This is a genomic window from Azospirillum isscasi (genome assembly GCF_030849505.1).
GTDB classification, from domain to species: domain Bacteria; phylum Pseudomonadota; class Alphaproteobacteria; order Azospirillales; family Azospirillaceae; genus Azospirillum; species Azospirillum isscasi.
Map to the genome: position 1 here is coordinate 1 of NZ_JAUJFI010000030.1, position 42,915 is coordinate 42,915.

46 protein-coding genes are annotated in these 42,915 nt (G+C 66.7%); 16 read left to right on the forward strand and 30 right to left on the reverse strand.

The window, feature by feature from the left end:
* The first annotated feature begins 264 nt into the window (after window positions 1-264).
* Complete coding sequence (locus QSG27_RS08665; protein ID WP_306705166.1) at window positions 265-1,437, forward strand: site-specific integrase; 1,173 nt, start codon at window positions 265-267, stop codon at window positions 1,435-1,437.
* An 85-nt stretch (window positions 1,438-1,522) separates the two neighbouring features.
* Here the strand turns inward: QSG27_RS08665 and QSG27_RS08670 are convergent.
* From QSG27_RS08670 to QSG27_RS08705, 8 genes are all read right to left on the reverse strand, one after another.
* A protein-coding gene (locus QSG27_RS08670) for an IS3 family transposase (protein ID WP_407653190.1) occupies window positions 1,523-2,685 on the reverse strand; the annotation gives its coding sequence in 2 pieces (ribosomal slippage) (window positions 1,523-2,427 and window positions 2,427-2,685; 1,164 coding nt in all).
* Window positions 2,686-2,709: 24 nt separating this feature from the next.
* Entirely contained in the window at window positions 2,710-3,651 is a 942-nt protein-coding gene (locus QSG27_RS08675) for a LysR family transcriptional regulator (protein ID WP_306705169.1), read from the reverse strand.
* 195 nt (window positions 3,652-3,846) lie between these two features.
* Complete coding sequence (locus QSG27_RS08680) at window positions 3,847-4,203, reverse strand: copper-binding protein (protein ID WP_306705171.1); 357 nt, start codon at window positions 4,201-4,203, stop codon at window positions 3,847-3,849.
* Window positions 4,193-7,387: an efflux RND transporter permease subunit gene (locus tag QSG27_RS08685; protein ID WP_306705173.1), complete on the reverse strand. Its 3,195-nt coding sequence runs from the start codon at window positions 7,385-7,387 to the stop codon at window positions 4,193-4,195. Before QSG27_RS08685 ends, QSG27_RS08680 begins: the two co-directional genes overlap by 11 nt.
* A gap of 18 nt (window positions 7,388-7,405) precedes the next feature.
* Window positions 7,406-8,602, reverse strand: a complete 1,197-nt coding sequence (locus QSG27_RS08690; RefSeq protein ID WP_306705175.1) for an efflux RND transporter periplasmic adaptor subunit — start codon at window positions 8,600-8,602, stop codon at window positions 7,406-7,408.
* Between the two features lie 200 nt (window positions 8,603-8,802).
* Window positions 8,803-10,029, reverse strand: a complete 1,227-nt coding sequence (locus QSG27_RS08695; protein WP_306705178.1) for a TolC family protein — start codon at window positions 10,027-10,029, stop codon at window positions 8,803-8,805.
* 606 nt (window positions 10,030-10,635) lie between these two features.
* Window positions 10,636-11,931, reverse strand: coding sequence for an ABC transporter ATP-binding protein (locus QSG27_RS08700; protein WP_306705179.1), 1,296 nt, complete (start codon window positions 11,929-11,931; stop codon window positions 10,636-10,638).
* A gap of 435 nt (window positions 11,932-12,366) precedes the next feature.
* The gene (locus QSG27_RS08705; protein WP_306705181.1) at window positions 12,367-12,648 is read right to left on the reverse strand and encodes a hypothetical protein; all 282 of its coding nucleotides are present in this window, start codon (window positions 12,646-12,648) and stop codon (window positions 12,367-12,369) included.
* A gap of 310 nt (window positions 12,649-12,958) precedes the next feature.
* Here QSG27_RS08705 and QSG27_RS08710 point away from each other — a divergent pair, with 310 nt between their 5' ends.
* The 10 genes from QSG27_RS08710 to QSG27_RS08755 all read left to right on the forward strand — a co-directional run bounded on the left by QSG27_RS08710 (window position 12,959) and on the right by QSG27_RS08755 (window position 20,799).
* Window positions 12,959-13,672: a response regulator gene (locus QSG27_RS08710; RefSeq protein WP_306705183.1), complete on the forward strand. Its 714-nt coding sequence runs from the start codon at window positions 12,959-12,961 to the stop codon at window positions 13,670-13,672.
* Complete coding sequence (locus QSG27_RS08715) at window positions 13,672-15,006, forward strand: ATP-binding protein (protein WP_306705185.1); 1,335 nt, start codon at window positions 13,672-13,674, stop codon at window positions 15,004-15,006. The genes QSG27_RS08710 and QSG27_RS08715 overlap by 1 nt, the downstream gene beginning before the upstream one ends.
* Window positions 15,007-15,256: 250 nt before the next feature.
* Window positions 15,257-15,604, forward strand: a complete 348-nt coding sequence (locus QSG27_RS08720; protein ID WP_306705187.1) for a hypothetical protein — start codon at window positions 15,257-15,259, stop codon at window positions 15,602-15,604.
* Between the two features lie 160 nt (window positions 15,605-15,764).
* On the forward strand, window positions 15,765-15,908 hold the full coding sequence (locus QSG27_RS08725) for a hypothetical protein (protein WP_306705189.1): 144 nt from the start codon (window positions 15,765-15,767) through the stop codon (window positions 15,906-15,908).
* A complete protein-coding gene (locus QSG27_RS08730) occupies window positions 15,905-16,177 on the forward strand; it encodes a DUF2933 domain-containing protein (RefSeq protein ID WP_306705190.1) in 273 nt (90 codons plus the stop codon). Before QSG27_RS08725 ends, QSG27_RS08730 begins: the two co-directional genes overlap by 4 nt.
* A complete protein-coding gene (locus QSG27_RS08735; protein WP_306705191.1) occupies window positions 16,174-16,848 on the forward strand; it encodes a methyltransferase family protein in 675 nt (224 codons plus the stop codon). The genes QSG27_RS08730 and QSG27_RS08735 overlap by 4 nt, the downstream gene beginning before the upstream one ends.
* 153 nt (window positions 16,849-17,001) lie before the next feature.
* The gene (locus QSG27_RS08740) at window positions 17,002-17,466 is read left to right on the forward strand and encodes a DUF411 domain-containing protein (protein WP_306705252.1); all 465 of its coding nucleotides are present in this window, start codon (window positions 17,002-17,004) and stop codon (window positions 17,464-17,466) included.
* The gene (locus QSG27_RS08745) at window positions 17,453-17,953 is read left to right on the forward strand and encodes a c-type cytochrome (protein WP_306705192.1); all 501 of its coding nucleotides are present in this window, start codon (window positions 17,453-17,455) and stop codon (window positions 17,951-17,953) included. The genes QSG27_RS08740 and QSG27_RS08745 overlap by 14 nt, the downstream gene beginning before the upstream one ends.
* A gap of 204 nt (window positions 17,954-18,157) precedes the next feature.
* Window positions 18,158-20,470: a heavy metal translocating P-type ATPase gene (locus QSG27_RS08750; protein ID WP_306705254.1), complete on the forward strand. Its 2,313-nt coding sequence runs from the start codon at window positions 18,158-18,160 to the stop codon at window positions 20,468-20,470.
* Between the two features lie 152 nt (window positions 20,471-20,622).
* Complete coding sequence (locus tag QSG27_RS08755) at window positions 20,623-20,799, forward strand: hypothetical protein (RefSeq protein WP_306705194.1); 177 nt, start codon at window positions 20,623-20,625, stop codon at window positions 20,797-20,799.
* Window positions 20,800-20,909: 110 nt separating this feature from the next.
* Here the strand turns inward: QSG27_RS08755 and QSG27_RS08760 are convergent, their stop codons facing one another.
* A complete protein-coding gene (locus QSG27_RS08760) occupies window positions 20,910-22,181 on the reverse strand; it encodes a type II restriction endonuclease (protein WP_306705196.1) in 1,272 nt (423 codons plus the stop codon).
* Window positions 22,182-22,359: 178 nt separating this feature from the next.
* On the opposite strand from QSG27_RS08760, the gene QSG27_RS08765 reads away from it, so the two are divergent.
* Window positions 22,360-22,521, forward strand: a complete 162-nt coding sequence (locus QSG27_RS08765; RefSeq protein WP_306705199.1) for a hypothetical protein — start codon at window positions 22,360-22,362, stop codon at window positions 22,519-22,521.
* A 114-nt stretch (window positions 22,522-22,635) separates the two neighbouring features.
* Here QSG27_RS08765 and QSG27_RS08770 read toward each other — a convergent pair whose 3' ends face one another.
* A complete protein-coding gene (locus tag QSG27_RS08770) occupies window positions 22,636-22,845 on the reverse strand; it encodes a hypothetical protein (RefSeq protein WP_306705201.1) in 210 nt (69 codons plus the stop codon).
* Window positions 22,846-23,336: 491 nt separating this feature from the next.
* Here QSG27_RS08770 and QSG27_RS08775 point away from each other — a divergent pair, with 491 nt between their 5' ends.
* From QSG27_RS08775 to QSG27_RS08790, 4 genes are all read left to right on the forward strand, one after another.
* Window positions 23,337-23,912, forward strand: coding sequence for a cupredoxin domain-containing protein (locus QSG27_RS08775; RefSeq protein WP_306705203.1), 576 nt, complete (start codon window positions 23,337-23,339; stop codon window positions 23,910-23,912).
* 11 nt (window positions 23,913-23,923) lie between these two features.
* Window positions 23,924-25,720, forward strand: a complete 1,797-nt coding sequence (locus QSG27_RS08780) for a copper resistance system multicopper oxidase (protein ID WP_306705205.1) — start codon at window positions 23,924-23,926, stop codon at window positions 25,718-25,720.
* Between the two features lie 65 nt (window positions 25,721-25,785).
* Window positions 25,786-26,502 carry a copper resistance protein B gene (locus QSG27_RS08785; RefSeq protein WP_306705207.1) on the forward strand — a complete coding sequence of 239 codons (717 nt, stop codon included), beginning with the start codon at window positions 25,786-25,788 and terminating at the stop codon, window positions 26,500-26,502.
* Between the two features lie 97 nt (window positions 26,503-26,599).
* Window positions 26,600-27,097, forward strand: a complete 498-nt coding sequence (locus QSG27_RS08790) for a DUF305 domain-containing protein (RefSeq protein WP_306705209.1) — start codon at window positions 26,600-26,602, stop codon at window positions 27,095-27,097.
* Between the two features lie 65 nt (window positions 27,098-27,162).
* Here QSG27_RS08790 and QSG27_RS08795 read toward each other — a convergent pair whose 3' ends face one another.
* The 20 genes from QSG27_RS08795 to QSG27_RS08890 form a co-directional block, all read right to left on the reverse strand.
* Entirely contained in the window at window positions 27,163-28,164 is a 1,002-nt protein-coding gene (locus QSG27_RS08795) for a TrbI/VirB10 family protein (protein ID WP_306705211.1), read from the reverse strand.
* Complete coding sequence (locus tag QSG27_RS08800; protein WP_306705213.1) at window positions 28,161-29,120, reverse strand: TrbG/VirB9 family P-type conjugative transfer protein; 960 nt, start codon at window positions 29,118-29,120, stop codon at window positions 28,161-28,163. Before QSG27_RS08800 ends, QSG27_RS08795 begins: the two co-directional genes overlap by 4 nt.
* Window positions 29,117-29,887: a hypothetical protein gene (locus QSG27_RS08805; protein ID WP_306705215.1), complete on the reverse strand. Its 771-nt coding sequence runs from the start codon at window positions 29,885-29,887 to the stop codon at window positions 29,117-29,119. The genes QSG27_RS08800 and QSG27_RS08805 overlap by 4 nt, the downstream gene beginning before the upstream one ends.
* Window positions 29,888-29,893: 6 nt before the next feature.
* Complete coding sequence (locus tag QSG27_RS08810; protein WP_306705217.1) at window positions 29,894-31,198, reverse strand: type IV secretion system protein; 1,305 nt, start codon at window positions 31,196-31,198, stop codon at window positions 29,894-29,896.
* A gap of 6 nt (window positions 31,199-31,204) precedes the next feature.
* Complete coding sequence (locus QSG27_RS08815) at window positions 31,205-31,399, reverse strand: hypothetical protein (protein WP_306705220.1); 195 nt, start codon at window positions 31,397-31,399, stop codon at window positions 31,205-31,207.
* Window positions 31,400-31,402: 3 nt separating this feature from the next.
* Window positions 31,403-32,308 (reverse strand): hypothetical protein, encoded by a 906-nt coding sequence (locus tag QSG27_RS08820; RefSeq protein ID WP_306705222.1) that lies wholly within the window; start codon window positions 32,306-32,308, stop codon window positions 31,403-31,405.
* A complete protein-coding gene (locus tag QSG27_RS08825; RefSeq protein WP_306705224.1) occupies window positions 32,305-34,776 on the reverse strand; it encodes a conjugal transfer protein TrbE in 2,472 nt (823 codons plus the stop codon). Before QSG27_RS08825 ends, QSG27_RS08820 begins: the two co-directional genes overlap by 4 nt.
* A 22-nt stretch (window positions 34,777-34,798) precedes the next feature.
* On the reverse strand, window positions 34,799-35,131 hold the full coding sequence (locus tag QSG27_RS08830; RefSeq protein ID WP_306705226.1) for a VirB3 family type IV secretion system protein: 333 nt from the start codon (window positions 35,129-35,131) through the stop codon (window positions 34,799-34,801).
* Between the two features lie 3 nt (window positions 35,132-35,134).
* The gene (locus QSG27_RS08835; RefSeq protein WP_306705228.1) at window positions 35,135-35,425 is read right to left on the reverse strand and encodes a hypothetical protein; all 291 of its coding nucleotides are present in this window, start codon (window positions 35,423-35,425) and stop codon (window positions 35,135-35,137) included.
* Window positions 35,409-36,446, reverse strand: a complete 1,038-nt coding sequence (locus tag QSG27_RS08840; RefSeq protein WP_306705230.1) for a CpaF/VirB11 family protein — start codon at window positions 36,444-36,446, stop codon at window positions 35,409-35,411. Before QSG27_RS08840 ends, QSG27_RS08835 begins: the two co-directional genes overlap by 17 nt.
* Window positions 36,443-36,787, reverse strand: a complete 345-nt coding sequence (locus QSG27_RS08845) for a hypothetical protein (protein WP_306705232.1) — start codon at window positions 36,785-36,787, stop codon at window positions 36,443-36,445. Before QSG27_RS08845 ends, QSG27_RS08840 begins: the two co-directional genes overlap by 4 nt.
* A gap of 16 nt (window positions 36,788-36,803) precedes the next feature.
* The gene (locus QSG27_RS08850; protein ID WP_306705234.1) at window positions 36,804-38,282 is read right to left on the reverse strand and encodes a type IV secretory system conjugative DNA transfer family protein; all 1,479 of its coding nucleotides are present in this window, start codon (window positions 38,280-38,282) and stop codon (window positions 36,804-36,806) included.
* A gap of 11 nt (window positions 38,283-38,293) precedes the next feature.
* Window positions 38,294-38,641 carry a hypothetical protein gene (locus QSG27_RS08855; RefSeq protein WP_306705236.1) on the reverse strand — a complete coding sequence of 116 codons (348 nt, stop codon included), beginning with the start codon at window positions 38,639-38,641 and terminating at the stop codon, window positions 38,294-38,296.
* Window positions 38,638-39,378 (reverse strand): hypothetical protein, encoded by a 741-nt coding sequence (locus QSG27_RS08860; protein WP_306705238.1) that lies wholly within the window; start codon window positions 39,376-39,378, stop codon window positions 38,638-38,640. Before QSG27_RS08860 ends, QSG27_RS08855 begins: the two co-directional genes overlap by 4 nt.
* Before the next feature lie 357 nt (window positions 39,379-39,735).
* Window positions 39,736-40,389, reverse strand: a complete 654-nt coding sequence (locus QSG27_RS08865) for an AAA family ATPase (RefSeq protein WP_306705240.1) — start codon at window positions 40,387-40,389, stop codon at window positions 39,736-39,738.
* Entirely contained in the window at window positions 40,386-40,619 is a 234-nt protein-coding gene (locus QSG27_RS08870) for a chromosome partitioning protein ParB (protein WP_306705242.1), read from the reverse strand. Before QSG27_RS08870 ends, QSG27_RS08865 begins: the two co-directional genes overlap by 4 nt.
* Window positions 40,616-41,254 (reverse strand): ParA family partition ATPase, encoded by a 639-nt coding sequence (parA, locus tag QSG27_RS08875; RefSeq protein ID WP_306705244.1) that lies wholly within the window; start codon window positions 41,252-41,254, stop codon window positions 40,616-40,618. Before parA ends, QSG27_RS08870 begins: the two co-directional genes overlap by 4 nt.
* Entirely contained in the window at window positions 41,251-42,267 is a 1,017-nt protein-coding gene (locus tag QSG27_RS08880; RefSeq protein ID WP_306705246.1) for a replication initiator protein A, read from the reverse strand. Before QSG27_RS08880 ends, parA begins: the two co-directional genes overlap by 4 nt.
* Before the next feature lie 12 nt (window positions 42,268-42,279).
* On the reverse strand, window positions 42,280-42,522 hold the full coding sequence (locus tag QSG27_RS08885) for a helix-turn-helix transcriptional regulator (protein ID WP_306705248.1): 243 nt from the start codon (window positions 42,520-42,522) through the stop codon (window positions 42,280-42,282).
* A gap of 136 nt (window positions 42,523-42,658) precedes the next feature.
* Window positions 42,659-42,915, reverse strand: a 257-nt coding sequence (locus QSG27_RS08890; protein WP_306705250.1) for a DNA -binding domain-containing protein, incomplete at its 5' end; no start/stop codon positions are given.

A 42,915-nucleotide genomic window follows, 5' to 3' on the forward strand; every position in this document is an offset into this window, starting at 1 on the left:
GTTGACTTGACGGGCCTTTTTGTCGGAAATTTGGTTGCGGGGGCAGGATTTGAACCTGCGACCTTCAGGTTATGAGTTCGTTTTCAAACCCCTACTCACACGTTTCCGGCACCGCGCCAGAGCATCCGATTTCTCTATAATACCTTGTTCCTATTGATATTTTTTTGAAGGCAAACTACGCTTCAGTTTCGTCGGAAGCGCTCTCTTTTCCTCCCAAGTGATTCCGATTTGATTCCGGAGATTCAGGCGCTCGTGGGGTGCTCCATGGCCAAGATCACGAAACGGTCCGTCGATGCCGCCGTCCCCGGCGAGCAGGAGTTCTTCCTCTGGGACGAGGAGTTGAAGGGCTTCGGACTGCGCGTCTATCCCTCGGGCCGGAAAATATATCTGGCCCAGTTCCGGGCCGGCGGCCGCCTTCGCCGGGTCAACATCGGCCCCCATGGTGTCCTGACGCCCGACGTCGCCCGGACCGAGGCCATGAAGCATCTGTCCGACGTCCGGCGCGGCAGCGACCCGGCATCCGAACGTGACCGGCGTAAGGCCTCCCCTACCATGAAGGAGTTCGGCAAGCGCTTCCTGGAGGACTACGTCGCCTCCCACTGCAAACCAACCACCCGGGCAGAATACAAACGGTCCATTGAACTGTTCATCAACCCCAAGCTCGGCAGCCACCGCATCATCGATGTGAGCCGCGCCGAGGTGGTCGAGCTTCACCAATCCCTGAAAGCCACCCCTTATCAGGCCAACCGCACCCTGGGCGTTCTCTCCGTCATGTTCACCGTTGCCCACACCTGGGGCGTCCGGACCGATGGCGTCAATCCGTGTTGGAAGGTGAAGCGCTACAAAGAGGTCAAGCGCGAACGCTACCTTACGCCGGACGAACTCGCCCGCCTCGGCAAGGTGTTGCGCGAATCCACCGCCGAACCCGAAGCGGTCAACTGTCTCCTCCTCCTCCTCCTGACAGGCTGCCGTCTCAGCGAGATCCAGAAGCTCAAATGGGAGCATGTCGATCTCAACATCGGCGTGCTCCGGCTGCCGGATTCCAAGACCGGGGCAAAACTGGTGACGATCGGGAAAGCCGCCGTCGAGGTGCTCAAGGACATCCCCAAGGTGACGGACAACCCCTATGTCATCACCGGCCAAATCGAAGGCCAGCATCTGACCGACATGCAGCGTCCCTGGCGCCGGCTGCGCAAGCGCGCCAAGCTGGAGGACGTGCGCATCCACGACCTGCGGCATTCCTTCGCCTCCGACGCGCTCCAACTCGGCGAGGACCTGCCGATGATCGGCCGCCTGCTGGGGCACACCCAGGTTCAGACGACTGCCCGGTATGCTCACCTGAAGACCGATCCGATCAAAGCTGCAGCCGACAAAGTAGCGGATGCTATCGCAACCGCCCTCGCCCACCCTCTCAGAAAGGCCACACATCCAAGCTGATGGAATAGTTCAATGCTGAGCACCGGCATGAGAATCAAGCGTCATCTTTCACAGCCCCGTGACCTGCTCCCCAAGTTTCCTCCACTCAGAGTGCGAGTCCCCTCATGTGATGCCCTGAATGGGCGTTGATGGCAACCGGGGCTGGGGCATGCCCCGGCCCCGGTTGCGGCGACGTCCGCGTGGCGACTTCGATCGGTGTGGCGCCGCCGAGGCCGGTGTGCGGTCGGACGTGGTTATAGTCGCTCCGCCACGCCTCCAGGACGGCACGGGCATGGGTGAGCGAGGTGAACAGAGTCTCGTTGAGGCATTCGTCGCGCAGTCGCCCATTGAACGACTCCGCGAAGGCGTTCTGGAACGGCTTGCCGGGCGCGATGTAATGCCACTCCACCCGGCGTTCCTGCGCCCAGGCGAGAATGGCCATGCTGGTGAACTCGGTGCCGTTGTCCGACACGCACACGACCGGCCAGCCGCGGCGCGCGGCGATGGCGTCCAGTTCCCGCACGACGCGCCGGCCCGACAGCGAGGTATCCGCCGCCAGGCACAAGCATTCGCGCGTGAAGTCGTCCACCACCGCCAGGATGCGGAAGCGGCGGCCATCGCTCAGGGCGTCGCTGACAAAGTCCAGCGACCAGCGCTGGTTCGGCCCTTGCGGCACGGCGACGGGGGCACGTGTGCCAAGGGCACGCTTCCGACCACCGCGCCGGCGCACCCGCAGCCCCTCCTCGCGGTAGATCCGCAGCAGTTTCTTGGCGTTCACCTTCACCCCTTCGCGCGTGAGCAAAAGCCCCAAGCGCCGATAGCCGAACCGGCGCCGCTGGGCGGCCAGTTCCCGCAGGCGGATTCGCAACGGCGCGTCGTCCATACGCCGGGAGCGGTAGCGGACCGATGAGCGGTCCACGCCGAGAATGGCGCACGCCCGCCGCTGGCTGATCCCATGCACCGCCTGCGCATGGGCCACAGCCGCTCGTCGAGCCGCGGGCGTCACCATTTTTTTGCGGCCAGATCCTTGAGCACCGCGTTGTCGAGCATCGCTTCGGCGAGCAGACGCTTCAGGCGGGCGTTCTCGTCCTCCAGCGTTTTCAGCCGCTTGGCTTCCGACACCTCCAACCCGCCGTACTTCGCTTTCCACCGGAAGAACGTCGCCTCGCTGACGCCGTGCTTGCGGCAGACCTCCGCCGTCGGCCTGCCGGCCTCCTGCTCGCGCAGGATCCCGATGATCTGTTCCTCGCTGAACCGGCTCTTCTTCATGTCCGTCTCCTTGCTCGACGGACTCTAACTCAGCGTGGGGGAGTTTCTGGGGAGCAGGTCACCCGTAACCCCATCAATCCTGGAAGCTGTCTCAAACGAACGTGCAACCTTGATGAAATGTTGAGCAGGTGGAACCAGACCAGTTGCTGGCCAAACAGCGACAATAGTCATAACCAGCGGTGGCATCAACGGGCGGCTGGTAATTCCGATCGCAGTTACAAGGGATTGGTTGGAAGCAGGCAGCACAGCGATGCCAAAGCCAGCCGCCACCAACGCCAACCGAACTTCCTGGTGGGGAAGTGCTGTGATGATGCGCGGCTTGATACCTACCGAACAGCAAGCATCAAGCAACAAACCGGCTGCTATACTATCGTACTCCACGGATCCGGCGAGAAGAAGTTCGTCAGCCAAGCGGCGAACATCAACGGACGGCTCCGCCGCCAATGGATGAGTAGCCGGCAACGCAAGATGAATATTTTCCTGCCATAATGCCTCAATGGTTGCTCTTTCAACAGGATTTAAGGACGGAGTCAGGCATAAATCTAGCTGCCCGTTGTCGAGCATGGCCAGAAGGTACGGAGGTGACCCATCATAGACAACCACACCATATTCCGGTTCCTCCTGTAGGAATGCTTGTAGCGTCTTTGCCAGCCATCCTGTGGCAGCGTCGGCGGCTATACCGAGGCGCATTGGCGCGCTTCGTCTACCTGCCGTAGTCCGAGCAATGACGGCCGCCGCGTCCAAAGCAGTAAGAATGCGCTGAGCTTCGCTCAAGAAGGCAATACCGGCGGCCGTCAAGCGGCTGCCTGAACTGGTACGTATCACCAGTTGCACACCAACATCCGTTTCCAATGCTCGGATCGACTGGCTGAGCGCTGGTTGGCGTAGGCCAAGCCAATGGGCAGCACGATGAAAACTGCCAGCTTCAGCTAGAATATTTAGATAGCGCAATTGCCGCAATTCCACAGCTCACCTCATGCAAAAATAGGATAATTAAATAAAAAATCCATAATTATACATAAAAAAAATAGATTGATAATCTTTCATGCCCTATTTCTGCTCCTAATTCTTGCGGTCATTGCCAGCCCCATCCATCACAACCTCTCCAGTCTCCAGGCCGCATCCAACCGGAGACCGGAAAGGTTCCGATAAGCCCTTCCCCTACTTGGCCAGCTTCAGCGAATCGATCTGGTAGACGCCCTTGGCATCCTTGCCGACGGTGAAGGCGATGGTATCGCCGATCTTGACGGGTACGAGATCGACGCTCGGCGCGACGCCGAAATCCATCGTCATGGCCGGCCAGCCCAGTGCCTGGATCGGCCCATGGGTCACATTGATCCTGCGGCTGGCGGCGTTCACGGCGTTGACCTTGCCGGTCGTTCCGTTGGCCGCGGCTGCCATCGTCCCCATGGGCATGCCGCCTCCGGCTCGGTCGTGATTCATGGTCATCTGGGCCGATGCGACGGCGGGCAGGACCAGCAGCGTGGCGAGCACGGCGGTCAGAATCTTACGATGCATGGAGAGTCTCCTTCTTGGGCTGAGCATCGATGGACGAAGGGTCACGGGGAAGCGGCGGCTTTGCTGCCGCCTGACGGCGGATCGCCGGCGTCTTGACCAGGGCGTAGAGGGCCGGAATGACCAGCAGCGTGAGCACGGTGGAGGAGACCATGCCGCCAATCATCGGCACGGCGATGCGCTGCATCACCTCCGAGCCGGTACCGGTGCTCCACATGATCGGCAGCAGGCCGGCCATGATGGCGACCACCGTCATCATCTTCGGACGCACGCGCTCGACGGCGCCCTCCATGATGGCGTCGTAGAGGTCGGCCACGGTCATGGCCTGCCCCTCGGCGGCACGGCGACGCTTGCGGTCCTCCAGCGCGTGGTCGAGGTAGATGAGCATCACCACGCCGGTCTCGGCCGCCACGCCGGCCAGCGCGATGAAGCCCACAGCCACGGCCACCGAAAGGTTGAAGCCGAGCAACGCCATGTACCAGATGCCGCCGACCAGCGCGAAGGGCAGCGACAGCATGACGATCAGCGTCTCGGTAATGCGCCGGAAATTCAGGTACATCAGCAGGAAGATGATGGCGATCGTCACAGGGATGACGATCTTCAGCTTCGCCGCCGCACGCTCCATGTACTCGAACTGCCCGCTCCAGGTGACGTAGTAGCCGGCCGGCATCTGGACCTGCCCGGCGACCGCCTTGCGTGCGTCGGCGACATAACCGCCGATGTCACGGTCGCGGATGTCGACGTAGATGTAAGCCGACAGCAGCGCGTTCTCGGTGCGCACCGTCGCCGGTCCCTTGGTCAGCCGCACCGAAGCGAGCTGCCCGAGCGGGATTGCCCCACCCATGTCCGGGTGCAGCAGGATGCGGCTGGCGATGGCGTCCGGGTTGCTGCGCAGTTCCCGCGGGTAGCGGACGTTCACGGAAAAGCGCTCGCGCCCTTCCACGGTGGTCGTGACCATCTCGCCGCCGAGCGCCGTCAGGATGGTGTCCTGCAGGTCGCCGACGGTCAGGCCGTAGCGGGCCAGTTGCTCGCGGTCGGGGTCGATCTCCAGGTAGTAGCCGCCGACGATGCGCTCGGCGTAGGCGCTGGTGGTGCCGGGCACGGCCTTGACAACCGTCTCGATCTCGCGGGCCAGCCGTTCCATCTCCTCCAGGTCGTTGCCGAACACCTTGATGCCGATCGGCGTGCGGATGCCGGTGGACAGCATGTCGATGCGTGCCCGCAGCGGCATCGTCCAGGCGTTGGAGATGCCGGGCATCTGCACGGCCTTGTCCATCTCCGCCACCAGGGCGTCGTAGGTCATGCCCGGCCGCCAGTCCGACTTGGGCTTCAGGTTGATGACCGTCTCGAACATCTCGGTGGGGGCGGGGTCGGTGGCGGTGGCGGCGCGCCCGGCCTTGCCGTAGACCGACTCCACCTCGGGGAAACTCTTGAGGATACGGTCCTGCGTCTGGATCAGCTCGGCTGCCTTGGTGATCGACAGACCGGGAAGCGTGCTCGGCATATAGAGGATGGTGCCCTCGTTGATCGCCGGCATGAATTCGCTGCCCAGCTTGGAGGCCGGGACCACCGACCAGGCCAGCAGCCCGGCAGCGATCAGGATCGTCAGGATCTTGGCCCGCAGCACCAGCTTGATCATCGGCCGGTACAGCCAGATGAGCAGGCGGTTCACCGGGTTCCGGCGCTCCGGCACGATGCGGCCACGCACGAACAGCAGCATCAGCACCGGCACCAGCGTGATCGACAGGAACGCCGCCCCGGCCATGGCGAAGGTCTTGGTGAATGCCAGCGGCTTGAACAGCCGGCCCTCCTGCGCCTCCAGCGTGAACACCGGCAGGAAGGACACGGTGATGACCAGCAGGCTGAAGAACAGCGCCGGCCCGACCTCCACCGCCGCGTCGATCAGCACCTTGGCGCGGTTGGCGTCCGGCGGTGCGTGCTCCAGCCGCTTGTGGGCGTTCTCGATCATCACGATGGAGGCGTCCACCATGGCGCCGACGGCGATGGCGATGCCGCCCAGGCTCATGATGTTCGAGGTCATGCCCATCCAGTCCATGACGATGATGGCGATGAGCACGCCAATCGGCAGAGTGACGATGGCGACCAGCGCGCTGCGCACATGCAGCAGGAAGACGATGCAGACCAGGGCCACGATGACGCTCTCCTCGATCAGCGTCACCTTGAGGTTGTCCACCGCCCGCAGGATCAGGTCGGAGCGGTCGTAGACGCTCTCGATGCTCACGCCCTCGGGCAGTCCGGCCTTCAGCTCGGTCAGCTTGTCCTTGACGCTCCGGATGACGTCGAGCGCGTTCTGGCCGAAGCGCTGCAGAACGATGCCGCTGACTACCTCCCCTTCGCCGTTCAGCTCGGTCAGGCCGCGGCGCTCGTCGGGGCCGACCTCCACCCGCGCCACGTCACGCAGCAGAATCGGCGTGCCGCGGTCGACTTTGAGGACGATCTCCTCGATGTCCTTGGTGCCGCGCAGATAGCCGCGCCCGCGCACCACATACTCGGTTTCGGCCATCTCGACGACGCGGCCGCCGACGTCCTGGTTGGACATGCGGATCGCCTGGGCGATCTTGGCCAGCGGCACGCCGTAGGCCTGGAGCTTCTGCGGATCGACGACCACCTGGTACTGCTGGACAAAGCCGCCGACGCTCGCCACCTCGGCCACGCCCTCGGCCTTGGTGAGCTGGTAGCGCAGGTACCAGTCCTGCAACGTGCGCAGTTCGGCCAGAGTGCGGTCCTTGGCAAGGACGACATACTGGTAGACCCAGCCCACGCCGGTGGCGTCCGGCCCCAGCGTCGGGGTGACGCCGTTGGGCAGCCGCTTGGCGGCGAAGTTCAGGTACTCCAGCACGCGCGAGCGCGCCCAGTAGATGTCGGTGCCATCCTCGAAGATGATGTAGACGAAGGAGGCGCCGAAGAACGAGAAGCCGCGCACCACCTTGGATTTCGGCACGCTGAGCATGGCGGTGGTGAGCGGGTAGGTGACCTGATCCTCGACCACCTGCGGCGCCTGGCCGGGATAGTCGGTGTAGAGGATGACCTGGACGTCCGACAGGTCGGGCAGCGCGTCGAGCGGAATGCGCGACACCGAATAGGCGCCGATCCCGATGAGGAACAGCGTGCCCATCAGGACCAGCGCGACGTTGCGCGCGGACCAGCGGATGATGGCGGCGATCATGGCGAGGCCCTCCGCCGGCTATTGGTGCTGGTGCTGGCCGCCGCTGCCGCCGAAGGCGCTCAGGGCCGCACGCAGGTTGCTTTCGGAATCGATCAGGAAGTTGGCGCGCACGACGACGCGCTCGCCCTCCTCCAGCCCGGCGAGGATCTGGACGTAGCCGTCGGCGCGGGCACCGGCCTTGACGTCGCGCGGCTCGTAGCGGCCCTCGCCGGTCTCCACCAGCACCGCCTGCCGCCGGCCGGTGTCGAGCAGGGCGGAGTCCGGCACGGCCAGCCCCGCCATCGCGCCCGGGACGGCGTTCACGTCGGTGGCCAGATGCACAGTGGCGTAAAGGTTGGGCTTGAGCAGGCCATCGGCGTTGGGCAGCTCGATGCGCACCTTGCCGGTGCGGCTTTCGGCGGTCAGCGTCGGATAGACGAAGCCGACCCTGCCGGAGAAGCCCCTGCCCGGCAGCGAATTGACCGTAACCTCCACCTCCTGGCCCGGCCTGACATGGCCGAGATCCTGTTCGAACACGTCGGTGATCAGCCAGACGTTCGACAGGTCGGCGATGCGGTAGAGCGCCTCACCGGGCATGAAACGCATGCCCCGCACGGCCGTCTTCTCCAGAACCACGCCGCCGGCGGCCGCGCGGTAGGTCAGGGTGCGCGAGGCCTTGCCGGTCTTGCGCAGCCGTTCGATCTCCTCTGCGGGGACGTCGAGGTTGCGCAGCCGCTGGAGCGACGCCTCGGCAAGCTGGCCGCCGCCCTGGCGGGCGACGAGGTATTCCTGCTGGGCGAGCACCAGTTCGGGGCTGTAGACCTCCATCAGCGGCTGGCCCTGGCGGACGGTGGCGCCGGTGGTGTCGACCAGCAGGGTTTCGATCCAGGCCTCGAACTTCGGCGCGACGATGAAGAGGCGGCGTTCGTCCACCTGGACCGTGCCGACCGCCCGCACCTGGCGGGAAACCGTCCGCCGCGCCGCCGCTTCGGTGCGCACGCCGAGCTTCTGGACCTTGTCGGGGCTGATGGTGACGGCACCGGATGCGCTGTCCTCGCCTTCGTAGACGGGGACGTAGTCCATGCCCATCGGGTCCTTCTTCGGCACCGGAGAGGTGTCCGGAAGCCCCATGGGGTTGCGGTAGTAGAGGATCTTGCGCGAACCGGTCGGGGACTGTGCCGGCGCAGCGGCCGGCGCCGACACGGCGTCCCCCTCGTAGACGGGGATGTAGTCCATTCCCATGCTGTCCTTCCTGGGCACCGGAGAGGTGTCCGGAAGTCCCATCGGGTTGCGGTAGTACAGGACCTTCCCCGGACCGGAGGGTTGCTGCGCCGCGGCGGGGGCGCCGTGCCCGGCATGGCCCGACTGCGCCAAGGCCGGCGTCCCGGCCGCAAGGACAGCGGCAAGGAGAGTGGCCAGGTGGATGGACGGGCGGCTCACAGTTCACCTCCGATCAGGCGTTCGATCTCGGCAAGCCGGATCTGCTCTTCGAACGTCACGTTCACGTATTCGACCAACGCGCGGCGCAGCGTCTGCTCGGCAACCAGGAGGGTGGCGAACTCCTCCCGCGACTGTTCGTAGCCGCGCGCGGCGGACTCCAGGGCGATGCGCGCCTGGGGCAAGGTGATCTCCCGCACAATGCGCTTGCGCTCTTTCAGCGCGGCCAGCATGGCATGGGCCTCGTGCACGTCGGTGGTGACGTCGAGGCGGAGTTGCTCCAGCTTGGCCCGCGCCGCTCCAGCCATCGAGGCGGCTTCGCGCTGTTCGGCCCGGCGGCGGTCGGCATAGAGCGGGATGTTGACCTCGACCATCGCCTGATAGCCGTCGAAGCGGCCATCGCGCCGCATCGCGCCAATGCCCAGCTCGACGTCCGGATAGCCGTTCTTCTCGGCGAGGCGGCGCGTACCGTCCGCGGAGTCGATCTGCGCGAGCTGGGCGCGGATCGCCGGATAGTCGGAGCGGGCGCGGTCGGCAAGCGCGTCGACCGAAAGCGTCTCCAGCGGCGGGACCGACCGGGGCCGGGGTTTGGCCGGCAACGGCGTTTCGGGCGAACGGACGAGCAGCCCGTTTAGGCGCACTTGGGCGCGGTGGCGGTCGGCGTCCATGCGCGCGAGGTCGGCGGCGAGCGCCCCGGCTTCGGCGTTGGCGCCGGTGATGTCCTGCTGCTTGCCGGGGCCTTGGGCATAGCGGACGCGCGCCAGTTCCGACAGACGGCGGACCGTCCCGAGCAGTTGGCGGGTCTCGTCGGCCGCAAGATGCGCCGCGTGGTATTCGGCGTAGGCGACCTTGACGCGGTAGGCGATCTGGTTCGCCACCTCGGCCTGGGCGGCGGCGGCCTTGCGACTGTCCGCCGAGGCGATCTCGCGCTTCAAGTCGCGCTTGCCCCACAGCGGGAACATCTGGCGCACCTGATACAGCTCGCGGCCGGCGCGGTCGCGCGGCAGGTAGCCGGGCTCGTTGCGCGGCAGTTCTAACTCGACCTTGAACTTGGGGTCGTCGAGAGAGCCCGCGGAAACGATGCGCGCCGTCGCGACGTCGGCCTCAAGGGCCATCGCGGCGGCCTCCGGATTCAGACGCCGGGCGGTGTCGATGAGATGGGTGATGTCGGTGTTCGGCTCAGCCGCGACGGCGGCCGTGCTGCCGAGCAGCAGGATCGCGGTCACGGCAAGCATCGCACGTGAAAGGCGCAAACGGGATGGTGCGATCATAGTTTTGTTCCGTACGGCCGGTCGGCTCGCCCCTGGCTGGCCATGGGGCGGCATGACGCGGACGGTTCCGTTCGAAGGACGGTGTCAAGGCGTGCGCCGCCAGGACCCAGGCTCACCGAACCGCAGTCCCGACACGTCGGTGTTGACCGGTGTCAACCGTGATGACCGGAGGATGCCTGGTCGAAGGCGATCGCTGCGCCGCCAAAAACAATGGCGGTCGGCAAGGCCATCGCGGCAGCGGCAAGGGTGTGGATCGACATGGTGCTCCCCCTTCGGTAGCCGGGCCTTGGCGACAGCCGGGCGGAATACCCGCCCTCTTCGATGACCTTGGCCGTTGCTCCATGTCTCCGTTCTACGTCCCACCGTGTTTCAAAGATGGGCATGAAGTGTAACGAAGTGTTGCAGAGCGCCATCGACGCCGGCGAATCCGCGAGCCACTGTGCAGACCGCAACCGGCAAGGCTGCCGCTGCTGGCCAGGGCGCCATCGCCCATGGAGATGGTGGTGGGCTGAACCGATCGTCCTCTGCCAAGTGACGATCGGAATCAGGTCGACAGTCACCCTACGACGAAAGGGTGGAGGTCATGCTCGACGCATCTTTGACCATCGGCGATATCGGCCCCACCGCGGAACCTGCACCACCGGCCGAGGTACCCATCGCGCCCGAAGACGGAGGCTCAGCCTGATCCCCCAGAAAGCGGCGGATGTCCTCATACCTCACCCGAACGTCGTCCATGGTCTGGTAATAGCCGAGGAGTTCGCGAAGCGGCGCCGACATATCCTTGTGGGCGGCCAGAACCGCCACGAGGGCTCCCAGAGAGAGGCGCCCCTCGATCACCAGGTAACCGCCGATGGTGTAAAAGAAGAACGGTGTGAGGTGAGCGATGAAGTTGTTCAGTCCCTTGATGAAGAATTTTCGGCGATAGATGTCGAGCCGAATCGCCTGCACGCGCTTCAGCGATCGGGCAACGGCCAGCACGGGGCGTGAACGGTCATGCCGGCGGTGCGGGGACGCATCGGCCACAGCCGCACCGAACAAACGCAATTCTCGCGACCGTTCACGCGCCAGGGCACTGACCCGGCGTTGCAGACGGGGCACGAGAGCGATTTGCAGAGGGACCAAAGTCAGAGCGGCAGCTCCCAACACTGGATCCTGAACGATCATGAAGGCGAGGATCGTCAGAAACGTCCCCCCCTGAAGCACGGGAACCAGGAAGGTATCGCCGGTGAATCCGGCAATCGGCTCAACTTCCTGCACCAGCACCGGAATGAACAGCGCGTGGTCGCACGGCGTCTTGCCTCGGGACCAGGCCCGGAAAGCGGCAAAGCGCATGCGACGCATCATTCCTTCGGCCAGACGGCCCTGAAGCAGATTGATGACGTATTTCAACGCTCCGCTCGTCAGAACGGCGCCGAGATAGAAGATACACAGGATAAACAGGAGCTCGTATTTTGACAGCACATATCCAATTACCGTAGAGGTATCGTTTCCCACATTCAAAGCTTTGTTTATGATCTGCTTGGGAAGCTCCAGCACCGCATAGAGAAGCGGCAGGGACAGCAAAGCTGTCACAAGAAGGATGGATTGCTCCTTCCTGGTGTGCTTGAGGATGTAGAGAAATAGGTTCGACGGAAACGGCGATACGACATCCCGCGGCATCTCTTTCCGGGAGCCGGACAAGCGCCGCCGGACAGCGCCGATCCCCCACGCCGACAGCAAGGCAAGAAAGGCCAGTGGCATCGCCACGAGGACGATGTGGACGACAACATGCATCCACAGATACGGGCTGGGAAAGACAGCCGTGACGATCCAGTTGCTCAGCTGGTGGAAATGGTCCTGAAAAAGGAAATCGCTCATTTCATACCTGACACAGCGTCTTCTGGCGCACTGACGGAAAGCCCCATTCACAAGCCGATCCAGCGCTCGACGTCCATTTCGAGCGCTGGATCAAGCGGGAGGTGCCGACCAATCCGACGTGGCTTCGGGGTGAACACCACATGTGACGGATGAGAACGCCACGCCGGCATCGGCGCTCGTTCTCACCGTCTCCTCCGAGGGAGCTACCGCGCCCTCAAGACGGTCAGCATGCAGGCCTGCGACAGACCGTTCAGGCCGGATGCCCGCACAGAGGGCCGCCATAGGGGCTGATTCAATATTTCCGCGACCGGTCTTCCAGCGCGGTCGTGCTGTCACGCCGCCAGCCCTCAAGCAGAATGTGGCGCTCGCCCCGATGCTCCATGGCTGGGAGGTGTGTCCCCAGCTCAGGATCCAGCGCATCGGTGCCGACCGGTATTAGCTGTGATAGCCGGAGGATGCCTGGCCGATGGCGAAATCGAGATAGCTGTGCGCCTGAGTGTGGTTGCCCTGCCCGTGCAGATAGGTGCCATAGGCGGCGTTGCGCTCGACAATGCTCCGGGTGACGCGATCAAGGGCATGATTGCCACCCGTCAGCAGGGCGCTGACCGTCTGGAGGCGGTTGGCGCAGTGATCCTCCGCCGCACTGGCAACGGCGGCGCCGGAAAGAATGATGGCGGTCGACAGGGCCGCGGCGGTGGCAAATGTGCGGATCGACATGGTGCTCCTCCTGGAAATTCGGGACTCGGGCCTTGGCGGGAACCGGGAGGGATGCCCGTCCTCTTCGATGACCTTGGCCGTTGCTCCATGTCTCCGTTCTACGTCCCTCCGTGTTTCAAAGATGGGCATGAAGTGTAACGAAGTGTTGCGCAGGGAGATGGTCGGAATGCGTGATCGCCCACCGGCGGGATTCCGGACGCGGTGCGACGGAACATGACAATTCAGGGTTTACGCGCCACTCCGCCGACGCCATCATCATGGAACCTCCCGCTGCTCCTGCGGAAACCTCTTCCCAATTGCTCGTCTTGCCATGCTTCACATCCTCGTCGTTGACGACAATCCGGAGATTCGTGATCTGCTGAGCCGCTTTCTGCGCAAGCACGATCTGAAGGTCTCCACCGCCCGCGATGGCTACGAGATGCGGGAATGCCTGCGAAACGGGCCTGTCGATCTGATCGTGCTCGACCTCATGCTTCCAGGGGACGATGGGCTGAAGCTCTGCCGGGATCTGCGCGCGGATTCCACGATCCCGGTCATCATGCTGACCGCGATGGGCGAGGAGACCGACCGCGTCGTCGGGCTCGAGATGGGTGCGGACGACTACCTGACCAAACCGTTCAGTCCACGCGAACTGCTGGCCCGCATCAAGGCCGTGCTCCGCCGAACCGGAGCCGCAGCCGAAAACACCGACCGATCGAACAGCGGCGGTCGCATCGTACGTTTTGCCGGATGGACGGTCGATCTCATCCGCCGCGAACTGCGTTCGCCCGACGGCGCGTTGGTCGACCTGACCGGCGGTGAGTATGATCTGCTGGTCGCCTTCGTCGAAAATCCCAACCAGACGCTGTCGCGCGACCGGCTGTTGGACATCACGCGCAGTCGGGCGGCATCGGCGTTCGACCGCGCCATCGATGTCCAGGTCAGCCGGCTGCGCCGCAAGATCGAGAACGACCCGGACCAGATCATGATCAAGACAGTGCGGGGTGTCGGCTACGTTTTCACGGTTGCCGTGGAACGGGCGTGATGCGCCTGATTCCCGACAGCATGGCGGCCCGCACCATCGCGGTAATGGTGGCCGGCCTGACGCTGTCCCATCTCGTCAGCATGGGAGCCTACGGGATCGATTTGCTGGCGCAATCGGATCGATCCGTCGAACAGGAGACGGTGGAGCGCTTCATCGCCGCGCGCTCGGCGATTCTCCAGGCGCCCGAGGCCGATCGCGAGCGGACGGCCGCTCTCTTGTCGCGGCGGGCGCTCGACGTGCGGTGGGGGCGCTCCGCAGTGGTCGATGAGGGGGAGCCGGAACATCCGCAACTCACCGCAATACGGACCCGGTTGCTGGAGGTCGTCCCCGATCTGAATGGGTCGTCGCTTCGGCTCGCCCTGGCCGACGATCCCGACCATCCGGAAGCGGCAGGCCACATGGTGCTGATCTCGGCTCCGTTGCCAAACGGCGAGTGGCTCAATCTGCGCTCCTCGCTCGGCGATCCACCGATGCACACGCCGACCAACCTCCTCCTGTCGACAGGGCTGATGGCTCTGGCGGTCTTTGCACTGTCAATCCTCCTGATCCGGTCGGCGACGGCACCGTTGCGGACCATGGTCCGTGCGGCCGAGCGCCTCGGCGTCGACGTGACCGCACCGCCGCTGCCGGAGCAAGGCCCGAGCGAGATCCGTCAAGCCGCGCACGCCTTCAATGAGATGCAGGCGCGCATCAAGCGGCTGTTGTCCGACCGCACGCAAATGTTCGCAGCACTGTCCCACGATCTGCGCACCCCACTCACGGTGCTGCGCCTGCGCGCCGAGTTTGTTGAAGACGAAGAGCAGCATGACAAGATGCTGGCCGACATCGCCGAGATGGAAGAGATGATCAATGCCACGCTGGCTTTTTTGCGCGATGAGGGCACGCAGGAGGTGAGCAAGATGATCGATCTGACGGCCACCTTGGCCACGATGTGCGATACACTCACCGATGCGGGACGGGATGTCGAATTTTCGGGCGAGCCACACGCACTCTTGTACGCCCAGCCGATAGCGCTGCGCCGCGCCTTTCGAAACCTGGTCGACAACGCCATCAAGTATGGGCACCGGGCGCAGCTTGTCCTCTCCACCGACGCAGAGTGCATCATGGTGGATATTCTCGACGAGGGACCGGGGATTCCCGAGGCGGAGCGGGAAAAAGTGTTTCAGCCCTTCTACCGGATGGAGCGGTCCCGGAACCGCGGTACCGGGGGCTTCGGTCTCGGACTGACCATCGCCCACACGACCATTCGTGCCCATGGCGGGAGCATCGCGCTTTCCGACCGATCGGAAGGAGGCCTTCGCCTGACGGTCTCGCTCCCACGCACGCTCAAGTGAGACACGTCCTCACGAGCGCCCCCACGCTGGGATCTCATCGAGTCTGACTCATGCGTGACATTCTGCCACACCGCCCTTCCAACCACCGCTATCGTTCTCCATCAAGCGTACCCTGCTGTTGATTGATGCGTGTGGTCGGCTTAGGTTTTTGGACGGAACGGTGCGGCGGACTTCCCGCTCCGACCTCCTGCAAAGGACGAAGGCGGTTGCCATGTGGCGCGGAGTGCAATCGGCGGTAAGGAGGGGGGTCGTGAGCCTGCTGATGCTGGCCACGTTGCTCGCCTATGCCGCGCCGAGCCACGCCGCCCCGGCAATCCATCAATCTCCTGCGCCCCGCGAGTACGCATTGACCGACACCCACAGCGATGCCGTTGTCGGCGTGGTTGATCACGAGCATGAGCAGACGCCCTGCAACGGAAACGCTCCGCTTGACAACGGCACCTGCTGTAGCGTGGCCCAGTGCGTCACGATGCATGGTGGCTTGCCGGTGGTGTCGTTCGAACCGCTCGTCCCGCACCTGACTGTGCCGAACCATCGGCCCATTCTTGCCACGCCGGAAGGCATTGGCAGCGATCCCGCTCTGCGCCCTCCTCTCTGATCCTCTGACGCCACGAGTCCGTCCGCGTCCAACCTGAGCCTCGGCTCGGCGAAGAACTCCGGTTCCGGCTCTCGTGCGCATGGCTCTTGTGTCCCCGGCCTCTCCGCGTGGAGTCCGGCCTGGGGATCGGCTCGAAACAGATGATCAGACGGAGGACGCCATGTCGTCTTTCTCCCGCAAGATGCTCCCGGCCGTCGCGCTCGCCACCATGCTGTCGGCCCCGCTGGCGCAGGCCCAGACCAGCGACCAGGATCACGGCGCCCATCATCGGCCCCATGGGCATGATGTGAGGATCCGGCCATGATGCGCGATCACACGCACAACGCGTCGGAACCGAACGGGCGTCTGCCTTGGTACCGCACCTGGACCGGCCTCGCCACGCTGGCGGTCTTCGCCCTGGCGGTGCTCTACCTGTCGCTGTTCCACGTCACGCACGTGCTCGACGCTCTGCCCCTCGTCCTGCTGCTCGTCTGCCCGCTGATGCACCTGTTCCTGCACGGCGGCCACGGGCATGGCGGGCATGGCAATGGAACCGACAGCGCCGACCGCACCGACAAGGGAGGCTCGCCATGATCCATGAGACCTCGGCTTACGGGCTATGGATGCTGGTCATCCTCAACTCGGCGATCTTCATCATCTTCGCTTTCAGCTTCACAAAGCCACACTCGCCGCGGGACTGGCGTTCCTTCGGAGCGTTCAGCGCCTTCATCTTGGCGCTGTTCACCGAGATGTACGGCTTTCCGCTAACCATCTACCTGCTCTCAGGCTGGCTGCAGTCCCGTTATCCGGGCCTCGACCTGCTGTCACACGACGCTGGTCATCTATGGTCGACACTCTTCGGCATGAAGGGTGACCCACATTTCAACGTCCTGCATGTCCTCAGCAACCTGTTCATCTTCAGCGGCTTCATTCTGCTTTCGGTTGCCTGGAAGACGCTCCACGCTGCCCAGAAGGAATATCGGCTCGCCAACACCGGGGCGTACGCCTACATCCGCCACCCGCAGTATGTCGCCTTCATCATCCTGCTCGGCTTCCTGCTCCAATGGCCGACCATCCTGACTCTGGTCATGTTCCCACTGCTCGTCGGGATGTATGTGCGACTGGCCCACTCCGAGGAGCGTGAAGCTCTCCGGACGTTCGGGGCCGACTATGAGCGATACGTTGCCGCCACACCGGGATGGTTCCCGCATCGTTCGGGACATCGGCCGAACCGCCCCCGTGTGGAAGGTGCGTCCGGTGAGTGAGTTCAGGGCCAAGCATAGGATGCTGATGAAGCGGACGATGGACGCGATGGTGTCGTCCTGGCCGCTCCCTACCCCTTGGAAGACCTGGAGAATGCGATGATATCTGGTTCCAAGAAGACAGCGGCACCGAGGGCGCAGGGGAAGGCCCGCTTGGTGCGCAAGAGAAAATTCATCAGTGTGGCGATCATCGGCATGCTGCTCGGCGGCGGGCTATTGGCGGCACCGCCCCTCCTGGGCAGCGCACCAGCTTCAGCCCAGGAGGTCGAGGTCTGGAAGGCGCGTGCCTGCGACTGCTGCGAAGGCTGGGTGAAGCACATGCGTTCCGCTGGCTTCACCGCGAAGATCCACACCGTCGACAATCTGGATCCGATAAAGGCCGCTAACGGCGTTCCGGACGGTCTCGTGTCCTGCCACACCGCGGTGCTGGACGGTTACGTCGTTGAAGGGCACGTGCCAGCCACCGACCTTCATCGGCTCCTGGCCGAACGCCCCCAAGCCAAGGGCCTTGCCGCTCCAGGGATGCCGCCATCGGCGCCTGGCATGGACATGCCCGGTCAGCCCTACGAGGTGATCGCGTTCGGTGCCTCCGGAGGCTTGGCGGTCTATGCACATCATTGACGACAGGATGAAGACCGCCCGGTTCCGCTGGGCGGTGGCAGGCGGAGCCGCGCTGGTTGCTGGAACGCTCGGGCTGCTCGGAGCCTTCGCTTGGCAACCCAGCGCGCCGACGACCGTTGCCGATCCGCAAAACACGGCCCAGGTCGCGCAAGGGAGCACGGTCTACGCCGAACAGTGCGCGTCGTGCCACGGAGAGCGGCTCGAAGGTCAACCGGACTGGCGGAGCCGCAAGCCGAACGGTCGGTTGCCGGCACCGCCACACGATGCCTCTGGCCACACTTGGCATCACCCCGACGCCGACCTCTTCAAAATCACCAAGCAGGGAATTGGTGCGTTTGCGCCATCGGGCTACGAGAGCGACATGCCGGCCTTCAGCGGCATCCTGCGTGACGCCGACATCTGGGCCGTCCTGGCCTTTATCAAGAGTTCATGGCCGGAGGACGCACGTCGCCGCCAAGCCGCGACGAACGACCGTGCACAGAAATGAAGCGGGATCGGGTGATCTTCCTTTGGGGCTTGACCTTCCAATGACTGGAAGGCGGAGCTTCCAAGAGAGACCGTCTGAGACACCATCGGTTGGCGGGTCGCAACGTTGAAGGCCGCCAAGGGAGTGCTGGATATGAAAGACGCGCACCACGAACACACCCATCACCATAGCCACCATCACCAAGCAGGACACCACGGCTCTCCAATGGTGAAGGATCCTGTTTGTGGCATGATGGTCGACCCGGAACACACTGCACATCACGCCGAGCATCATGGCGAAACCTTTCACTTCTGCTCGGCGCGCTGTCGGGAAAAGTTCGTCACCGCTCCGAAGCCGTACCTGAAGCCGGCTGCCAAGCCAGCGGTCTCGGAGGGAACAGGACACGTCTCGCCCCAGAAAGGGGTGATCTACACCTGCCCGATGCATCCGGAAATCCGCCAGGAGGGACCGGGCAATTGCCCGATCTGCGGCATGGCTTTGGAACCCGTCGGCGCCAATCTTGAGAATGAGCCCAATCCCGAACTTGTCGATATGACGCGGCGGTTCTGGATCGGCTTGATGCTGAGCGTGCCGCTGCTGGTGCTGGAGATGGGCAGCCATATCCCGGCGCTGGGCATACATGACGTGGTGCCCCCCCTGATCTCGGTCTGGATTCAGCTCCTCCTGGCGACACCCGTGGTGCTGTGGGCAGGCTGGCCGCTGCTGCAGCGTGGTTGGCAGTCGTTCCTCGGACGGCGCTTGAACATGTTCAGCTTGATTGCGCTGGGCGTCGGTGTGGCCTACCTGTTCAGCTTGGTGGCGACGTTCCTGCCCGACCTCTTCCCACCGAGCTTCCGCGGCATGGATGGTGTGGTCGCCGTCTATTACGAGGCGGCAGCCGTCATCACGGTGCTGGTCCTGCTGGGACAGGTCCTCGAACTGCGTGCACGAGAACAGACCGGTGGCGCCATCCGCGCCCTGCTGAACCTAGCGCCGAAGACCGCGCGCCGGATTCGGGAGAACGGCGAGGATGAGGAGGTTCCACTCGATCAGGTCCAGGTCGGGGACCGGCTGCGCGTCCGGCCCGGCGATGGAGTGCCGGTCGACGGCGAAGTGATGGAGGGGCGCAGCAGCGTCGACGAGTCGATGGTCACCGGTGAAAGCATGCCGGTGGAGAAGGAACCCGGCACCAAGCTCATCGGCGGCACGGTGAATCAGGCAGGCGGACTGATCATGCGGGCTGACAAGGTCGGCTCGGATACCATGCTGTCGCGGATCGTGACCATGGTGGCCGAGGCGCAACGCTCGCGGGCACCGATCCAACGCATGGCCGATGTGGTGTCCGGCACCTTCGTTCCGGCGGTCATCGCCGTGGCGGTCCTGGCCTTCGCCGGCTGGATGATCTGGGGACCGGAGCCCGCCCTCGCCTACGCACTCATCGCCGCAGTCTCGGTGCTCATCATCGCGTGCCCCTGCGCGCTCGGACTGGCGACGCCGATGTCCATCATGGTCGGGGTGGGCAAGGGAGCGACCGCGGGCGTGCTCATCAAGGACGCCGCTTCGCTCGAGCGGTTCGAGAAGGTCGACACCCTGGTCGTCGACAAGACCGGCACGCTGACCGAGGGCAGGCCGCGGGTGACCGCCGTGGTTCCGGCCCCGGGGATCGACGAGGCGACGCTGCTGTCGTTGGCGGCAAGCCTGGAACGGTCGAGCGAGCACCCACTGGCCGCTGCGATCGTTGCGGCGGCCAAGGAACGAGGTCTGCCCGTGCATGAGGTCGCCGATTTCAGGTCCATGACCGGAAAGGGTGTTCTTGGTGGCGTCGGCAGCCAATTGGTCTCCCTGGGGAACGCCGCCATGATGCGGGATCAGGGCATCGCCCTTGGCGATTTGGAGGGGCGCGCCGATGAGTTCCGGCGTGACGGTGCCACCGCACTGTACGCCGCCATCGACGGACATCCTGGCGGTATCATCGCGGTCGCGGACCCGATCAAGGTGAGCACACCGCAGGCCTTGGAAAGCTTGCGGGCCGACGGTGTCCGTATCGTGATGCTGACCGGCGACAACCGGACCACGGCGGAGGCCGTGGCGCGCCGGCTGGGCATCGACGAGATCGAGGCTGAGGTGCTTCCGGACCAGAAGCATCAGGTCGTCCGCAAGCTGAAGTCCGAAGGCCGCGTGGTGGCAATGGCGGGCGATGGCGTCAACGACGCCCCGGCGCTTGCCGAAGCCGACGTGGGCGTGGCCATGGGCACCGGGACGGAGGTGGCCATTCAGAGCGCCGGAGTGACCCTCGTGAAGGGCGACCTAGCAGGGATCGCGCGGGCGAGGATCCTGAGCCGGGAAACCATGGGCAATATCCGGCAGAACCTGTTCCTGGCGTTCGTCTACAACGCGCTCGGCGTGCCGGTGGCGGCGGGAGTCTTCTACCCTCTGTTTGGCTGGACGCTGAACCCGATCATCGCCGCCGCGGCGATGGCCTTGAGTTCCGTGTCGGTGATCGGGAACGCCTTCCGGCTGCGCGGACTGAAGCTGTGATCCTGTGCATCCGTCCGTCATGCAGCGGCTTCACCTCAGGGTTTCTGAAGGCGGGGTCCCGGCAGGCCGCCGAAGCTTTAGAATCCGAAACATGAGGAATCCCAAGGCGGTCCCGGTTGCAGCCGGGGCTGCGCTGAGCTGGAGATTGTACGATGCTGTCTGTGGGCCGCCACCTGTCTCCCTATCTGCACCGGTTCAGGCGCCTGCACACGCAGTCGGCTGCTCGTGGCAGTTGCTGCTCCCCTCCCCTGTTCACGGCGCTGCTGATCATGCTGTTCGACCTGCCTTCGAAGATCATGCGCAAGGGCCAGCCCTCCTCCCACCCGTGATCGGCTCCGACGCAGGACCCGCCGCTGTGGTGCGATGTACGTCCGCCGTTCCGCTGCCTCCTTTACAAGCCGGTTCAGCAGGGCTGCCCATCCGGGCCGGTCTTGCCGGATCAGGTCAGCGTCCGCGATATGGCGTGGATCGCCTTCATGCCGGATCCGAACCGAGCGATCGAGTCGCGATGGCTTTCCAGTTCTCCGTATGGGAGATAGCGGACTCTGAGGTCGGCGACGCGGGAGAAGGCCGGGCGGGACAGCTGCGCCCGCACCTCCTCCTCTCGTCCGTTCGGCGCAACCAGGAACAGCCCTTCGAGCGCGTGGGCGTCCGTCCCCAAAGCCAAATCGAGCATGCGGACGATGCCCGAATAGATCGAGGTGGAATGCTCGACCTCGTAGGCGGCGACGACGCGGTCCTGCGCCGGGTCCAGCCACAGCACGTCGATCAGGCGGACGGCGTCGGCGCCGGACGCCCGCTCGACCATGTCGGGAAGCCTCTCAAGGCAGCCATCGGCCAGCTTGCCTCCGCCATAGGGGCGGCTGCGGTCGTTGGCGGCAATCCAAACGCCATAGCCCAGCGCCTTGCCCAAATCACGCAGCCAGCCCTGGATTTCGGTGTGGGTCCGGTCACCTTCGCGCCCGGCGATCAGGACCTTGGACGCCTTTGCGCTCTCCTCGCGCACTTTGGCGAGATCAGCCTCCCACGCCACCCGTGCCGCGACGTCGTCCTCGCGGGGCGGCGGAGCGTAGCGGCCGGAGCCGACGTCAAACAGCAGCCCACCGATGGCACCAAGATCGTTCGACAGCAGGTCACGATACCCGGCGTTCAGCGCCAGAATGCCTTGGCGCATGGCCAGAAACTCATCCCATCGGCCGAGCTTGACCTTGGCACCGGTCAGCGCGTTGTAACCGTTGACGATGGCCGTGTTGAACGGCGGAATCAGGGTTGGATGCAGGAAATACAGCAGATTCGCCACGGCTGGGCCAAGGCCCTTGATCTGCTTGGCGTCGATCTGCCGGATGGCGGCGAGGATCTGCGCCTCGGCGTTGCAGCAGACACAGGCGTCGAGCAAACGGCCGAAGGCGCGCTGGTTGTCGGAGTTCTCGTAGATATCCGGAATGCGCAGCTTGGGTTTCCATAGGAAGGCGTGATCCGCACCCTTGAAGATCTGGCGCTGTTCGGCGATGGAGTGCACCACCGTCTCCAGCGACGACCCTCGGTAGGCGTTGCCGAACGTGCCGGCCTCAATGTCGGCCACGACCTGCTGGATGCCTCGGCGGATCGAGCGGAAGTTCTTTACCCGCTCCTCCCAGAGAAACCAGGACCGGTAGGTGGCTCCCGGATCGTCCCGCCAACGCTGGATCAGGGCTCTCAAGGGCTGGGACACCGTGCGCTCCTTCTTTTCCTCCTGCCCAGATTAGGACAGCGCCCCGCAGCTCTGCAACTGTCGCGGGTTTACTCATCATGTCACGAAGCCGCTCCGGGCAATCGTCGAAGAAAAATACTTGACCTTCCAGCGGCTGGAAGCACCACGGTGAAGGCAAGAGTGAACCAGGGAGGCAGGGATGAGGAAGCTGAAGGCCGACGAAATGACTTGTGGTCATTGCGCCCGCACCGCCACCACGGCCGTGGTGGCGGTGCGAGGGGCCGAACCCACCCTCGCAGACCTGAAAGCCGGCAGAGTGGCCATCGGGGACGCTTGGTACGACGTCGGCAAGACGGCGTGAGATTGCCGGGGCCGGAACGGCCTGAGCATCGCCGCGCGACCAAGGCTTGACTTGCACTCCCGATGGCGGCGCAGTTATGGTGAAACATCACGGGCATGATCCGCGGACATGGGTTCAACGGCAGGCATGCGTCTCACTCGTCTCCTGACGGCTGTGTTGTTCGGTTTCCTCCTCGTCGGCTGGGGCGGCTTCGCCATGCCCGTAGCCGCCACCGCCGCTATGTCCCATCAGGTGGTCACGACGGAGGCCGATCCCGCGACCGACTGCGATACGCAGGCGGAACACCGCGAGCACGGCGGTCACCAGGATTACGATCAGGACCATTCCAAGCTCACCCATAACGGATGCTGCGTCATGGCCTGTGCCATGTCCGCCCTGGCGCCTGCCCAACTGCAAATAGCTCCAATCGAATGGGCAGCCGCTTGCTTGCAGTTCGGGGACGACACGCTTCGCGACCGGACCGTTTCACCGCTGCGCCGTCCGCCGAGACCGGTTGCCTGAAGCCGATCCGCGTGAGCAACGCGGGGTGAGGCTTCGCGAACCCGTCCCGATAGCAGGACGGGCCAACACCAGCGTCGAACCAGACCACGGCCTCTGACCAGGAACGGCTGCCGGCGAGCACCAATGGCGCTTGCCGCCCGGAGCCGCCTGCTCCAGATCACCGGCTCCGTTCCCGGGCTCGGCCCTCGTCGAATCGCTCGCTGGCTCCCATTCCATCACCTCCAGTTCCGGCCAACCACCAACTCCAGCGCCGGAAGGAGGAGCCTTCGTGGCGGTTCCGCATCGGAACCGCCACGGGATGAAGGACGTCCAAGATGCGCCTGTACAACCGTACTCTGAGCACCGTCGCCGCGCTGATGACCGGCACCACTCTCATCGCTGCGCCTGCTGCCGCTTTCGCCGCCCCCGGCGAGGCCGGACACAAGCACGACACCGCCGCCATCGGCGAACCCGCCAAAGCGACCGCCAAGACGCGCACCATCCAGATCACGATGGGCGACAACTACTACGAGCCGAATGCCGTCCAGGTGAAAGCGGGGGAGACGGTCCGCTTTCTCATCACGAACAAAGGCGAGTTCCTGCACGAATTCAACATCGGCACCGCCGCCATGCATGCCGCCCACCAGAAGGAAATGGCGACGATGATGGAACACGGGATGCTCACCCCGACCGGCATAAACAAGGGCATGGCGGGTATGGACCATTCCAGGATGCCGGGTATGGAAGGAGTCTCCATGAAGCATGACGACCCGAACAGCGCCCTCATCGAACCCGGCAAGATCAAAGATCTCACCTGGAAGTTCACCAAGAACACCACCCTTGAGTTTGCCTGCAACATACCTGGCCATTACGAGTCCGGAATGGTCGGCAAGGTCGACGTCCAGCGCTGAGGGGGGACGATATGCACACCGCACCTCGCGGCCTCTCCCGCCGCAATGCCCTGAAACTCGCCGGAGCGGCAGGCTTGGCAGGCATCGTCACGGCCTATCCCGGACGCCGCACCTTCGCGGCGTCCGGCCCACCCCTTGAATTGCCAGTCGAACGGACCCGCATCACCATCGACGGCGAAACCAGCAACGCCATCGCCATCGGCGGTTCGATTCCGGCGCCGACGCTCCGCTGGCGCGAGGGTGAGGAGGTGATCGTCCACGTGACCAACCGGCTGGACGAGCCCACCTCGATCCACTGGCACGGGCTGCTGATCCAGGGCGTCATGGATGGCGCTCCCGGATTCAACGGTTACCAGCCGATCATGCCGGGACAGACGTACACTTACTGCTTCAAGCTTCGGCAGGCGGGCACCTACTGGTACCACAGCCACTCCGCCTCGCAGGAACAGGAGGGCATGTACGGCGCCATCGTGATCGAACCCGCCGACCGCGACCCGGTACGGGCCGACCGCGACTACGTTGTCTTGCTCTCCGACCATACCCCCGAAGCGCCGGAGGCGGTGCTACGCAAGCTCAAGGTCAGCGAAGGGTACTACAACAACGGCAAGCGCACCCTGGTGGATTTCTTCCGGGATGCTGGGCGCGATGGCCTCGGCTCCGCCATGCGCGACCGGCTCGATTGGGGCAAGATGCGGATGGACGCGACCGATCTCGCCGATGTGACCGGCTACCGATTCCTCGTCAACGGCAAAGGGTCCCGGGACAACTGGACGGCGCTCTACAAACCAGGGGAACGCATACGGTTGCGGATCATCAACGGCTCGGCGATGACGATCTTCGACGTCCGCATCCCTGGCCTTTCGATGACGGTCGTGGCCGCCGATGGCCAGAATGTGGTGCCGGTGAAGGTGGATGAGTTCCGCTTCGGCGTCGGCGAGACCTACGACGTCATCGTCATGCCCACCGAGGACAAGCCCTTCACGTTCTTCGCCGAGCCAATCGACCGTACTGGCTTTGCCAGGGCCACGATCGCGACCCGTCAGGGGATGGAGGGCGAAATCCCGGAACGGCGCCCGCGGGCCGTACTGACCATGGCCGACATGGGCATGACCCATGGCATGGACCACGACCCTATGGCCGGGATGGACCACGACCCTATGGCCGGGATGGACCATGGTTCGATGCAGGGCATGGACCACAGCTCCATGCCAGGGATGAACCACGGCAGCATGCCCGGAATGAACCAGAACTCGATGCAGGGCATGGATCACAGTTCTATGGCCGGCATGGACCACGGCAACATGCCTGGGATGGAGCACGGCTCGACGGCAAGCCAGAATCAAGCGGTCGGGTGGGCCGACGCCGGTACGCCGCCGGATGCCAAGGCGCTCTCCTACGCCGATCTGAAGTCCTTCAGGGCCAGGGAGCCGCGAGCGCCAACCCATGAGATCGAGATCCAACTGACGGGCATGATGTCCCGGTACATCTGGACTCTGAACGGTGAGAAGTTCGATGAGGGCGCACCCATCCGCGTCGCCTATGGTGATCGTATCCGCATCAAGTTCGTCAACACGACCATGATGGCTCACCCCATGCACCTGCACGGGATGTTCGTGGAGCTCGAGAACGGCCAGACGGACCGGATGCCGAAAAAGCATGTCGTCCTCGTACCGCCGGGACAGGTCACCTCGGTGCAACTGACTGCGGATGAACCCGGCGAGTGGCCGTTCCACTGCCATCTCCTCTACCACATGGCCTCCGGCATGATGACGCGCTTCATCGTCGAGCCGAGGACCGCGAGCCTCTGACCTGGGAGCAAGACATGCGAACGACAATGACGAGCCCGGGAAGGGCCGCGCTCACGGCCGTAGCCATGGTCCTGGTGCTCTCGACGGGAGCCGCACGGGCCGCAGACGAACCCCGGCTGGACCACCAGTCCGAACGGTTTCACGAGGAGCCGCCAATCCTTGGAACGCTCCTGGTCGACCGCCTGGAGCACCGCTGGCGTGATGGTCAGAACTCGGTGGACTGGGATATCCAAGGCTGGATCGGCGGCGACACCAACAAGCTCTGGTTCAATTCCGAAGGCAGCAAGGTGGTCGATGGGAAGCTGGAGAGAGCCGAGCTCCAGCTTCTTTATAGCCGCATGGTGTCGGAATTCTGGGACGTCCAGGTCGGCGTGCGACACGACCTGCGGCCGGAACCGCAGACGACCTACGGCGTGCTCGGGTTCCAGGGGTTGGCGCCATACTTCTTCGATGTGACCGCCCAGCTTTTCGTCAGCGAGGACGGTGACCTCAGCGCCCGCATAGAGGCGGAATCTGACCTGTTCATCACGCAGAAGCTGGTCCTCCAGCCCTTCGCCGAGATGAACGCTTCAGCACATCGGGTGTCGGCCCTTCATGTCGGCCAGGGCATCAACGACGTCGAACTCGGTCTACGGCTGCGCTACGAGGTCACCAAGGAATTCGCTCCCTACGTTGGCGTGAACTGGGAACGCAAGCTGGGCGAGACCGCCAACATAGCCCGTGATCACGGCGAGGATCCAAACGACTTGGCCTTCGTCGCCGGTGTCCGGTTCTGGTTCTAACTCACCGGGCCGGCCGTACGAACGGCCGGCCCGTTTCAAACAGCGCCAAAGGTCATCCAGATCAAGCTAATGGACTGCGCCAACACGTTCATACCACTTGGCTTCGAGTGATGTCGGCTTCCAAGCCCCCGAAGCAACAGACAAAAGGATGCAAAATATGTCTTATGGAAGATTTGCAGTCATTCTATCGATAAATCTCATTGTTATGTTCATTCTAACAATGGCGTTTATAGAAAAATTTGATCATTTCTACACAAATATTAGCAATTTTTATATGGCTTTATTGATGCTTGCTCCCATGGCGATGCTCATGCTGGCTCTCATGGGCGGGATGCTTCCAGACAAGAAAGTGAACATTACATTGCTGGTTGGTTTTGGGCTTCTGTTCGTCGCCACCCTCTGGCTCGGCCGCACCGAAGCCTTCATTGGAAACGAGCAGTTTTTAAAGGCGATGATCCCACATCACTCACGGGCTATCCTGGTCTGCAAGCAGGCATCAATCACAGATCCTGAAATCGTTCAGTTGTGCGGACAGATCATTGAATCTCAGCAACAGGAAATTGAACAGATGCAGAACATCCTAAAACACTACTAAATGTCATTCATCCAAATAATTCCTAATATTCTTTCTAAATCCTAGGCTGAGCAAAATGCTCTGGGTCAATTTCTACGATTAAAATCGTTCGCCCTCAGTTCATTGCGCAACAGCAGCAGCACCGGCTCTCCGGCATCCAGGGTGATGACCGGCGCCCGGTCGAGCAGGTCCTTGGCCGCCTTGTCGAGCGGGCGGTCGATGCTGTGTCCGAGGATGCCGCCGATCAGGCTGCCGCCCCCAGTCAGCGCCGCCGCCGCAACGTCCACCGCCGCGCTGGCGGCGATCAGCAAGCCGGTCTGGAGCCACGGCACCTGCACCGAGCCGGCCAGCCCCGCCGCACCGGTGATGTCCGAGCCAATGGCGGCGACGCGCACCGTGTCGTTGCGCGGCCAGGGCCGGGTGATCACCGGGTTGGCCACCTCGATGCGCGTCTGCCCTTTGGTGACGCCGCTGCCCACGTCCAGCGTCACCACCGAGCCGGCCGGCACCGCCAAGCAGGCGAAGCCGGCGTCCCAGACGTCCTGCGTCACCCGCGCGGTGACGATCCCGCCGCGCTCGGTCACCACCCGGTTCACCGTCAGCAGGGGGATCGGCGTGCCCGGCGGCACGAGGCAGTCGGACCCGGCGGCGGCGAAGTCCGACGCTCCGGCCTGGGCCGTACCCTTGTCCTCCTCCTTGCGGCTCCAGCCGCCGACGCCGGCCTCCATCGCCTTCTTGCGCAACTCGTCCTCCTTCGGGACCGCCTTGGCCTGCGGCCGGGGCGGCGGCGGGGCCGGCTCCCTCTTCTCGATGCGAGGAGCCGGTGGCGGGGTCGGCGCCGGCCGGGGCGCCATGTCCTCGTAGCTGGGCAACCGCGACTCGGGCAGGGTCGGGCCGAGGGCGGCGGACAGCTTCGGCAGGCCGCCCGTCCCCTGGCTGCGCCCCAGCATGTAGGCGACCAGTCCCAGGCCGATCACGACGCCCACCACGAGCAAGATGCGGACGACGTGCGGACCGGAGGTGATCACCCGGTGGCGGGCCAGCGGATCGGGCGGCAGCGGCGGCGGGGTGTCGTTGGTTGCGGTCACGGGCGGGTCCTCCGGATGTGCACCTCCTGCGCGCCGATCGCCAGCAGCAGGTGGTCGTGGATGCCGGCGACGCGGTAGGTAGCGTTCATCCGGCCGTACTGGACGGGGATACGGGTGCCGTCGGCGCCGATGCGCCAGAGGACCGGCGCCCCGTAGGCGCCGAGCGCGCCGGGGGTGAAGTTGATCACCGTCACCTCGCCGTCGTCGCACACCGGCGGCTGGCCGTCGGGGGTCGGCACCGGCCGCCACTCCGGCGTGTCTCCCTCCAGCGTGTAGGCGCAGCGGCGGTCCCGGTAGGCCAGTTCGGTGGTGCGGTCGCGCTGGTCGCCCGCGGCGGTGGTGGGAAGGACAGCCGCCTGACCGTTCAGGGTGGCGAGATAGTCCTCGGGGTAGCGCCAGCGTACTTCGACGTGGTGGACACGGCGGTGGGTCTCGACGTTGAGGTCGTATTTCCGCTCGCTGGTGAAGAGGGAGATCTGCTGGTTGAGGCCGGCGCGGCGCGGCATGAAGGCGATGCATTCGGTGCGCTGCGGCCCCTTGCCGAAACTGTAGGGCTGGTGGGGGATCCACACCTGGGCGCCTGGCGCCACGATGTCGCGTACCACTTCGCCCGGCTTCAGACAGACCAGCGTCTGGTTCCCCTCGGCCATGTAGACGAGGTATTGCAGGTCGGGCTGGTACCAATATTCGCAGCTCTTGCCCTTGAAGCAGGTCAGACTCGGCAGGTCGAGGGCGGCCTCGTTGGCCTGCCCGACCCAGCTGCGGGTCTGCGCCCGCGACGGCCGCGGTCCGGCCTTCTCCTTCGGCTCCCGCTCCATCGCCGTCGGCGGGATGTGCAGGTCGGCCAGGGTGTAGGGGCGTTGCGGGGGGACGGGGCCGGCGATTGGTGCCGAGGGCGGCTCGATGGCGCAGGCGGCGAGCAGCGGCAGCGCCAGCAGGGAAACGGGGAGTCTCATGGCTGGGGCTCCATCGTTTCGGACGGGGGAATGGGGTGGGCCTTGGCCGGTTCCTTGGCCTCGGCCTTCAGCGGGGTGCCGCTGGGCTCGGAGAAGCCGGAGATCGAGACGCCGTCGAGCGCACCGTCGCGCGAGGGGCCGTCCACGGTGACCACGGCGGCGCTCATCAGCATCTTCGAGCGCGGCTTGAAGTCCCGGTACACCGTCTCGGTCCACACCACGTAGAAGGCCGAGGTGCCGGTCTTGGAGTCGGCCTCGCGCTCCTGGACGCGGATGTCGGCGACGTCGCGGGTCCAGCCCTCGGCCGGAGCGAGGTCGGCCGCCAGCAGGGCGTCCCATTTGCGCTCGGCGTCGCCGATCAATCGGGCACGGGCGGCGGCGCGGTCCTTGGCAAGCATCACCGGGTCGGTACCGATCTGCCGCTGCCAGCGGACGAACCACTGGACGGCGTTGATCCGGGCGCCCTTGGTCACGGTGATGGTGTTGTCCAGCAGCACGAGGCGCTGGTGGCCGTCCATCGCCTGCTCGACGCGGTAGACCGGCTTGTACTTGGCAATCTCCACCAGCAGGCCCGCGATGCGCAGGTTGTCCCAGGTCATCAGGGAGCCCCAGGACAGGCCGAGCACGGCCAGGGCGAAGGTCCAGCGCTTCAGCCGCAGCGCCTTGGCCTCGCGGCTGGCGCGGTAGGTCATGGCGGCGAGGTACTTCGCGCTGTCCGGCACGGCGGCCGGCGGCGGGTCGTAGACGTTGACGACGCGCTCCTTCATGACGGATCAGTCTCCCTTGTCGCCGGCCGGACGGTCCAGGCCGGATGGTTTGCCCGGCGGGTCCTGCGGCCGTTCGGTGGCGTTGGAGGCGGAGCGGCGCAGCCACGACTCTTCTCCGCCCCAGCGTTCGATGAGCCGGCTGGCCTGCCCGCGGGTGAGATTGGGATCGACAGTGCGGCCGGCGGAGAGCCGGTCGAGCTCGCCGCGCTGGGCGTCGGTCATCGGCTTGTCCCAGCCGCCACCGGAACGGGACGCACCCCCCTGCCCTTTTCCGCCAAAACGGCCGGCCGGATACTGCCGGCCAGTCCCGCCGGAACCGCCCGCCGAGCCAGTGCCGGCACCGGGCATGGTGCCGATCGAGCCGGTAGCGCCACCGGCGACGGTGCGCAGCAGGCCGAGGGCCGAGACACCACCCGCGGCCAAACTGCCGGCGGCACCGGAGGATGCCGCGGCACCACCGACCACGCTGCGGGCGCCGAGCCAGCCGGCGGTCCACAGGGCGGCCAGCGCCGTCATGCCGTCCATCACCGGGCCGCCGTTGACCAGGCCGGCGGCGGCGCGCGGCGCCTTGATCGCCAGCACGAAGATGGCGGCAGCCAGCACCGCCACCCCGAAGGCCTGGGCCAGCGTCGGCGTGCCCTGGAAGGTCAGCGCCAGCAGCGTGGCGCTGCACATGGCGATGACGCAGCCGAGCACCAGCAGCTTCAGGGCCGAGGCCGCAATGTAGCCGATGGCGCGCTCGGCGACGAAGCTGGTGGGGCCGAGCACGGCGAAGGGGATGGCGAGATAGGCGGCGAGCGACAGCAGCCGGTATTCCAGGAAGGCGAGGAACACCTGGATCGCCAGGATGCAGAAGCTGACGATCACCACCAGGGCGGCCAGCAGGAAGATGACGATCTCGACAAAGTTCAGGAAGAAATCGACCGGCCCCAGCATCTCCTTGACGCGCTGCATCAGCGGGATGACCGCCTGGATGCCAAGGTGGGCGATGTAGCCGGGGTCGTCGAGGGAGAAGCCACCGCCGGGGCCGAGGTTGAGCCCCTGCTGGGCGGCGGCCTGCATCAGCGCGGCGGAGCCGGCGGGAAACCACTCGACCAGGGCGCCGATGGCGGCGAACTTCAGCAACATGCGCAGGAAGGGGCCATGCACCGCCGCCTTGCCCTCAAACACCCAGAGCAGCAACGCCAGGGTGTAGGACAGCATCATGAGCAGGCGCAGCGCGGTCTGCACGTCCGGCCCGAGCAGGCCGAGCCCGGTGATGACGGCGGCGGTGAGCTGGTGCAGGGCGGTCGACAGGCCGCTGACGTCCATGGCCGGTCACTCCCGCACAGGATCGGCCGGCACCGGTGTCTGGTAGCGGCCGATGCCCTTCCAGGCCGGGTTGCTGCGCTCCAGCCGCTCCAGCGCGGACGCGCCGTCGTCGGAGCGAGCGTAGAGCGTCAGGGCCACGGCGCTGGCGATGCTGACCAGCAGCATCACGCCCAGCGCGATCAGAATCGAGCGTGCGGTCATGATTCAGCTCCCCGGTGCGCCATAGGTGTCGAGGCCCTGCCAATTGATGCGGGTGTGCTGGCGGGCGCGCTCGACGGCGGCCTGCTCGTAGTCGAGCTGGGCTTCTGCCGCCCGGTGGTGGGCCGCCTGCATCATCAGCAGCTGGCCGGCGACCTCGGCGTTGAGCAACGTCGCCTGGGTGCCGGCGTCGATGGCGCAGGTCTGGCCATCGCAGTCCTTCAGCGCCGCCATCAGCGCCTGGGCGCGCGCCGGGTAGCCCTCGATACCGGTCATGACGTCGGCCGAGACCAGCTTGCTGGCCCGGCTGGCGTCGCGGGCGAGCCGCGCCTGCTCGGCCTGGTGTTCGGCGAGCGTCGCGGCGGTCATCCCCTCTGGCAGGGCGTCGGGGTAGAGGTCGGCGAACTGTTGGCCGACGCCGTCGAGGCTCCACAGCACCCGGTCCACCAGGCCGGCGGCACGGCGGGCGTCGCCGAGCCGGACGGCCACCGCGACGCGGGTGTCGAGATCCGACAGGGACCGCATACGGATCATGTTGTCGATCTGGGTCAGCATGTGCGCGGTCTGGGCGATGATCTCGACCTCCTGGCGCTGAACCATGCCCTCGACGATCAGGGGCTCGCTCTCCATGATCGGGCAGCCGAGCGCCTGGGAGCCGCCGCTCCCCGTCAGGCTGGAGCCGGCCCCCATGGCGGCCCCGGCGGCGCCACCGGTGACGTAGCCGACGGCGACGGACAGCGCGGTGCCGAACAGCCCGTCGCCCCCGTCGGAGAAGCAGCCGCCTCCGCCACCACCGCCGAAGAAGCTGTTGAGCAGCCCGCCCAGGAAGGCGTGGGCCGGGGGCGGCGAACCGATGGTGACGGCGAGAACCACGGCCATGGCCGTGGACGTGCGCATCCAGCGGGTGTTCATAATGGTCCTCCTTCATGAGGTGTCTCCAGGGTGTCGGCAGTGTCCTTCAGGCCGTTGCGGCGCAGCCATTCCGCGGCGAAACGCTGCGGCCCGACGTCGGCCCTCAGCTCGAAAGCCCGGCGCTTGTGGGCGGCCCCGCCGCAGCCGCAGACGGCGAGTGCGGCCGGATCGAGGGTCAGCTGGCCGAGCCGGCTGCCCTCGGGGGTCTTGAAGAAGATGTCGCGGCGCGGCATGGCGCGGGCGACCTGGCCGGCCTGGGTGGCGTTCAGCCCCCAGTCGCGCAGGATGCTCCGCTTGGCGGCGTTGGGGTTGGCGAGCAGCACCAGGACCTGGATGGTCTTCAGCATCGCCGCGATGGCCGAGCCCTCGATGTCGTCGAGCTGGTGGGTGGCCAGCACCAGGGCGACGTTCTTCTTCGGCCCGCGCCGGCGCAGCTCGTCCAGTTCGGCCGGCTGGTGCTTCAAGGCCTTGAACGCCTCGTCCACCAGGAACAGGGTCGGCCGGCCATCCTCGAACAGGCGATAGAAGCGGCGGAACAGCGCCTTGATCACCGGTGCCGCACCCGGCCCACGGTCGATCAGCGCGCCGATGTCCACAGTGGTCCAGGCGGAGCCGAGGAAGCGGTCCTCCACCGCATCGACGAGGTCGCCGTAGGGACCGCCGCGACAGTACGGCTCCAGCGCGATGCGGACGATGTTGTCCTGCACCAGATGGGCGAGGTGCGACAGCGTGCGTTCGGATGGTGGCGAGACGGCCAGCAGGTGCAGGGCGGCGTCCACTGCGTCGCCGGCCTCGGCCGACGAAAGGTTCCCCGGTCCCAACACGCCCTGAAGGCGCAGCAGGTCCATGACGAAGCCATGACCCCAGGCGAAGCCGTTGGGGGTGTCGACGTCGGCCAGCGGCTGCAAGGCGAGGTCGCCCAGCACCGCGTCGCCGGAGCCCATCGAGAGGAACTCGCCGCCGGCCGCCCAGGTCGCCACCAGCGACGTGCTCTCCGTGGCATCGACGTCGATCCACACCACGCGCCCGTTCGGCACCCGAGCGAGGAACTGGTGCCCCATGAAGGCGAGCACGGTGGACTTGCCGGTGCGCGGCGGGCCGATCACCAGTGCCGCCCCATCCTGCCCTTGGTGGATGTCGAGCATCAGCGGCGTGCCACCCTCGGCTTCCAACTGCATGAGGGGATCGCACTTGAGGTACGGGTTGCGCTCCGGCCCGCCCCAGGCCGACGACAGGATGAGGAAGTCGGCGAGCTGGACCTGGGTCAGCGGCACCTTGCGCGGGTTCGGGCGGACATGGCCGGGCAGCGTGCCGTACCACGCCCGCTCGGCGCCCCAGGTCTCCTCGATGATGGAGAAGCCCAGCGTGCGCAGCGCCTTGACCAGTTCGTCACGGCGTTCCTCCACCTCCTCTACCGAACGGCCCCACAGCACGGCGGTCGGCGTCATCCAGCCGGAACTGGTGCCGGCCTGCTCGGCCTCCAGGCGTGCCGCCTCGGCCTCCAGCGCTTCCATGACGCCGACCGGGTCGTGGCGCAGGGCGGTGAAGCCGCCGACGGCGCGCAGCAGAACGGAGCGCCAGTCGTAGGAGGTGTCGTCGTGCTTGCGCCACAGCGCGGCGAAGACACCGCGCGCCTGGACGTGGTCCATCGCCTCGAAGCGCACCGACCAGCGGAACTCGAAGGGCAGCTTGTCCAGCACGTTGAGCAAGCCGGGGTGGCTGACCTTGGGGTAACCGCCGATCCCGATCAGGCGGACCGGCCATTCGGTCCCGCCGTTGCTCCAGGCCGGGAACGAGCCGGGCTTGAAGCCGACGTCCACGAGGTTGGCCTTGATCGGAAAACCCGGAAGGTCGGGGGCTGTGACGTGGCGCTGGTACAGCGGCGAGACGCAGTTGTGCAGCAGGGTCTGCACACCGTCATCGTCCAGCATGCGCGCCCACCCCACCGCGCGGCCGAGCAGGGACGCGAACTGGAGCACCAGTTGGCGGAACGGCTCGACGTGGTCGCGCATGACGTCCGGCTTGGCGCGCTCGGGTGGGTTGCGGGTGAACCAGGACGCCACCGTGCGAGTCGTCGGCCGGGACGGCGTATACGTGATCGCCACGAAGGTGCGGGTACGAAGCTGCCGGCCGGTGTCGTCGAGGCGGTCACGCCGCTCCCGATCAATCAGCTCGGACACCGGGTGCGTTCCGGTGGAGCGCGGATAACCACCGACCTCGCGCCGCTGCATCTCGAAGTGGAAGGTCCAGCCGCCGGTGAAGGGGAACAGCACGTTGCCGGCGGCCAGCGCCGTCTGCATCCGCTCGGCCGGGTCCTGGCCGTCCTGGTCGCGCCCGCCGTACTCGACGACGGCCATCAGCACGCCGTCCTCCTCCAGCAGCACCACGCCGGGCCACACGAAGCAGTCCCAGGGCAGATGGCGGGACAGGGAGTCGAAGCCGTCGTCGAAAACGGTCAGGTCAAGCATCGTCGAATGGTCCTCGTTCCGGTCAGCGGGGAGCGCGGTAGGACGAGATCCCCAGCGAACGCCCACGGGTGCGCAGCGCCCGCAGCAGCCAGGCCGAGGCGTTCTGGCGGACGATCTCCAGCCACCAGGGATCGCGGCGGGTGAGATACCGCGCCGTCAGGAAGACGAGCAGGAACCCCGCCACCGCCTGCGGGATGGCACCCAGGGCCAGCCACAGTTCCGCGGCCAGCCAGAGGGCGATGGCCAGCAGCTCCATGGGCACGCCGAGCGGCAGCTTGGTCGGCCGCACCGAGGTGCGGCGCACCGGCTTCTCCCAGCCCTCGGGAACGGACGGCAGCGGCAGCGGGGTGTCCATGCCTCAGCCCCCCGCCAGCGCGATGATGGCGTCGCGCGCCCCGTAGGCGGCAGCCCCGGCCACGGTGAAGACGAACACCACCACCCCGGCGATGCGAGAGAACATCGCCGCGACCAGCGCCAGCAGCAGGCCGGCGGTGACGGCGATCGGCACGAAGTTGGTGTCGAACACCGCCTGCCAGGACAGCAGCTCGGCCCCGAGGTTGGCGATCACCTGCGCCCGTACCGGCCCGCTCAGGGCGGCCATCGTCAACGCCAGGGCCAATCCCCAGCGCACGTTACCGTTGCTCCGCATGCTCACCTCCACCGTCAGGCTCCCCCGCCCCCAACGGGCGGAGGACGAAGCCGTGGTCCGGGTCGAAGCGCTCGACCCGGACGATCTCGTTCACGAAGCGGCGCCCGTCGGGGCGGCGGGCGAGGTGCACCACCGCGTGCACCGCCTTGGCGATCCAGCGCATCTGCAGGGCGTCCATGGCGACGCCGCCGAGGCCGACCATCTGGGCGATGCGGTCCAGCGCGTCCCAGGCGGAGCCCGCGTGCACGGTGCACAGCCCCGGGTGCCCGGTGGTCCAGCCGACCACCATCTGCCGCGCCTCGGCCCGGCGCACCTCGCCCAGCACCAGATGCGTCATCGGCACGCGCAGCGCGTTGGCGACCAGCGTCTCCAGGGTGACCGGCGGATCGGCCCACGGGTCGGCGACCATGGCGTAGGCGTGCGGGCACGGCGGCTCGAACTCGTAGGGGTCCTGGAGCACCGCCGGCAGGCCGTCCCGGAAGGCCGGTTCCTCCAGGCAGGCGCGCAGCAGCGTGGTCTTGCCGGTGTCCACGTCGCCGGCGATCACCAGCGTGCGGCGCCCGTCGATCAGCCGGCGGATAAGCCGCGCCTGGAGTGTTGTCGCGGCGCCGGACAGCACCCAGTCGTCGAGCGTGATGCGGCCACGGTAGGGCTTGCGGATCGAGCAGGCCGGGCCGGTGGTGACCGGCTCGATGTCGGCGTGGATGCGCTCGCCGGTCTCCGGCAGGGTGACGTCGAGGGTCGGGCGGTCACGGCGCAGCTCCTTGCGCTGGAAGCCGGCGACGTAGGCGAGGAAGCGGCGGACCTGATCGGGGTCGGCCTCGCGGACGAACTCCGGCGAGGGGCCGTTCTTGACCAGCACCCGGCAGGCCCCCTGCCCGCGCAGCGGCGGCAGCACCAGGACGTTGGCGACGTCCTCGCTGGACAGCAGGTCGCCGAACAGCCCGTCCATCAGCCGGCGCAGCGCCAGCAGCAGCATCTCGCGCCGCGCCGGCTCGTCGATCACCACCAGTTCGGTCATGATGCGCCTCCCGGCCGGCGGCCGCGGCGCTTCCACTCCTCCAGGATCGCCGCCCGGGTCTCCGCCACCGCCTCGGCGTCCACCTCCAACCCGACGTTGAGCAGGGCGAGCTGGGTCACCACCATGTCCTCGATGCGCAGGATGGTGGCCTCGATCTGGTCCTCCTCAACGCGGGCGCGGGCCAGCGCCGACAGGCCGCGGTCGACCACCAGGGCGACGGCCTCGGCGAAGTGGCGCAGCCGGTGGCGCTCCTGGACGATCTCGATCTGCCGGGCCAAAGCCTCGGGGATGCGGGCGGAGATGTGGCGCAACTTGCCCGGGGTGTCAGCGTCGTGGCTCATGGTGGGGCGGTTCCCTTCACACGATGGTCTTGCGGCGGGACGGGCGGATGGAGCGCGCCGGCTTCGCGGAGACGTCCGGTCCGCCCCCCTGCCCGCCCGGGACACCGAACCAGCGGTTAGCCTCGGGCCGGGGCGTCCAGCCGCGGACCGGCGGGCCGTAGAAGGGTTTCCAGACCGGATCGGCGTAGGGATGCAGGCGGGTGGCGCGGATCGGCTTGCCGTAGCCGAAGACGATCAGGTCGTTGCCGTCCATCTCCAGCGCCGCGTGCATCGGCAGCACCGGCCGGCGGTCGACCCGCACGCCACGGCTGACTGTCGGCATCAGGTCGAGCAACCCCTTGGAGGTCGAGCGCGTCGGCACCTCCTCGATCGCCTCGCCCACCATGCGGCTGATCCGCTCGGCTTCGTCCGACGAGTTCGGCCGGAACACCACCAGCCGGCAGTTGGCGGTCAGACCCTTGCCGTAGCGCTCCTCCACCTCGCCCAGGCTCTGGGCGAGCAGCAGCAGGCGGATGCCGTATTCGCGGACGTAGCGGATCCATTCCGCGGCCTCGGGCATGCGGAACTGCAGGAACTCGTCCAGCGCCACCAGCAACCGCCAGCGCCGCGCCCGGCCGTCGTCGGCCAGTGACCGGTCGACGGTGAGGAAGTCGATCATCTGGGTGAGGATCAGGGTGAAGACCCGCCGCAACCGCCGCGCGTCCATCGGCCGGGCGACGATGTAGAGCGTCACCGGGCGCTCGCCGGCCACGAGGTCGGAAATCGAGAAGTCGCTGGCGGCGGTCTGCGCCTCCAGGACGGAGTCCTCGAACTCGGCGAGCAGCACCGAGGCGGTGACGTAGACCGACTTGCGGTAATGCAGGCTCTTGTCGACCGCCCCACCCCGCCCGCCCTTGCGGGCCGGGCCGTCCTTCTTGCCGTCCTCGTCCGGCTCAGTATCGGCGGCGACGCTCTTGTCCCACAGCTCCTGGGCGGCGCGCTGGGCGGTGGGGTGAACGCCCTCGGCCAGCATCAGCGTCAGCCCGTCGTCGCCGAGCAGGATGTGCCGACGGGCACCCGCCAGCGACTTTTCGGAATCCGCCGCGGCGGTGAGGAGGTAGACGAAGACGCCGGTGAGGTAGGAGAAGGCGGCGTTCCGCCAGTGCCCCTCCTTCTCGCCCTCGGTGAGGATGCGGGCGGCGTGCTGGCAGTCCGGCACCAGATGCGGGCCGGGGCGCACCGCCATCAGCGGGTTGTAGCGAGGACCGCCGGGCCGGGCGAGGTCGAGCACGACGACGTCGCCGAAGCGCTCGCGCGCCGCGCCGCTGTCGCCGGCCATGGCGCCCTTGAAGTCCCAGACGACGGCGCTCTCGCGCCAGCCGGCGAACAGGGTGGGCAGCACCGTGGTGGTGGTCTTGCCCGAACCGGTGGGGCCGATCACCAGCACCGGCTGCAGGGTGCGCTCACGCAGGGGCCGGCTGTTCCAGGCGCCGAGGACGATGCAGGAGTCCGTCATTGCCGCCCCCGTCACAGAAGGCCGCTGCGGCGGACGTCGGCGCCGTCGGCCCAGCGGCCGGCGCCGAAGCGGGGACCGCGGTTGCCGCGCAGGGCGAGGCCGATGCGCACCGCCAGCGCCAGGGCGGTGGCGGTGCAGACCACGACGGCGACGGTGACGATCCAACGGTGGCCGGGGGCCAGCAGGCCGCGCCAAGTCAGGAACTGGCCGGGCCAATAAAGCACCATGCCGCCGATGGGCAGCCCGCCGGAGGCGGCCGGCCAGCCGAACAGCCAGCCGACCAATTCGGTGACGATCGCCACCGACAGCAGCCACGCAACACAGCAACCAAGCAGGGTGAGAAGGAGGGGCCGCGTCACAGCTCGCGCCCTCCGAGATCGTCCAGGCCGTCGCGCCCGATCTCACGGCCGCGTTCCTCACGCAGACGCTGCATGTCGATGAGCTGGCGCTCGTAAGCCTGCCGCTCGCGCTCGTCCATCCAGCCCAGCGTCCGGGTGGTGACCTCCACCGCGTCGTGCCGGAACCAGTGGGTGACGACATCGCGTTCGAAGTACAGGTCGCGGTCGTCCTGGACGCCGCGGATCATCACGTGCAGGTGCTGGTTGCCGTCGGGGTGCGCCATGTCGGGCTTGCGCTCGACCGCCGCCACCCATTCGAGTTCCCCGACCCGCCGCTCCCAGGCGGTCATGACCTCGCGGCCGTAGGCGACCATGTCGTCGATGCGGTGGCCGTCGTTCGGACTGACGATGACGTGGAAGACGCGGCGGTCGTCCGACCAGGCGGCGGCCACCTCGCCCTTGTCGATGCCGAGCCGGTCGCGGTCGAACAGCGGGCCGTCCTTGGCGAGGTAGTTGGCCAGCACGGCGACCGAGTTGGGGAAGGCGCCGCGGGCGCGGTCGTGGTAGAGCAGCTTGACGTTGACCGGACGGGCGTAGGCGTTCGGGCTGGCCGGCGCGGCCCGCACCCGAACCCGGCGCTCGGAGCGGCGGACATAGCCGCGGGCCAGCGCCCGGCCACGGTCGGCAAGCGCCTTCATCCGGGCCTTGAAGCCGTCGTCGGCCGAGAGGCCGTCGAAGATGGACCCGCGCCACCGCATGCCTGCGCTCCTCCGCGAACCAGGACCGGCCCCACGGCCGGCCGGAAGACAAAACCGGATCGACGATGCAGCGAAAACCACTATCTTAACAGAATTCAAAGGGATTATCGGGACTTTGACGGACATGTTCGCCAATGTTCGCCTCCGATAGCGCGTACACAGGAAAATCTTATGGAAATCAACGACCACGAACGACGGCGAACCGCGCCTTTATCTTGCTGGCTGTTAATTTCTCTTCTTCCATACCCCCTCACAGAAACCCGCATAAGCTTGGACATCCCGTCCGATTTCCTGTCTTTGCACGCCGTAGTGCGATCGGCTTCGCGCCAGGGCAAAGCCGACCGCCGCCTTGCCCGATCAGCCCGCCACCGGGACCGATCCGAGGCCGAAGACCTCGGAGACGAGGCCGCGGACGTCGGCCTCGGCCCGCCCGGCCATCTCCAGCTCCGGCACCAGCAGCCCGGTGTTCCGGCTCGTCGCAAAGGCCAGCCGCTGCCGCACCACCACCGCCGACACTGGCAGGCGCAGCCCCAGCACCCCCGCCTCGGTGCCCGGCTCCACCAGCACCCCCTCCGGTGCCCGGGTCAGCACCAGCGACGCGCTGAGCATCGGCTCAGCCGCCAGCGCCTCGACGACCAGCTGCATGGTGGCGGCACAGCGCTGGATCGCAGACCGGTCCGGCGGCGTCGGCACCAGCACGGTCTCCGCCGCCAGCAGGGCCGCCCGCACCGCTGCCGACGAACGCGCCGGGGTGTCGATGACCACGTGGTCGAAGCTGGTGCCCAGCCCCCACAGCCCGCAGCGCAACTGGGCGCTGGTGATCGTGACGGTGTCGAACAGGGCCGGCAGCTCGTTGCGCCGCCGCATCCCCGCCCACTCCCGCACGCCCGAGGCGCCATCGACGTCGAGCAGCGCCACCCGCTTGCCCTGGAGTGCCAACTCGCCGGCCAGGTTGACCGCCAGCGTGGTGCGACCCACCCCCGGCGTCAGGTTGACCAGGGCGGCGATCATGCCCCCTCCTCCCCGGCGAAGCGGGTTTCCAGCAGCTCGCGCAGCAGCGCCGCCATGGTGACACCCCGGCGGAAGGCGGCGATCCTGATCCGCCCGCGCAGCTCCGGCGTGACGTCCACCGTCAGCCGCGCGGTGTAGACCTCCGCCTTGGCCGGCCCGCCCTCGCCCCGGCGCACCCAGGCGTCGGGCGCGCCGGGGCGGGCGCCGAAGCCGATCCGTTCCCCGCTCATGGCCCGGTCTCCAGCAGTTCGGCGGCCAGCGCCGCGATCTCACGCGCCGCCGTGGAGCCCGGTTCGCTCTCGAAGGCCAGCCGGCCGGAGCGGATGCAGCGGGCGAAAACGACGCGCTGGCCGACCGACGCCGCCATCGCCGGCGGCACCACCCCGGCCAACTCGCGGCGGGCATCCCGCAGCAGCCGGGTCCGGGCGATGCAGCGGTTGAGCAGGAAGCGGGCGGACAGGCCGGGCCGCCAGCCGCGCGCCTCGTCGAGCAGGCGCAGCAGCTCGGCCGAGGCCCAGGCGTCGAACGGGCTGGGCTGCACCGGGATCAGCACCCGCTCGGCGGTCAGGATCGCCGAGCGCGCCAGCGCCGTCACCCGCGGCGGCCCGTCGATCACCACGTGCTCGACCCCGGAGGCCAAGTCGGGCACCTCGCGGTGCAGGGTCTCGCGCGCCAGCCCGACCATGGCGAACAGCCGCGGCAACCCCTCGCGGTTGCGCTGCTCGGCCCAGTCGAGCGCCGAGCCCTGGGGATCGGCGTCGATCAGCAGGACACGATGGCCGAGCCGGGTCAGCTCGCCGGCGAGGTGGAGGGCGAGCGTCGTCTTGCCGACCCCGCCCTTCTGGTTGAGGAAGGCCACGATCATCGCGGCGTCCTCCCCGGACCGGAGGACTTATCCACAGGCGGAGGAGTCGAGGAGTCAGCCGCCAAGAGTCTGTTATTGTTTAAGTTATATAAGTTATAGGGGCGAATCGGTGAAGCGGGCCAAGGACTTGACTCCGAGTCGGGGTGGCGTTCTCCCGCGAGTCGGCATGGCGATCTCCCGATTTCCGATAGGTGTGATGTCCCGTCATCATTCACAGATTGTCCACAGGGGGCTGTGGACAGGTTCGCGGCGGTCCGCTCTCGGGAGAACAGCAAGCGTTCCTCGCCGCCGCCCCGCTCGATGGACAGCCGGTAGCCCGGCAGGCCGGACGCGGCGATGCGCCGGATGTGGCGGGCGAACTCGGCCGGGCGCACCGGGCTGCCGCTGCGGGCGTGCAGGCGGTGCAACCCGATGGCGCCACCGCCGCGCTGCCAGCCACCCATCTTGCGCACCAGCCGGTACAGCCAGCGCGCCACCCCGCCGGTCAGGGCAAAGTAGCCGGGGTCGAGCGTCAGCACGCGACGCTCGCACACCGCCGTGAACAGCCAGTCCGGCAGCGTCAGGCGGACCCCGGCCGCGGTCGGCTCCCACCCCTCCAGCCAGCGGAAGCGGGCCGGGCCCTCCGGCCCAGCGCGCAGCGTGGTTTCGATGCGGGTGGCCGCCAGCCGGTCGAAGGCGGCGCGCAGCAGCGCGTAATCGTGCCGGCCGACGCTGCGGCCGAGGAAGCGCAGAAGCGGATACGCCGGGGTTTCCAGATGCCGGCTGGGCGTCCGGCCGGCGTCGAGGGCTTCGGTCAGTTGGCTGGCCGCCCAGACCAGCACGTCGGCGTCCCAGAGGGTGGCGATGCCGAGGGCGCCGGCCGGCTCGACCCGGATGCGCACCGCCCCCTGCTCGAAGGCGATGGGCGTGTGGCGCGGCGATTTCGCGAGGCTGAACCACGGCCAGACCATTAGGTCGGCCACGTCGCGCACCGCGATGACGGTGCGGCGGGCGGGATGGGAAGCGTTCTCCATGGCCGCCTCCCCTCAGCGGCGGGCCGGCCGCACGGCGCCGGCGCCGGGGTCGGAGGTGGAGGTGCGCAGGCCCCGGTCGGCCCAGGCCTTCAGATCGTCGAGCGCGTAGACCACGCGCCCGCCGATCTTGCGATAGCGCGGGCCGGTGCCGTAGACGCGGTGCTTCTCCAGCGTCCGGCCGGACAGGCCGAGGAAGCGTCCGGCCTCGGCCGTGCGCAGGAAGCGGTGCGGCAGGTCGTCGGCGGTGTCGTGCATGGTCGAGCCTCCGTGTTCCGGAGCGCGCCGCCGGGAACGGCGGGGCGCGATGGCGGAAGGCTCGCGGAAACACAAAAGCGCCGGGGAGGGGAAAGACCGGCGGGGCCGGAGTCCCCCGGCCCCTCCCCGCGGCGGTTTACCGCTGGCCGCGCCCGAGGCGGCTGGCCAGCAGGTCGCGGTAGCCGCCGGCCATCAGCCGCCGGCCCCGGCGGACCAGGTAGCGGACCTGGTCGCGCAGGGGGCTGGAGCGGAACCAGTCAGCCGCCACCCGCTTTGGACCGAACACCGCCTCGGCGGTGTCGCGCAGGCTGGCGCCGGCCAGGGCGGCGTCGAGCGCCTGCAGGGCGTGGCGCAGCAGGCTGGCCTGATAGGGCGTCAGCTCGGGCGGCGGCG

Excerpts from the sequence above, each read along its gene's own strand:
- QSG27_RS08665 (WP_306705166.1), top strand. The coding sequence starts at position 265 with ATGGCCAAGATCACGAAACGGTCCGTCGATGCCGCCGTCCCCGGCGAG.
- QSG27_RS08680 (WP_306705171.1), bottom strand. The coding sequence starts at position 4,203 with ATGCATCGTAAGATTCTGACCGCCGTGCTCGCCACGCTGCTGGTCCTG.
- QSG27_RS08685 (WP_306705173.1), bottom strand. The coding sequence starts at position 7,387 with ATGATCGCCGCCATCATCCGCTGGTCCGCGCGCAACGTCGCGCTGGTC.
- QSG27_RS08690 (WP_306705175.1), bottom strand. The coding sequence starts at position 8,602 with ATGGACTACATCCCCGTCTACGAGGGGGACGCCGTGTCGGCGCCGGCC.
- QSG27_RS08700 (WP_306705179.1), bottom strand. The coding sequence starts at position 11,931 with ATGAGCGATTTCCTTTTTCAGGACCATTTCCACCAGCTGAGCAACTGG.
- QSG27_RS08705 (WP_306705181.1), bottom strand. The coding sequence starts at position 12,648 with ATGTCGATCCGCACATTTGCCACCGCCGCGGCCCTGTCGACCGCCATC.
- QSG27_RS08710 (WP_306705183.1), top strand. The coding sequence starts at position 12,959 with ATGCTTCACATCCTCGTCGTTGACGACAATCCGGAGATTCGTGATCTG.
- QSG27_RS08715 (WP_306705185.1), top strand. The coding sequence starts at position 13,672 with ATGCGCCTGATTCCCGACAGCATGGCGGCCCGCACCATCGCGGTAATG.
- QSG27_RS08725 (WP_306705189.1), top strand. The coding sequence starts at position 15,765 with ATGTCGTCTTTCTCCCGCAAGATGCTCCCGGCCGTCGCGCTCGCCACC.
- QSG27_RS08730 (WP_306705190.1), top strand. The coding sequence starts at position 15,905 with ATGATGCGCGATCACACGCACAACGCGTCGGAACCGAACGGGCGTCTG.
- QSG27_RS08735 (WP_306705191.1), top strand. The coding sequence starts at position 16,174 with ATGATCCATGAGACCTCGGCTTACGGGCTATGGATGCTGGTCATCCTC.
- QSG27_RS08745 (WP_306705192.1), top strand. The coding sequence starts at position 17,453 with ATGCACATCATTGACGACAGGATGAAGACCGCCCGGTTCCGCTGGGCG.
- QSG27_RS08750 (WP_306705254.1), top strand. The coding sequence starts at position 18,158 with ATGGTGAAGGATCCTGTTTGTGGCATGATGGTCGACCCGGAACACACT.
- QSG27_RS08755 (WP_306705194.1), top strand. The coding sequence starts at position 20,623 with ATGCTGTCTGTGGGCCGCCACCTGTCTCCCTATCTGCACCGGTTCAGG.
- QSG27_RS08765 (WP_306705199.1), top strand. The coding sequence starts at position 22,360 with ATGAGGAAGCTGAAGGCCGACGAAATGACTTGTGGTCATTGCGCCCGC.
- QSG27_RS08770 (WP_306705201.1), bottom strand. The coding sequence starts at position 22,845 with ATGGTCCTGATCGTAATCCTGGTGACCGCCGTGCTCGCGGTGTTCCGC.
- QSG27_RS08775 (WP_306705203.1), top strand. The coding sequence starts at position 23,337 with ATGCGCCTGTACAACCGTACTCTGAGCACCGTCGCCGCGCTGATGACC.
- QSG27_RS08780 (WP_306705205.1), top strand. The coding sequence starts at position 23,924 with ATGCACACCGCACCTCGCGGCCTCTCCCGCCGCAATGCCCTGAAACTC.
- QSG27_RS08785 (WP_306705207.1), top strand. The coding sequence starts at position 25,786 with ATGGTCCTGGTGCTCTCGACGGGAGCCGCACGGGCCGCAGACGAACCC.
- QSG27_RS08800 (WP_306705213.1), bottom strand. The coding sequence starts at position 29,120 with ATGAGACTCCCCGTTTCCCTGCTGGCGCTGCCGCTGCTCGCCGCCTGC.
- QSG27_RS08805 (WP_306705215.1), bottom strand. The coding sequence starts at position 29,887 with ATGAAGGAGCGCGTCGTCAACGTCTACGACCCGCCGCCGGCCGCCGTG.
- QSG27_RS08810 (WP_306705217.1), bottom strand. The coding sequence starts at position 31,198 with ATGGACGTCAGCGGCCTGTCGACCGCCCTGCACCAGCTCACCGCCGCC.
- QSG27_RS08815 (WP_306705220.1), bottom strand. The coding sequence starts at position 31,399 with ATGACCGCACGCTCGATTCTGATCGCGCTGGGCGTGATGCTGCTGGTC.
- QSG27_RS08820 (WP_306705222.1), bottom strand. The coding sequence starts at position 32,308 with ATGAACACCCGCTGGATGCGCACGTCCACGGCCATGGCCGTGGTTCTC.
- QSG27_RS08825 (WP_306705224.1), bottom strand. The coding sequence starts at position 34,776 with ATGCTTGACCTGACCGTTTTCGACGACGGCTTCGACTCCCTGTCCCGC.
- QSG27_RS08830 (WP_306705226.1), bottom strand. The coding sequence starts at position 35,131 with ATGGACACCCCGCTGCCGCTGCCGTCCGTTCCCGAGGGCTGGGAGAAG.
- QSG27_RS08835 (WP_306705228.1), bottom strand. The coding sequence starts at position 35,425 with ATGCGGAGCAACGGTAACGTGCGCTGGGGATTGGCCCTGGCGTTGACG.
- QSG27_RS08840 (WP_306705230.1), bottom strand. The coding sequence starts at position 36,446 with ATGACCGAACTGGTGGTGATCGACGAGCCGGCGCGGCGCGAGATGCTG.
- QSG27_RS08845 (WP_306705232.1), bottom strand. The coding sequence starts at position 36,787 with ATGAGCCACGACGCTGACACCCCGGGCAAGTTGCGCCACATCTCCGCC.
- QSG27_RS08850 (WP_306705234.1), bottom strand. The coding sequence starts at position 38,282 with ATGACGGACTCCTGCATCGTCCTCGGCGCCTGGAACAGCCGGCCCCTG.
- QSG27_RS08860 (WP_306705238.1), bottom strand. The coding sequence starts at position 39,378 with ATGCGGTGGCGCGGGTCCATCTTCGACGGCCTCTCGGCCGACGACGGC.
- QSG27_RS08865 (WP_306705240.1), bottom strand. The coding sequence starts at position 40,389 with ATGATCGCCGCCCTGGTCAACCTGACGCCGGGGGTGGGTCGCACCACG.
- QSG27_RS08870 (WP_306705242.1), bottom strand. The coding sequence starts at position 40,619 with ATGAGCGGGGAACGGATCGGCTTCGGCGCCCGCCCCGGCGCGCCCGAC.
- parA (WP_306705244.1), bottom strand. The coding sequence starts at position 41,254 with ATGATCGTGGCCTTCCTCAACCAGAAGGGCGGGGTCGGCAAGACGACG.
- QSG27_RS08880 (WP_306705246.1), bottom strand. The coding sequence starts at position 42,267 with ATGGAGAACGCTTCCCATCCCGCCCGCCGCACCGTCATCGCGGTGCGC.
- QSG27_RS08885 (WP_306705248.1), bottom strand. The coding sequence starts at position 42,522 with ATGCACGACACCGCCGACGACCTGCCGCACCGCTTCCTGCGCACGGCC.